Annotated in this window: 45 protein-coding genes (1 of these 45 running past the window's edge); 27 read left to right on the forward strand and 18 right to left on the reverse strand. The window is 50.4% G+C overall.

Translation table 11 applies throughout. From position 1 onward, the window contains the following. A partial coding sequence (locus tag AC1S52_RS10615) for an IS1/IS1595 family N-terminal zinc-binding domain-containing protein (RefSeq protein ID WP_482027120.1) occupies window positions 1-101 on the reverse strand: 101 nt, incomplete at its 3' end. Window positions 102-215: 114 nt separating this feature from the next. Beyond that, a complete protein-coding gene (locus AC1S52_RS10620; RefSeq protein WP_482028973.1) occupies window positions 216-683 on the reverse strand; it encodes a hypothetical protein in 468 nt (155 codons plus the stop codon). A 676-nt stretch (window positions 684-1,359) separates the two neighbouring features. Between AC1S52_RS10620 and AC1S52_RS10625 the strand changes: the two genes are divergently transcribed. The 10 genes from AC1S52_RS10625 (at window position 1,360) to AC1S52_RS10670 (ending at window position 14,374) form a co-directional block, all read left to right on the forward strand. Then, window positions 1,360-2,085, forward strand: coding sequence for a hypothetical protein (locus AC1S52_RS10625; RefSeq protein ID WP_482028974.1), 726 nt, complete (start codon window positions 1,360-1,362; stop codon window positions 2,083-2,085). A 25-nt stretch (window positions 2,086-2,110) separates the two neighbouring features. Continuing rightward, window positions 2,111-3,451, forward strand: a complete 1,341-nt coding sequence (locus AC1S52_RS10630) for a DUF1254 domain-containing protein (RefSeq protein ID WP_482028975.1) — start codon at window positions 2,111-2,113, stop codon at window positions 3,449-3,451. Window positions 3,452-3,727: 276 nt separating this feature from the next. Beyond that, complete coding sequence (locus tag AC1S52_RS10635) at window positions 3,728-4,939, forward strand: DUF1254 domain-containing protein (RefSeq protein WP_482028976.1); 1,212 nt, start codon at window positions 3,728-3,730, stop codon at window positions 4,937-4,939. Window positions 4,940-5,021: 82 nt separating this feature from the next. Next, a complete protein-coding gene (locus AC1S52_RS10640; RefSeq protein WP_482028977.1) occupies window positions 5,022-6,689 on the forward strand; it encodes a SulP family inorganic anion transporter in 1,668 nt (555 codons plus the stop codon). Between the two features lie 31 nt (window positions 6,690-6,720). Next, window positions 6,721-8,031: an efflux RND transporter periplasmic adaptor subunit gene (locus AC1S52_RS10645; RefSeq protein ID WP_482028978.1), complete on the forward strand. Its 1,311-nt coding sequence runs from the start codon at window positions 6,721-6,723 to the stop codon at window positions 8,029-8,031. Window positions 8,032-8,188: 157 nt separating this feature from the next. Continuing rightward, window positions 8,189-11,452, forward strand: a complete 3,264-nt coding sequence (locus tag AC1S52_RS10650; protein ID WP_482028979.1) for an efflux RND transporter permease subunit — start codon at window positions 8,189-8,191, stop codon at window positions 11,450-11,452. Between the two features lie 119 nt (window positions 11,453-11,571). Then, the gene (locus tag AC1S52_RS10655) at window positions 11,572-13,164 is read left to right on the forward strand and encodes a cation:proton antiporter (protein WP_482028980.1); all 1,593 of its coding nucleotides are present in this window, start codon (window positions 11,572-11,574) and stop codon (window positions 13,162-13,164) included. Window positions 13,165-13,230: 66 nt separating this feature from the next. Next, a complete protein-coding gene (locus AC1S52_RS10660) occupies window positions 13,231-13,908 on the forward strand; it encodes a potassium channel family protein (RefSeq protein WP_482028981.1) in 678 nt (225 codons plus the stop codon). Continuing rightward, window positions 13,905-14,132: a hypothetical protein gene (locus AC1S52_RS10665; protein WP_482028982.1), complete on the forward strand. Its 228-nt coding sequence runs from the start codon at window positions 13,905-13,907 to the stop codon at window positions 14,130-14,132. Before AC1S52_RS10660 ends, AC1S52_RS10665 begins: the two co-directional genes overlap by 4 nt. Next, window positions 14,129-14,374 carry a hypothetical protein gene (locus tag AC1S52_RS10670; RefSeq protein WP_482028983.1) on the forward strand — a complete coding sequence of 82 codons (246 nt, stop codon included), beginning with the start codon at window positions 14,129-14,131 and terminating at the stop codon, window positions 14,372-14,374. The genes AC1S52_RS10665 and AC1S52_RS10670 overlap by 4 nt, the downstream gene beginning before the upstream one ends. A gap of 418 nt (window positions 14,375-14,792) precedes the next feature. Here the strand turns inward: AC1S52_RS10670 and AC1S52_RS10675 are convergent, their stop codons facing one another. Together AC1S52_RS10675 and AC1S52_RS10680 are read right to left on the reverse strand one after the other, a co-directional pair. Then, entirely contained in the window at window positions 14,793-14,987 is a 195-nt protein-coding gene (locus tag AC1S52_RS10675) for a hypothetical protein (RefSeq protein WP_482028984.1), read from the reverse strand. 240 nt (window positions 14,988-15,227) lie between these two features. Beyond that, window positions 15,228-15,701: a hypothetical protein gene (locus AC1S52_RS10680; RefSeq protein WP_482028985.1), complete on the reverse strand. Its 474-nt coding sequence runs from the start codon at window positions 15,699-15,701 to the stop codon at window positions 15,228-15,230. A gap of 451 nt (window positions 15,702-16,152) precedes the next feature. On the opposite strand from AC1S52_RS10680, the gene AC1S52_RS10685 reads away from it, so the two are divergent. From AC1S52_RS10685 to AC1S52_RS10710, 6 genes are all read left to right on the forward strand, one after another. After that, window positions 16,153-19,857: a WD40 domain-containing protein gene (locus AC1S52_RS10685; RefSeq protein WP_482028986.1), complete on the forward strand. Its 3,705-nt coding sequence runs from the start codon at window positions 16,153-16,155 to the stop codon at window positions 19,855-19,857. A 212-nt stretch (window positions 19,858-20,069) separates the two neighbouring features. After that, complete coding sequence (locus tag AC1S52_RS10690; RefSeq protein ID WP_482028987.1) at window positions 20,070-21,632, forward strand: phytoene desaturase family protein; 1,563 nt, start codon at window positions 20,070-20,072, stop codon at window positions 21,630-21,632. A gap of 171 nt (window positions 21,633-21,803) precedes the next feature. Then, window positions 21,804-22,280 (forward strand): DUF29 domain-containing protein, encoded by a 477-nt coding sequence (locus tag AC1S52_RS10695; protein WP_482028988.1) that lies wholly within the window; start codon window positions 21,804-21,806, stop codon window positions 22,278-22,280. Between the two features lie 7 nt (window positions 22,281-22,287). Beyond that, entirely contained in the window at window positions 22,288-23,700 is a 1,413-nt protein-coding gene (locus tag AC1S52_RS10700) for a lysophospholipid acyltransferase family protein (protein ID WP_482028989.1), read from the forward strand. An 820-nt stretch (window positions 23,701-24,520) separates the two neighbouring features. After that, window positions 24,521-27,670, forward strand: coding sequence for a GAF domain-containing protein (locus AC1S52_RS10705; RefSeq protein ID WP_482028990.1), 3,150 nt, complete (start codon window positions 24,521-24,523; stop codon window positions 27,668-27,670). A 203-nt stretch (window positions 27,671-27,873) separates the two neighbouring features. Beyond that, window positions 27,874-30,369, forward strand: a complete 2,496-nt coding sequence (locus AC1S52_RS10710; RefSeq protein WP_482028991.1) for an ATP-dependent Clp protease ATP-binding subunit — start codon at window positions 27,874-27,876, stop codon at window positions 30,367-30,369. 319 nt (window positions 30,370-30,688) lie between these two features. On the opposite strand, the gene AC1S52_RS10715 is transcribed toward AC1S52_RS10710, so the two are convergent. Continuing rightward, window positions 30,689-30,952: a hypothetical protein gene (locus tag AC1S52_RS10715; RefSeq protein ID WP_482028993.1), complete on the reverse strand. Its 264-nt coding sequence runs from the start codon at window positions 30,950-30,952 to the stop codon at window positions 30,689-30,691. 247 nt (window positions 30,953-31,199) lie between these two features. Between AC1S52_RS10715 and AC1S52_RS10720 the strand changes: the two genes are divergently transcribed. From AC1S52_RS10720 to AC1S52_RS10735, 4 genes are all read left to right on the forward strand, one after another. Then, window positions 31,200-31,544, forward strand: a complete 345-nt coding sequence (locus tag AC1S52_RS10720; protein WP_482029072.1) for a DUF5674 family protein — start codon at window positions 31,200-31,202, stop codon at window positions 31,542-31,544. After that, on the forward strand, window positions 31,535-31,915 hold the full coding sequence (locus AC1S52_RS10725) for a hypothetical protein (protein ID WP_482028994.1): 381 nt from the start codon (window positions 31,535-31,537) through the stop codon (window positions 31,913-31,915). Before AC1S52_RS10720 ends, AC1S52_RS10725 begins: the two co-directional genes overlap by 10 nt. 2 nt (window positions 31,916-31,917) lie before the next feature. After that, a complete protein-coding gene (locus AC1S52_RS10730) occupies window positions 31,918-32,058 on the forward strand; it encodes a hypothetical protein (protein WP_482028995.1) in 141 nt (46 codons plus the stop codon). An 82-nt stretch (window positions 32,059-32,140) separates the two neighbouring features. Beyond that, window positions 32,141-33,442, forward strand: a complete 1,302-nt coding sequence (locus AC1S52_RS10735; protein WP_482028996.1) for an SNIPE associated domain-containing protein — start codon at window positions 32,141-32,143, stop codon at window positions 33,440-33,442. A 23-nt stretch (window positions 33,443-33,465) separates the two neighbouring features. Here AC1S52_RS10735 and AC1S52_RS10740 read toward each other — a convergent pair whose 3' ends face one another. From AC1S52_RS10740 to AC1S52_RS10755, 4 genes are all read right to left on the reverse strand, one after another. Then, window positions 33,466-35,403 (reverse strand): SUMF1/EgtB/PvdO family nonheme iron enzyme, encoded by a 1,938-nt coding sequence (locus tag AC1S52_RS10740; RefSeq protein ID WP_482028997.1) that lies wholly within the window; start codon window positions 35,401-35,403, stop codon window positions 33,466-33,468. Beyond that, window positions 35,404-35,757 carry a Pepco domain-containing protein gene (locus tag AC1S52_RS10745; protein ID WP_482028998.1) on the reverse strand — a complete coding sequence of 118 codons (354 nt, stop codon included), beginning with the start codon at window positions 35,755-35,757 and terminating at the stop codon, window positions 35,404-35,406. 45 nt (window positions 35,758-35,802) lie between these two features. Further along, on the reverse strand, window positions 35,803-37,044 hold the full coding sequence (locus AC1S52_RS10750; RefSeq protein WP_482028999.1) for a glycosyltransferase: 1,242 nt from the start codon (window positions 37,042-37,044) through the stop codon (window positions 35,803-35,805). Window positions 37,045-37,224: 180 nt separating this feature from the next. Beyond that, window positions 37,225-37,470 carry a hypothetical protein gene (locus AC1S52_RS10755; RefSeq protein WP_482029000.1) on the reverse strand — a complete coding sequence of 82 codons (246 nt, stop codon included), beginning with the start codon at window positions 37,468-37,470 and terminating at the stop codon, window positions 37,225-37,227. Between the two features lie 435 nt (window positions 37,471-37,905). Here AC1S52_RS10755 and shc point away from each other — a divergent pair, with 435 nt between their 5' ends. Continuing rightward, window positions 37,906-39,891 (forward strand): squalene--hopene cyclase, encoded by a 1,986-nt coding sequence (gene shc, locus AC1S52_RS10760; protein WP_482029001.1) that lies wholly within the window; start codon window positions 37,906-37,908, stop codon window positions 39,889-39,891. Between the two features lie 575 nt (window positions 39,892-40,466). After that, a complete protein-coding gene (locus tag AC1S52_RS10765) occupies window positions 40,467-41,468 on the forward strand; it encodes a hypothetical protein (protein ID WP_482029002.1) in 1,002 nt (333 codons plus the stop codon). A gap of 297 nt (window positions 41,469-41,765) precedes the next feature. Here the strand turns inward: AC1S52_RS10765 and AC1S52_RS10770 are convergent, their stop codons facing one another. Continuing rightward, window positions 41,766-41,897: a hypothetical protein gene (locus AC1S52_RS10770; protein WP_482029003.1), complete on the reverse strand. Its 132-nt coding sequence runs from the start codon at window positions 41,895-41,897 to the stop codon at window positions 41,766-41,768. Between the two features lie 91 nt (window positions 41,898-41,988). Here AC1S52_RS10770 and psbQ point away from each other — a divergent pair, with 91 nt between their 5' ends. Both psbQ and AC1S52_RS10780 read left to right on the forward strand, forming a co-directional pair. After that, window positions 41,989-42,444, forward strand: a complete 456-nt coding sequence (psbQ, locus tag AC1S52_RS10775) for a photosystem II protein PsbQ (RefSeq protein ID WP_482029004.1) — start codon at window positions 41,989-41,991, stop codon at window positions 42,442-42,444. Between the two features lie 108 nt (window positions 42,445-42,552). After that, window positions 42,553-43,662 (forward strand): NAD(P)/FAD-dependent oxidoreductase, encoded by a 1,110-nt coding sequence (locus tag AC1S52_RS10780; RefSeq protein ID WP_482029005.1) that lies wholly within the window; start codon window positions 42,553-42,555, stop codon window positions 43,660-43,662. A 36-nt stretch (window positions 43,663-43,698) separates the two neighbouring features. Here the strand turns inward: AC1S52_RS10780 and pbpC are convergent, their stop codons facing one another. Next, window positions 43,699-46,140: a penicillin-binding protein 1C gene (pbpC, locus tag AC1S52_RS10785; protein ID WP_482029006.1), complete on the reverse strand. Its 2,442-nt coding sequence runs from the start codon at window positions 46,138-46,140 to the stop codon at window positions 43,699-43,701. Window positions 46,141-46,553: 413 nt separating this feature from the next. On the opposite strand from pbpC, the gene AC1S52_RS10790 reads away from it, so the two are divergent. Next, window positions 46,554-47,114, forward strand: a complete 561-nt coding sequence (locus AC1S52_RS10790; RefSeq protein WP_482029007.1) for a pilus assembly FimT family protein — start codon at window positions 46,554-46,556, stop codon at window positions 47,112-47,114. Here the strand turns inward: AC1S52_RS10790 and glgB are convergent. Together glgB and AC1S52_RS10800 are read right to left on the reverse strand one after the other, a co-directional pair. Beyond that, on the reverse strand, window positions 47,108-49,411 hold the full coding sequence (glgB, locus tag AC1S52_RS10795; protein WP_482029008.1) for a 1,4-alpha-glucan branching enzyme: 2,304 nt from the start codon (window positions 49,409-49,411) through the stop codon (window positions 47,108-47,110). The two genes, AC1S52_RS10790 and glgB, sit on opposite strands and share 7 nt — an antisense overlap. A 281-nt stretch (window positions 49,412-49,692) precedes the next feature. Further along, the gene (locus tag AC1S52_RS10800; protein WP_482029073.1) at window positions 49,693-50,004 is read right to left on the reverse strand and encodes a 30S ribosomal protein PSRP-3; all 312 of its coding nucleotides are present in this window, start codon (window positions 50,002-50,004) and stop codon (window positions 49,693-49,695) included. 128 nt (window positions 50,005-50,132) lie between these two features. On the opposite strand from AC1S52_RS10800, the gene AC1S52_RS10805 reads away from it, so the two are divergent. Beyond that, window positions 50,133-50,987 (forward strand): TIGR01548 family HAD-type hydrolase, encoded by an 855-nt coding sequence (locus AC1S52_RS10805; protein ID WP_482029009.1) that lies wholly within the window; start codon window positions 50,133-50,135, stop codon window positions 50,985-50,987. A gap of 157 nt (window positions 50,988-51,144) precedes the next feature. Here AC1S52_RS10805 and AC1S52_RS10810 read toward each other — a convergent pair whose 3' ends face one another. From AC1S52_RS10810 to ruvB, 3 genes are all read right to left on the reverse strand, one after another. After that, on the reverse strand, window positions 51,145-51,918 hold the full coding sequence (locus tag AC1S52_RS10810; RefSeq protein WP_482029010.1) for a methyltransferase domain-containing protein: 774 nt from the start codon (window positions 51,916-51,918) through the stop codon (window positions 51,145-51,147). Window positions 51,919-52,040: 122 nt separating this feature from the next. Next, window positions 52,041-52,949 carry a tetratricopeptide repeat protein gene (locus AC1S52_RS10815; RefSeq protein ID WP_482029011.1) on the reverse strand — a complete coding sequence of 303 codons (909 nt, stop codon included), beginning with the start codon at window positions 52,947-52,949 and terminating at the stop codon, window positions 52,041-52,043. Window positions 52,950-53,188: 239 nt separating this feature from the next. After that, entirely contained in the window at window positions 53,189-54,349 is a 1,161-nt protein-coding gene (ruvB, locus tag AC1S52_RS10820) for a Holliday junction branch migration DNA helicase RuvB (protein WP_482029012.1), read from the reverse strand. 100 nt (window positions 54,350-54,449) lie between these two features. On the opposite strand from ruvB, the gene AC1S52_RS10825 reads away from it, so the two are divergent. Beyond that, complete coding sequence (locus AC1S52_RS10825) at window positions 54,450-55,019, forward strand: hypothetical protein (protein WP_482029013.1); 570 nt, start codon at window positions 54,450-54,452, stop codon at window positions 55,017-55,019. A gap of 213 nt (window positions 55,020-55,232) precedes the next feature. On the opposite strand, the gene AC1S52_RS10830 is transcribed toward AC1S52_RS10825, so the two are convergent. Together AC1S52_RS10830 and AC1S52_RS10835 are read right to left on the reverse strand one after the other, a co-directional pair. Next, window positions 55,233-56,291 (reverse strand): threo-3-hydroxy-L-aspartate ammonia-lyase, encoded by a 1,059-nt coding sequence (locus tag AC1S52_RS10830; protein ID WP_482029014.1) that lies wholly within the window; start codon window positions 56,289-56,291, stop codon window positions 55,233-55,235. Window positions 56,292-56,386: 95 nt separating this feature from the next. Next, a protein-coding gene (locus AC1S52_RS10835; protein WP_482029015.1) for an NYN domain-containing protein crosses the window boundary here: on the reverse strand, window positions 56,387-57,671 show its 3' portion. The gene runs 74 nt beyond the window's last position; 1,285 of the gene's 1,359 nt are visible here — the last part of the coding sequence; its start codon lies beyond the right edge, outside the window; the stop codon is at window positions 56,387-56,389.

Here is a 57,671-nt window from a genome sequence, read left to right on the forward strand (position 1 = left end):
TCGATAAATTGCCGCCGACAGGTTTTGCAGAGGTAATTTTGTTTACCTCTTTGCTTGCCGTTCTTACTGATGTCAGTTGAGCCACATTCGGGACATTGCATCGGTTTCACCCTGATTTCATATTCCCATTATGCAACGCCCAGATTGGTTTGCTAAACTCGCCCGTACAGTTTGCCGAATCAGGTAGGCTTTTCAGGATCGGGCAAAATGGACTGCTAGCCAATCTTCGGATGGGAGGCAATCGATCGCTGCTCGAGCGCCGGGTTGGGAAACATGGAGCGCTGCTCAATCCAGTAGCCGATCGTCCAGACGGAAACGATGGTATCCACAATGATGACCGGAAAAAAGCCGTGAGTGTTTTCATTGGCAAACCCGCGGGATCCCACATAGAGCAGAACCATCAAGAATTTTTCCGCAAATGAGTAAAACACGACCGGGTGTCGCCAGGATGGCTTGAACGCAGCAACGACCATCACCACGCCCATAAAGCCAACCATGACACCCCAATGTTGGTAGATGAGATAGTGTCCTTGATCGAAATAGTTCACCGCGAAGTTCTCGCTGTAAGGGAGTCTCAATATGTGCACGATCGCCCACTCAGGCGCGATCGCGAAGATAAAGACACTAGCCGTTGCCAATCCCATGACGAAAAGCATCTTGGATAGGTGGCGGGTAAAAAACATATTGAATCATCTCCCGTTTACTTTTGTTATGGCTTTCATCGCGGAGGATCAGGGTAAAGTGGCGAGTCCAGCAATCCTAATTGATTTGCAAAACAGACTGGCGAGGCTATCATTCGTCATTTGTGATGGGTACCCCTAACGGTTATACCTCAATGACCAATGACCAATGACCAAGACCAATGACCAATAACAAACCAACTTTCACAACTAATTTGGGACTGCGATAGAACTGCCCTTTGAGAGTGTCAGGTTGTAATGACTGGAACTATCATCCGGGTAGCTTTGATGGGCGTCTATTCAAAAATTGCTTTTTTAGTACCTGAATCAATCCCTGAGTGTTACACATTGCATAAAATCAAGATTGCTTTTTAGTTGAGTCCTACTGAGCAAAAGACTATCCTGTGAAGTAAAGCTCTGTATCGTTTGCAAAAGGCTTCATATCGATTTCCTATTTTGTTTCCCTAATATAAGGAAGCAGATCACAGGGGCAAAAAATCTGACACCTTGTGGTAGGTCGTTTTATGGGAATAGCGTTCAAAAACCCTTAATTCAGTCAAGCATCAGCCGTTGCCGAAGGTTGAACCCAGATCAAGAGACTTTTTTCTCAGATGTTTCTTCGTAAGCTTTCTGGTTATTTTCCAGTCAATTTTTTGATCGTAAATTTTCTGACTATCCAATGCCACATCCCCCAAAATTTCTACTGTCGATCCTGACAGGTATCGTTCTGGTCCCTGCACTCCTGGCTGAAAAAGTTTCTGCTAAAGCGATTCCTTCAGCCTCACCTCAGACGAATTCAATCATTCCAATGGGGCAGATGCCACGATCGCCCCACTTGTTGTTAGCCCAGCAAAATAATTTCACCACTTTTTTTGAAGAGGGGCGGTTGCCATATGAGAATCGACTGCGGCGGCAACCACCCGACCCAACCTTACCCGTTGCGCAGGACTCTCAGTTCTGGCAACCCATTTTTTTCCGCTCAGGTGGGTTTTCGTTCTGGATGCCACCTGGAACGTTGAGTGAAGAAATGGTCGTGTTGCCCACACAGGCTGGTGACGTGAGCTTCCGGACGCTAACCGCCAACTCTGACAACGGCCGGTATGTAGTGGGCTATGCGGCTCAACTTACCCAGGAACAACTCAAGAACCCAGAGACGTTGTTGAATGCAATTACAAATAAAGTCATCGGAGCACAAAAATTTACACTCGTTCGCAATCAATCCATTACCCAGGGAGGTGTCCAGGGGCGAGAACTGCTTTACCAGAGTGATACAGAGGTCATTGCTTTTCGAGCCTTTCTGAACCGCAATCAGGTTCACGTCATTGGAGCTAGATCACCCAAAAGTGAAGGAATTCCATCTCGGAAAACGACTATCTTCCTAAGTTCTTTTGAGTTTTTAAGTTAGTACCCGTTTCAAGGAGGCTGGACTGATGCCACTATCAACCAGTATTACTGCCGAAGCAGCCCGCAGTACTTCCCGTGAAGCCTATACCTACGGGTTTCCCCTCGTCGAAAGCTACAAAACTCTGTATAAACAGGCGATCAACACCAGCAACCCAGATTTCAAAGCGCCCATTAATCAGATTGGTCGTGCCACACATGTCGCCACCCCGGATGACACGCAGTTTGTCACTCCCAACACCGACACGCCCTATTCCTATCTCTGGGCAGATCTGCGGACTGAGCCGATCGTCGTTACCATGCCTGCGATTGAGCCAAACCGTTACTACACCGGGCAGTTGATTGATCTGTATACCCATAACGCTGCCTATCTCGGTACTCGCGTTTTCGGCAACGATGGGGGAAACTTCCTGATCGTGGGCTCCGGTTGGGAAGGTGAGCCACCGGAGCATATCCGGGCGGTGATTCGGTGCGAGACTGAATTGCTTTACGTCCTTTTCCGCATCCAGCTCTTTAATCCATCCGATCTAGAGAAGGTGCAGACGATTCAGGCTGGGATTCAGGTGCAACCTCTGTCGCAGTTTGTGGGCAAACCCGCCCCTCCAGCGGCACCCGCGATCGCCTGGCTCCCACTAGTGGAGGGCATGACGGAGACCCCCCTGCTATTCAGCTATCTCAGCTTTCTGCTGCAATTTGCCCCCACTCACCCGTCCGAGACTCAACTGATGGCTCGATTTGCCCAGTTAGGCATTGGTGCAGGCGAACTCTTTGACATCGCAACCTTTCCCCCGGAGATCCAGCAGGCGATCGCCGCCGGTATCGCTGACTTCTGGCAGCAAGACTTCGCAGATATCATGCAGCGTGTCAACGCGGGAGAGTTGACCAGTGGCGATGTGTTTGGCACCCGCGAGTTTCTTCAGAACAACTACCTGTATCGCTTCCTGGCTGCAAAATTGGGGATTTATGGCAATTCCGGTGAAGAAGCCATCTATCCGCCCTACTTTGTCGATGCCGATGGCAACAAACTCGATGCGTCACAACACCGTTACACCCTGCGCTTTGAGAAAAATCAACTGCCACCTGCCGATGCATTCTGGTCTATCACCCCGTATGACGGTCAGACCCAGCTACTCGTCCGAAATTCACTCCAACGGTATGTGCTGAATTCCACTGTGCTGGAGACATTCAAGTTTGGTGAGGATGGCTCTCTCACCCTCTATTTCCAGAAGGATTCACCAGGAGGCGATCTGGAATCCAATTGGCTACCTGTTCCGGACGGACCATTCTACCTGATGATGCGGATTTACTTGCCCAAACCCGAAGTCCTCAACGGCACCTGGAAGCAACCCCCGTTACAGCGGATTCAATAAAGGTCGGGGATTTCAGTCTGGAATTTCATGACAGTGCAGACGCTTTGATTCTTTGAGAAGAACCCCATGCAGGACGATACAACTCAAGCACAAACGCTACCAATGACTGGTACTATCAACTCCCGCATCGGATCGTTGGACTTCGAGGGGGGATATCCAAGGTCGGAGAGCCTCGTCAACCTCTATGACGAACTCGACTTCCAGCGGGCGGTGCAGACCTATCTCTGGGCCATTCCCCTGGTCAGCTTCGCGGCTTGGCAGGAGGCCCATGAGACCGTGTTTGGTCAGGCGGATGGCGACCTAGTTCTGACCACTAGCTTCCGCGATAAACTCGGACTTCTGACTGCCAATGCCACAACGCCCTACGTCGTCGGTTTTCTGAACCTGCAACGGACGGGGCCCTTAGTGATCGATTATCCAAAAGGGCAGACCGCAGGCGGCATTCTGGATTTCTGGCAGCGTCCAATTACGGATATGGGGCTGACGGGTCCCGATCAGGGCGCAGGCGGCAAGTACCTCGTGATTGCTCCCGGACAGGAGGTTCCCCAGGATGCCGAGGGCTATCGGGTGGTGCAGGCCCCCACCAACAATCTCTTCCATGCCTTCCGGGTGCTGTCCACCGACCCACAGGAAGCCCAGGCGCTAACCGCCAGTTATCAGGCGTACTCCTATGCGCAACGGGATAATCCTCGCACAACGCGGATTATCCCGGCGGCAGGCAAACCCTGGAGTGGATGGCCCGCTAGCACCATGGACTACTGGCGACTGCTGGCTAAGATGCTGAACGAAGAGCCAGTGCATGAGCGCGATCGCATGATGGTGGCAATGCTCAAACCACTGGGCATTGAAAAGGGCAGTCCGTTCCAGCCCGATGCCCGTCAGCAGAAGATTTTGGAACAGGCGGCGATCGTGGCAGAAGCGATGGCTCGGTGCCTCAGCTATGCCAAGCGTCAACCGGAAGCGCACATCTGGCCCGGAACACAATGGAAGAACGCGGTGCTACTGGAAGCCAATCAGGAAACGGAAAACCATACTGCTCTGGATGAACGCACAGCCTGGTTCTACGAAGCCGTGACCCTGAGCGCCGGAATGACAACCAAAACCCCCGGCATGGGTCAACAGTACATCGGTATCCAGAAAGACAAGGAAGGAGATTGGCTCCAAGGCGGCAACACTTACAGTCTGCGCGTTCCGCCCAATGTGCCCGTCAAACAATTCTGGTCGATCACGCTTTACGACACCGAAACCCGTTGCTTCATCGATACCCCGCACAATATTGCCGGGGTGGATTCGCGCGGGAATTTAATCCAGAATGCCGATGGTTCCGTAGATCTCTATTTTGGTTCCACCGCTCCACCTGGCAAGGAAACAAACTGGGCACCCACGGTATCGGGGCGGGGCTGGTTTGCCTACTTCCGGTTTTATGCGCCGACCGAACCCTACTTCGATCGCACCTGGGCGCTTCCGGATATCGAAAAAGCGGCCTAATCAATCACGTCATCTCGGTGATGTTTAGTGTACCGTTCTGTTGAAGAAAATTATCTAGCGAACTGGCGTAACCGGGACTCCTATGGCAAGTTCAATCTTCAAACAATTGCAAGCGTCCCCCAATTGGAAGGCAGACGGAAGTGCCGCACTGACCAATACGCTGACGCTGATCCCCGATGCCCTGGCGAATGCCCTGCTGATGGGAGTTAACCCGGTCTATGGGCTACATGCCTTGATGGTGGGGACTCCCCTGGGTGCCCTGTTGAGCGGGTCTGAGTTCATGACCATTAACGCCACTGGGGCGATCGCGGTGGTCACGGCGGGTGTGCTGGCAGAGTTTAGCCCGGAGCAGCAAATTCCGGCCCTGTTGATGCTAACGATGCTGGTGGGGCTGTTTCAGGTCTTGTTGGGGCTGTTTCGTGTGGATGGTTTTCTCCGCTTCGTCTCCAACGCCGTCCTGACTGGGTTTATGAATGGGATTGCCGTTGCCATCGTTCTCGGACAACTGGGGACATTGACCGGATACAACAGCGACGCTGGCAATCGCCTGACTCAGACCCTCGATCTGCTGCTGCACCTGAATCAAGTCAATCTGGTAACAACTGCAATTGGGTTGGGCGCGATCGCCCTGATCCTGGGTTTGAACCGCACTCCTCTGAGGCAATTTAACCTGGTCCTGGCACTGCTCATGATCACGGCATTGACCTCCGTGTGGCAGCCCGCCTCCGTCCAACTGGTGCAGGACATCGCCCCCGTCCCCCGTTCTCTCCCAGTACCGGCTCTTCCCGACTTTTCTCTGCTTCCCCAGGTGCTGCCTGGATCAATCTCGGTCGTGCTGATTGGTTTAATTCAGGGGGCTGGGGTCGGTAAAACCATTCCCAACGCGAATGGACGGTACGGCAAAGCCTGGCAGGATTTTCTGGCTCAGGGGGTGTGCAACCTTGGGTCTGGCTTTTTCCGGGGTATTCCACTGGGAGGAAGTGTGTCTGGCACCGCCATTAACATCAGTGCCGGAGCCGTATCGCGCTGGGCGATTGTGCTGGTGGGACCCATGGTGATCCTGGCGGTGCTGGTATTTGGTGGTCTTGTCGAACAGTTTCCGCTGCCTGCGATCGCGGCTTTACTGGTGGTTGCAGGTTACCAGGCGTTCAAAGTTGAGAAATGGAAGGATGTGTGGTTTACCGGTTGGGTACCTCGGCTGGTGATGCTGGCAACCTTCATGGCTACACTGCTGCTGCCCATTCAAAATGCCGTCCTGCTGGGGGTTATCCTGTCGATCCTGCTGCATATCTACCAATCTTCCCTGGATGTACAGGTGAAGCAGATCCTACCAACGATTACCGGACAATCATTCCAGGAACATCCCGCACCGGCTCATCTACCCTCCAAAGCTATTACCATTTTGCACATCTACGGCAGCGTCTTCTACGCCAGTGCAGACATTTTGCAAGCAGCCCTGCCCTCCCCCTACACGGCTGATCAATCGGTCGTTATTCTAGGCTTGCGGGGACGTAACGAATTAGGCAGCACCTTTATCAAACTGCTGGAAGGTTATGCCAAAGAACTCTGTACTCGCAACAGTAAATTAATGTTGGCAGGGGTTGCCCCCAGTGTCATCAAACAACTCACCAAAACCCACATTACTGATATGATTCCTCTCACAGATATTTTTCCTGCCACACCGATCCTGGGAGAATCCGTTCAACGCGCACGAGTCGCTGCGGAAGAATGGCTTTTGACCCTTTCATAAACTCCCCACTATCGCTTTCTACACTAATCTCATGCAGTATATTCACCCAACCTGGTTTAGAATTCAACGATCCCCGCTCTGGTCTGCTAAACCGCTTATTCTTTTAGGTTTGGGACTGTTGGGACTGCCACTCGTTGCTTGTCAGCAGCAAGGCACCCAAGGTAATGCCCCAGCCGCAGTGCCCGTGAAATTGCAGGTCTTACAAACGAGTCCGATGGCAGATAGTTCCGAGTTTGTGGGGCGCTTGGAATCGCCTGAACGGGTAGACCTACGACCAGAAACTCAGGGACGAATTGCCGAAGTGTTGGTTCAAGCCGGCGATCGCGTCACTCAGGGAACCACCATTCTCACCATCCAACCGGCCCAAACGGTGCCCCAGTTAGAAGGTGCCCAGGCATCGGTGGGCATGGCTCAGGCAAACCGGAATGCCATGGTGCAACAACGGCGTGTGTCCGAAAAAAATCTAGAAGTAGCCCGCAGTGAACTCTCCAGCGCCCAGGCTAGCCGGAAGTTATCCAAGACCAATTTCGATCGCGCCACGTTCTTGCTGAGTCAAGGCGCGATCGGGCAATTTGACTACGATCGCGCCCGCACCGACTTAGAAATTTCGAGCAATCGGGTCCAGGTAGCGCAGGAAAAAGTTGGTCAGGCTGAGGTTGCCATTAGTCATGCCCACGCTGTTGTCGCTCAGGCAGATGCGGGAGTGCGGCAGTCCCAATCTCAGGTGGCAGCCGCCGCCGTGAATGTCGGGTTTAAGCAAGTTGCCGCGCCGATCTCAGGGGCGATCGGAGAAATTTTTGTGAAGCCGGGGGATCTTGTTTCCAGTGCTCAAACCATTACCAACATTGTGCAAAACAATGCATTGGATTTGCGGATGTCTGTTCCTTCCAATCGTCTGAATCAATTGCGAAAAGGGTTAACGGTTGAGTTAATTGATCCGAATACTCGCAAACGCATTAGCACTGGAAAAGTGGATTTCATTTCGCCATCGATAGACTCATCGGCTCAATCGGTGTTGGTCAAAGCTCGCTTCCCAAACAGCAACGACAAGTTACGCAATGGGCAATTTGTCGAAGCTCGTATCATCTGGGATCGCGGCACTGGGCTTTTAATTCCCACCAATGCCGTGTTGCAAGTGAGTGGTAAGAGCTTTGCCTATGTGGCAGAATCAGATACCTCGAATGGGCAAACGCAGAAAGTTGCCAGAATGCGTCCTGTCACGCTAGGTGATATCCAACAACAAAGCTATCAGGTATTGAATGGCTTAAAACCGGGAGAAAACCTAATCGTATCGGGGATCTTACGGCTACGTGATGGTGTCCCCGTTCAACCGGAATCCTAGTTGCCGCAGAGCATTTGGGCAAAATCGATTGATTGAAATCAAAAATTCTGCTCAAATGCTTCACCTTCTTCCCTGACAGCCCTTTGCGGCTCGACTGCTCGCTCACTGGGTCACGCCGAAGTCATCGCCGAACGTCCCTCTGCCTTCTCCGAACTCAATGATCTTCTCCATCGCCACCCTCTTTATTAAACGTCCGGTGCTGACCACCGTTTGCACTCTGATTATTTTGTTGCTCGGTGCTGTCTGTATTCCCCTTCTGCCAATTAACTACCTACCTGATATTGCCCCCATTCAAATTCGCGTCTCGGCTCGATATAGCGGGGCGGATGTGAATACGGTGGAAGATACGGTCACGAGTGTGCTGGAACAGCAAATTAACGGAGTGGAGGGCATGGAATACATGACTTCCAATACATTTGCAGGGAATAGCCAAATCTCGGTATTCTTCGGCTCCAATACGGACAAGAACACTAATCAGGTGAACGTTCAGAATCGGGTGGCACAGGCGAATGCTCAACTTCCGACACCTGTACAACAGCAAGGGGTCACAACCAATGCTGCCTCCAATAGTATTTTGTTGATCTACGGGGTGTATAGCGAAAACGATGAATACGACGACATTTTCATCAGTAACTACGTCGATCAAAACATTGTCGATCGCTTGCGACGGGTGCCCGGTGTTGGAGATGTGACCGCATTTGGGGATAAACCGAATGCGATGCGGCTCTGGTTAGACCCCAATGCCCTGGCCAGTCGAAATCTGACCATGCTGGATGTGATCAATGCGCTGCGATCGCAAAACGTCGTAGTTGGGGCAGGCGGGATCGGACAGCAACCCACGCCAGAGGGACGGGAGCAAAATTATGAATTGCCGATTCGGGTGGAAGGGCGATTTCGGGATGAACGAGAATTCAGCAATCTGGTGATTCAGCGTAACCAGGAAGGGGGACTGATTCGCCTGCGGGATGTGGGGCGGGCAGAACTGGGGGCAGAACGCTATGTCAGTAATGCCAGAGTCAACGGCAAGGTAGGAGTTGGCATTGCGATTTACCAGGCACCGGACAGTAATGCGCTGGATATTGCCGATCTAATCGCATCTGAAATGAAGGATGTGGAAGCCAACTTTCCACCCGGACTGAAGGCAGAACCAGTGTTTGACACCACTGAATTTGTGGAAGTGTCGATTCGGGAGGTCGTGATCACCTTACTTCAGGCGTTTTTGCTGGTGGTGCTGGTGATCTTCATCTTCCTGCAAGACTGGCGTACAACGGTGATTCCGTTGATTGCGATTCCGGTGGCATTAATTGGGGCAATGGCGTTTGCGTTCCTATTTGGCTTCTCGATTAATAACCTGACGCTGTTTGGTTTGATTCTGGCAACCGGGTTAGTGGTCGATGATGCGATCGTGATTGTGGAGTCTTGTACGGAAAAGATTCAAAAGCAGGGAATGACTGCAAAACAAGCGGCTATTGCCTCAATGGAGGAGTTGAGTGGGGCTACGATCGCGACTTCTTTGGTGCTCATGGCAGTCTTCATCCCGGTCGCATTTTTCCCCGGTTCCACCGGCAAACTGTATCAGCAATTCGCTTTGATTATTGCCTTCGCGATCGCTGTCTCCACCTTTAACGCTCTCAGCTTTAGCCCCAGTATGGCAGCAATTCTCCTGGGTCCGGCGCAACCTACCAGCGGGCCATTGGGCTGGTTCTTCGACAAGTTCAATCAGGGGTTTGCCTGGGTCAGCGATCGCTTTGTGCGATTGGTGCAGTTCTTCATCAAAATTCGCTACATCATTTTGGGATTGTTTGTGGCTGGATTAGTGACAACGGTGTATATGTTTACCGCTGTGCCCACGGCATTCGTGCCGAATGAAGACCAGGGTGCGTTTGTGGGCATTGTGCAGGCACCGGATGGTGTATCGCTCAGTTATACCGATCGGGTTCTGGCACAGGCAGAACAACGGATGCAAGCCATTCCTGAAATTGAATCAACCTTCACCGTGAGTGGGGCTGGCTTCAATGGCAACGGACCCAATTTGGGTTTGTTCTTTGCCCGCCTCAAACCCTGGGATCAACGGACAACTCCTGAAGCATCGGTTGAAGGTGTCTTACGACGGTTAAATCGGAGCTTTCAGTCGATTACGGATGCAGTCGTGATGGCACTCAACCCGTCTCCCATTCCTGGCTTCAGTGCCACGGGTGGAGTGGAGATGGTGCTGCAAGACCGCACCGGGGGACAACTTTCGATTGATGACTTTGCGGCCAATGCGCGTCAGATGATTGCTCAAGCTAATGAGAATCCTGCCACAGCGGGAACCGTGTCCACCACCTTTACCACCGGAACGCCCCAATTGCGTCTTGCCCTCGATCGCAGCAAGATCGAATCTCTTAACATCGACTTTCAGCAGGCATTGCAAACCGTTGGTGCCACTCTGGGTTCCCAATTTGTCAACGATTTCACCCTGGGCAATCGGAACTATCGGGTGTTTGTCCAGGCAGATGCTCAGTTCCGCAACTCTCCGGAAGATCTGACCAGTTTGAATGTCCGTGCCCGCGATGGTACTTTAGTTCCCTTATCCCAAATTGCTACTATTAGCCGCATGACCGGGCCGCAGGTGATTGGACGCTACAACGGTTATCGTTCGATCAATGTCCAGGCGAACGAAGCACCCGGATATAGCAGTGGACAGGCAATCCAGTCCTTAGAAACCGCCTACGAGCAAACCGCCCTACCCGGTGTGGGGCGCAACTGGATCGGCATTGCCCGCGAACAGTTGTCTGCGGGGAACCTGGGAGCGCTGATCTTCCTGTTCGGTATCATCATGGTGTTTCTCACCCTCTCTGCCCAATACGAGAGCTACGTTGACCCGATTATTATTTTGCTGACGGTACCACTGGCGTTACTGGGTGCCTTAGGAGCGATCGCGCTGCGCGGTCTGAACAACGATGTCTATGTCAACGTTGCCCTGGTGATGCTGATCGGACTGGCCAGCAAAAACGCCATTCTGATTGTGGAATTTGCGAACCAAGCCCGGTCAGACGGCTTAAAACTCACCGAAGCCGCGCTGAAAGCCTCCAAAGAACGCTTTCGTCCGATCATGATGACCGCCGCCTCTTCTCTCGTCGGCTTTTTCCCACTGGTGATCGCAAGTGGAGCCGGAGCCGCCGCCCGCTGGTCGTTGGGTACCGCTCTATTTGGGGGGCTTCTGGTTGCAACGATCCTCAGTTTGCTGGTCGTCCCCGTTCTCTACATCCTGATCAAAGGCTTGGCAGAAAGCTTATTACAACGAGGTTCCGATTCCGAACCACCCCAATCTGGATCCTCATCCGGATCCTCGTCCGCCACTGCGATCGCAGCAGAAGAAGCTGCCCTCACTAGCCGCAGCACCTTCTCAGTTGACACTGATTTGCCAGGGAGTGAGTAACTGTCATTAGTCATTGGTCATTGGTCACTAGGTATTACAAAGGACAAAGGACAAATGACGACTGACCAATGACGAATCCCTATTACCCAACCCCCAATCCCTAACCCCCATCCCCCATCATGCTCCTACTGACCCTCGCTGAAACCACTGCGATCGAAGAAAGCCTACAGCAATTCCTGCTGATTATTTCCGCGGCTCTGATGGTCGCGACCCTCTCGCAGCTTGTGCCCTGGTTGCGGCAAGTGCCTTACACCCTGATGCTGGTGATTACGGGGATGGGGCTGGCTTTGTTGGATATTCACTTTTTCACGCCTTCACCTGCACTGATTCTGTGGATCTTCTTGCCGCCCCTGCTGTTTGAAGCGTCCTGGAACCTCAACTGGAAGGATTTGAAACGGGATTTAGTGCCGATCTTCATCTACGTCACGATCGGTGTCGCCATCACGATTCTGGGAATTGCCCTACCGCTCAACCAGTGGAGTGGGATCACCCTACCCGTTGCCCTGCTGATTGGAGCCTGTTTGGCCGCAACGGATCCCGTTTCCGTGAGTGCATTGCTCAAAGAACTGGGTGCGCCCCCTCGACTCAAGGCATTGGTGGAAGGGGAAAGTATGTTCAACGATGGCACCGCCGTGGTTGCCTTCGGGTTGATGCTGGGCATCGCGCAAGGAACGAAAATCTTTGATGCCCAACAACTCCTCGTCAATTTCATCACGGTGGTTGGAGTTGGATTACTGGTCGGTTTGATTCTCGGCTTTAGCATCTCTTACCTGACTCAGCGGTTCGATCTACCCCTGGTCGAACAATCCTTAACGCTGGTCACCGCCTATTCTGCCTATCTGATCGCCGAAAAGTTAGGTGGTTCTGGCGTGATTGCAACGGTGGCGACGGGATTGATTCTGGGCAACTTCGGTTCTCGGATTGGCATGAGTCCACGAACTCGCGTTGCCGTGAGTGAGTTTTGGGAATTTGTTGCTTTCTTTGCCAATTCCATTCTGTTTTTACTCATTGGTGCTCAATTTCGCATTACCACTGATGTTGCCGATTTGCTCGTGGTTTGTATTGCCTTTACGGCAGTTTTGTTTACACGGATGATTGTGGTGTTCGGTTTAACCTGGGTCAATAATCGGTTGGTGCAATCAGATATTGATCTCAGAACTCAAACCATGCTCTGGTGGAGTGGACTGCGAGGTGGAGTCGCACTAGCGTTGGCATTGAGTGTGCCGGAGGATTTGCCGGAAAGACGGGCTGTTCTGGTAGCCGTTTTCAGTGTGGTCTTTCTCACCACCTTGCTGCAAGGTGCAACGGCAAAACCTGTACTGGCAGCACTGAATTTAATTGAAGTGAGTCCCCTGCGCGATCGCTACCTGGAGTTAATCTCTCGGCAAGTCGCCCTGACTTGTGTGCTGGAGTATTTACAACAACCTGCATCGAAAGCTGGAGTTGAGCCAGAAACCCATCAGGCAAAAGAAGCAGAGGTGAGGCAACAATTAACTCAGCTTCAAGATGAAAGTAGCAAACTGTGTCAACAAGACCCTGACCTGCTCGAAATCGGTACTCAACAATTCCAGCGGGATTTATTTGCGATCGAAATGACCACCTATACCGAATTTGTGCGATCGGGCCGATTAAACCAGGAGCTTCCAGGCTTGCTGGATCCAATCCACCATCATGTTGCAGGTCACAAAGTGGCAGAAGCGTTGGCGGACTGACAAGCACCTTTTGTCCTTTGTCTGACCTACCCTGCAATCAATTGTGATGTCATCAAGGTCAAAGCAATGAATTCTAACAGGTTGATCAAATGGACAGAAGATAAGTACAATCGAGTGCTAATTTTGCTCTTTTTGTTGTTAGTTTCGATTGCCTTGCCTGAAAAACAAGCGATTGCTAAAGTCACAATTTTAATTCTGTTTTTAGTCGCAATGTTATTGATCATCCGGCAAATTAGACCCGGCAGATGGTGGCTGAAGTTCTATACCGGATTAGTTCTGATAAACTTGACCCTTTTGGTTTTGCAAGTTGTAGGGATGTTAAATACTTCTCGGTGGAATCATGGTCAGAGCGCCATTGAGTTTATCCTTTTTATAGTGCTGAGTTTGCCCATTTTTCTGATTCAACAAGAGATTTTTGCAACCAAACGAGTGACGGCGGATACGCTCAAAGGAGGGATTGCAATTTATGTTCTACTGGGGCTAAACTGGGCAATTTTTTACACAATTCTATACGACTTCGATCCAAGTTCATTCAATGGCATTACCCAGTCCCAGTCCCAGGCAGATTTTCTGCATTTTAGTTTTGTAACGTTAACTACGGTGGGCTATGGCGACATTCATCCATTAGTGGCATCGGCAAGAATTGCCACTGATTTAGAAGCGATCGCTGGCGTGATGTATCCAACCATTCTCATCTCTCGCGTGGTGAACTTATACAACACCAATTCCCAGGAGTTGTTATGAATCGCAAACTGCTGTTGTTTTCTGGACTGGTCACGATGGTGATCGGGGCGGGTTTGGGCCTGATTTTGGCGACGCTCCTACCCACTCCCTACCGAGGCGGAATTTATCTCGATCAGAAGCCTGGGTTTATATTGATTGGCGCAACGGGAGGATTTTTATTTGGAGTCAGTATAGAAGCACTACGAGAACTGAAAGAGCAACGCGATCGCGAAGGAGATTTATGATGGAAATTGAAAGACCGAAGAAAACACCATTAACTAAAGAAGATCTGCAACATCTGGAAAAATTAGAGGCTTTACTTGAGAAAGCGATCGCTGATGGTGTTGTTACTCGCCAGGAGCTGAATGCGATCAAGGTGCAAATTGCCGCCAATGGGAAAGTGATGATTGAAGAACTAGATCTGGTTCGTAAATTTATCCGAGAAAAAGTAGTAGATGGAGAACTTTTAATTGACTTCTTTGATTAGATACTAAGACGATGACAGCAGATTCACCTAAGGATTAACTCTAACCTGGATACACTGGCTGAAACTTCCTTTCTGAATAGAGATTGTCCACGTCATAAGTGCGGCAGTTCGTCCTACTGGGGAGGGAATCTTAAGACAGAAGCACGTTTGATTCTTTTGAAAGTGCCCGATAAAGCCTGGTCAAACGAGTAAGTAGGGGGACTAATTAAATATAAGACCTGTGTAGGTTGGGTTGAGGCACGAAACCCAACACCCGCATGGGTTAACGCTATCGCTAACCCATCCTACATTTGATTCCACCTGCCTACTTAAGTAGGGAGACTAATTAAATATTAAGATCTGTGTGGCGAATATTGCGGGGAAGTTGCGGCAACTGCATTGAGTGAAAACCTTGGTTGACCGGGAACCCCTGTAATAATTAATCGCAAGTAGATTCAGGGTGATGGTTGTAGATATCAGGGGTATAGTCTTTGAATTCCAGACCTGTTTGCGCCGCCAACCGTTCAGCAAACGCCCGTGCAGTTTGGTAAGACTTGTGGGTACAGATCAGGCGGGTATTTTCGCGCAGTGCCATACCCTGCCGGAGTTCGATCGCCGTCGGGGTTCTATACACGTTAAAAAACTCCACTGAAGTGTCTGACAATGGCACCCTCTGGTTGCTCCCTGATGTCAATGACTGCGATCGCGTAACTTCCAACATATTGTTTACGAAAAGGGTGGGTAGTCCCCACCCTGATGGATTTGTTGTCTGATGGAAACCCTGATTTCATCGCTGCGTTGTCGCAGTTCTTAGTGACCTTCCTGCACTCTGAACTCTATGTCCTAAACGGCTTTCTGGCAGGATGCCTGCGATTTAGTATCGGCGGCATCGTTCCGTTGCTTCCCGCTGACCCATAGCCTGGACTTGCACAACTGGCTGATTGTGTTCATTGCCGTTGAAGAAACCCGCTTCTTGCAGATACCTACCCCTGATGGAGGCAGGAATTTGAAAGCGGTAACTGCCCCGACTGGTTTGCCTAGAAGATTGAAGTTCTGTATACATGACGCGGTTTAAGCATCGCTGGAATCGGTAGTCACCTTGCCCTCCGATGGGACCGGGATTGGGAGGATTCACGACCGGAGAGGCTGGACAGCCAAAAGGAGTACAGGGACCTGCGCCAGGATTGGGACAACCAAAGGGATTGCACGAACTCGCTCCTGGTTGGGAACAGCCGAAAGCATTACAGGTTTGGGCAAGGGAGGCAGATTGGTAAGAAAAATAGGTCATTCCCAGTCCTAAAGCGCCTAGAATTAGAAACTTTGCTGTTTTCTGAGCAGTGGTTTTCATGGGTTCCTCCGGTAATGTGGGTTAAATGATTGCCAGAGTGGATTTGCAGCCAGGTTAAAAGTCTTGCAAGACTGTTTGCACCCTATTGCGATCGCGCCTAAACTTCAGTACAGCGTTTCAAACGCCGTTGGTAGTTCGCCCTGGTGAAATCCGCTTCGCACCCACCTTAACTACGGTGTATTCGATTTGACGGTCGGAGAAGGTCCGAATAAGGTCGGAACAATGTGTAAATCTACGTAGGTCGGCTTCTCAGTCACCTTAACTTTCAGGTGTCCAATTTGACAGTCGGAAAAGGTCGGAATAAAGTCAGATCTAGATCAGTGGCACGGAAGCATCTACCCCCTGGGCGTAGGAGTTGATAGCAGGGGGTAGGAGCCATTAATTGGTAAAGCCACCTTTAGCGATAAAGATGAAGGCAAAGTCAGTGCATTCACTGGATGGAGTTTGAAGCATGACGGTTGAAGAGGCGATCGCAGTCGTTGAAATGGTTCTGGAACAGGGGCGACTGAACAAGGTCCAAGAAATTGTGTTGCGGCAGTCCTGGGAAGGGCAGTCCTATATGGAAATTGCCCGCAGTGCAGGCTACGACGCTGGCTATCTCAAAGATGTGGGTTCTGAACTGTGGCAAAAACTGTCCCACGCCTTTGGGGTCAAAGTCACCAAACATAACTTTCAAGGAGTTCTGAAGCGCAACACCATACCGCACAATGCTTCTGCCACAACTCACACCGTTCGGCTGAGCGCTCACGGCGAAGCCCCCCACCCCATCCCCCAGATAGACTGGGGCGACGCGATCGATGTGTCCATTTTCTACGGACGCAAAGAGGAACTGGACATCCTCAAACAGTGGCTTTTACAAGACCATTGCCGTCTGGTGACCCTTTTGGGCATGGGAGGAATGGGCAAAACAGCGCTTTCGGTCAAGTTGGCAAGGAAGCTAGTGGGAAGAGAGGGAGTAGAGGAATGGAGGAGTAGGGGAGTGGAAGCTACTTCATCCCCCCCTCTCCCCCTCTCCCCCACCCCTCATCATTCCTTTGAATCCGTCATCTGGCGATCGCTACGGGATGCCCCTCCGATCCATGAACTCCTAACGACGCTGATTAAATTTCTATCGGGTCAGCAAGAAAGTCCCTTGCCTGAAAGCGTGGGAGGCAAGCTCTCCCGGCTGCTGGAATTGTTGCGCCAGTCTCGCTGTTTGGTCATTCTTGATAATTTCGATGCGGTGCTGGAGGCAGGACAGCGAACGGGGGTATATCGCGAGGGGTATCGCGACTATGGTGAACTGTTGCGTCGGGTGGGTGAAATTGCCCACCAGAGCTGTTTTGTCCTCACCAGTCGGGAAAAGCCGCAGGAAATTGCGGCGTTAGAAGGGGAAAAGCTGCCGATTCGCACCCTATCCATGACGGGTTTGGATACGATCGCCGGACAGAACTTGCTCAGTGCAAAAGGACTAACAGGTTCCCTGGAAGCAACCACCCAATTGATTGAACATTACCGGGGCAACCCCCTGGCGCTAAAAATTGCTGCCACTTCAATTCAAGACCTGTTTGCCGGCGACATTTGCCAATTTTTAGACCAGGGGACCGTTGCCTTTAACGGAATTGGCAACCTGTTACGGCAGCAATGCGATCGCCTGTCTCCCCTGGAAAAACACATCATGTACTGGCTGGCGATCGAGCGCGAAGCGGTTTCAACCACCGGGCTACAGTCCAACCTGGTGCCAGAGATTTCCAGAGCCAGGTTAATGGAAGCGCTGGAATCCCTTTGCTGGCGGGGGCTGATGGAAAGCAACGCGATCGGGTTTACCCAACAACCCGTGATTATGGAATACACCACCGACTGCTTGATTGAGCAAATTACGCAAGAGATTGTGACCGAAGCCCCCAGTCTTTTTCTCAGTCACGCCCTGATCAAAGCGCAGGCAAAGGACTACATCCGCGAAAGCCAGATCCGGGTCATTCTCCAACCGATTCTGACTCGCTTACTGACTGAACTCGGATCACCCAAACAGGCTGAACATAAACTAACCCGGCTCCTCAATCAACTGCGAGAAACGCAATTAAAGGTACCTGGCTATGGAGCAGGCAATCTGCTCAACCTGTTTTGTCAGCTTGAAACCGACCTGTCGGAGTACGACTTTTCCCATTTACCGATCTACCAGGCGTATTTGCAGGATGCCAGCTTAAATCAGGTCAATTTTACCCAGACACAATTTGCCAACTGTGCCTTTGCGGCGACCTTTGGCGGGATTACCTGTGTTGCCTTTAGCCCGGATGGGCAGCAATTGGCAACCAGCGATACCAATGGCGAAATCCAAATTTGGAACGCCACTAGAGGAGAGCAGCTTTTTGCTTGCAAGGGACACAACAGTTGGGTATGGAGCGTTGTCTTTAGCCCAGATCACACCCTGCTAGCCAGTTGTGGGCAAGATCATACCGTGCGGCTGTGGAATACTCAAACCGGGCAATGCCTCAAAATCCTGGAGGGACATACTAGCATCGTCACCAGTGTGGCGTTCAGTCCGGATGCGGGAGTGCTGGCAAGCGCTAGTGAAGACCAGACAATTCGGCTGTGGAATTTAGATACGGGAGCGTGCTGGAAAATTTTAACTGGACACCAAGCCTGTGTTTGGAGCGTTGTGTTTCACCCCTCGGAACGGATTCTCATCAGCGGTGGAGAAGATGGCGCAATTCGGTTCTGGAACCTGGATACCGGCGACTGTTCCACTACGCTGAAAGAACATCAGCAATGGATCAAAACCGTTGCCATCAGCGTGGATGGACGAACTCTGGCAAGTGGTAGTTTTGACCAGACCCTTAAACTCTGGGACTGGCAAACCGCCACCTGTCTCAGAACATTGCGAGGGCATGGAGCACCCATCACATCGATCAGTTTTAGTCCCGATGGCAAGAGCCTTGCCAGCAGCAGCTATGACCAGTCGATTAAACTGTGGCAAGTTTCTACGGGCACCTGTGTCAAAACCTTGCAGAAACATACCAATCGCATCTGGTCGGTCACTTTTGACTCGACTGGCACCCGCTTAGCCAGTGGCGGCGATGACAATACTGCCCGGATCTGGGAAGTCAGTACTGGGTTGGGCACCAAAACCTTGCAAGGACACAGCAATTCGATTTATGCGATCGCCTGGAGTCCTGATCAACATCTACTTGCCAGTGGACATGAGGATCAGACCATTAAGCTCTGGGATCTGGACCTGAAAGCTGAAAAACCGGCTTCAAACCAGATGCCCCACCTGCCTGTACCCAAGCTGCCTTTTCGGGTATTGCGGGGACATACTAACCGGGTCTTGAGTGTTGCCTTTAGCCGAGAGGGCACCTGGCTTGCCAGTGCCAGTTTGGATCGCACCATCAAACTCTGGAACCCCCATACGGGTCACTGCCTCACCACCCTGGAAGGGCATACCAGTTGGGTCTGGGCGGTGGCATTCAGTCCCGATGGCACCCAGCTTGCCAGTGCCAGCTATGACCACACGATAAAACTGTGGGATGTGCCGTCTGGAAAGTGCTTGCAAACGCTAGAGGGGCATACCAGTTCGGTGCTGGCGATCGCCTTCAGCCCGGAGGGCAACCAACTCCTCAGCGGCGGCTATGAACAAACGATCAAACGGTGGAACGTTGCCACAGGTCAGTGCTTACAAACCTTACAAGGACATACAAACCGAGTCTGGACTGTGGCATTCAGTCCGGATGGGCAACAATTTGCCACCGGGGGTGATGACCAGGCGATTCAGGTATGGGAAACTGCAACCGGCAAGGCTCTTCAGGTACTCAAAGGACACACCAGTCAGATTCTATCGGTGCAATTTAGCACCGACGCTACCCTGCTAATCAGCAGCAGTGCCGACGGCACCATTCGGCTCTGGGAGCTTGCCACAGGCACCTGCCTGAAAACCTTAGCAGGGCATCACAGTTGGGTCTGGTCAACCCTGCTAGACCTGAACACCGCCACCCTCCTCAGCAGCAGTCAGGATGAAACCATCCGCTGTTGGAATATCCACACCAGCGAGTGCTGGCAGACCCTGCGCGCTCCCCGTCCCTACGAAGGAATGAACATTACGGGTGCATCGGGTTTAACAGAGGCACAACAGGCAACCTTGCTGGCATTAGGGGCGGTTCAGCACGGTGTTACTCAATAGCAGGATGAATTAGACGGACTTTCAATTCATCCAATCCTAAATTCATCCCTCGAAGCAGCCCTGTCGATGAGTTGCGTTTTATGTTGTAACCCAATCTCCTTCTGGTAGAGGCAATAGGATCGAGGTGTAGTAAATCTCCTGGTTAGCGACCACAGGAGTGGGTTAATCAATTTTGGTCTTGCATTTTGGCGATCGCTCAAAAGGAGACTTAAATGGAAAATTTTGATTACGTCATTTTAGGGGCCGGTTTGGGTGGACTTTCTGCCGCCGCCTGCCTGACCCGTCAAGGACAGCGGGTGGTTGTCCTGGAGCAACACTACCTGCCGGGTGGATGCTGCCACACCTTTGACTTTGGAGATTACCGTTTCTGTGCAGATGTGCATTACATCTCGCAATGCGGTTCTGGTCAAACCATCCGTCAGTTTCTCAACTACATTGACCAAGAGGTGCCATTCAATTCCCTCGATCCAGACTGTATCGATCGCGTGATTACCCCGGAAGCTGATTTCCGCATTCCCCTCGGTTGGGAAACCTTCCGCCAGCGATTGCTGACTACCTTTCCAGAGGAAGCCGCTCCCATTAACCGCTACTGCGACGAAATTAAACAATTGCATCAGGAAATGCACAGCCTGGTCCAGGATATTCACTGGTATGACCAGAAATGGGCTGACTGGCTGAAATTGCCGCAGTACTGGAACCTCTTCCTCAAACGCAATTGGACCCTCCAGGATTTGTATGACGAGGTGGGGTTATCGCCCAAGTTGCAAGCGATTCTGGCAGGGCAGAGTGGTGATTATGCGTTGCCACCGCAGGAAATTGCCCTGATGACCCACACCTCACTGGTTTGGGACTATTCCGAGGGCGCTTACTATCCCACCCACCACTTTAAGCACCTGGTCGATACGATTGTGGAGACGATCACAGCCGGGGGAGGGGTGATTCACTATTCAACCCCGGTAGACCACATAGAAGTGCAAGATCATACGGTGCAGTTTATCACCGCTGGCGGAACGTCCTATACGGCGACCAAAGCTTACATTAGCGATCTCGATCCAAAACTGACTGTGCAATTGATGCACCATCCAGAGGCATTGAGTGGACGAGAACGCGATCGCCTGACGGGTTATGAATACTCTGCCAGTGCGTTTAACATCTACCTGGGGCTGGATCAGCGCTTTCAGCCAGAGCGCTACGGCATCGGCAATTGGAACATCTGGTACTACCCAACCGGCAACCTGAACCAGGAGTATCAACAGCAGCTAGAAGGGAACCTGGATCGCCCCTGGATCTTCCTGTCGTGCCCAACGATGAAAAGTCAGGCAGCGGGGATGGCTCCGGCGGGTCACCATGTGTTGGAAATTGCAACGGTCTGTCCCTATGAACCGTTTAAATATCTGCACGAAACCGATCCGAAGGCTTACAAAGCCAGAAAACGGGAGGTTTATCAGGCAGTCATGGCAAGTGTGCGGGATTTGATTCCCGATGTGGATGCCTATGCCCGCATGAAGATCTATGGCACACCCACCACCAGCGAGTTCTTCCTGGGGCAACCGCAGGGCAATATCTACGGTGCCAAGCTGATTCCCCGGCAGGTGGGGCTAAACCGCCTCGGCTACCGCACCGAGCTACCCAACCTGTTCTTGGTGGGAGCCAGTGCCGGGTATCCCAGTGTACCGGGCGTGATTGGCAATGGCATGGATGTGGTTGAAATGCTTACCAATCAGTCCGTCTGGCGGCAAGCCAGGGAGCCTGAATTGGCAGGGGTCTCGGTTTAGTCCTGGGTAAGTACTGATAGCGCGATGGGCAACTTGGTAGTTACGATCCCTGGTTTCTCGTTAAATTTGGTTCAACTGACTGAAATAATCTTCCTAGAAACCGGGGATCTGGGGGTTGTCGAACCACCACATTAGTAGAGTGGCGATCGCTAATCGAAAAAGGATTCAATCATGACATCTGAAGTCAACGTAAAACTAGCATCGTTATACGACACCGACTATCAACTCTGGCTAGAGCAAACAGTGGCGCAATTGCGAACCCATGATTTTAATGGTCTTGACTTAGAAAACTTAATTGAAGAGATTGAAAGTTTGGGTAAAAGCGACAGACGGGCTATTTCTAGTTATCTGATGCGACTCTGTGAACACTTCCTCAAAATCAAGTATTGGGAATCTGAACGAGAAACGTGTTTTAGGGGCTGGAAAGTAGAAATTCGGAATTTTCGGTTGCAAATTCAAGCCATCCTGGATGATAGTCCTAGCCTCAAAAGTTATCTCAAGGAAAACTTCCTGGCAGAGTATCAAAACGGCAGAAAGCTATTTTTAGATAGCAGCGAATTAGCGGAAACTCTGATTCCCGAAGAACCACAGTTTACCCTGGAGCAAGCCCTGGACGAAGACTGGCTACCCTGGCAACCTGAATTATGATGGGGGCATGACCCGTTTGCAACCCCGGTTAGAGTTTATTCCCCAGGCACTCAACCTGTTTGTCCTGTGGCTAACCCAAAGATTAATTCCAATTCTGCTCAGGCTGCGGTTGCGATCGTGGCTTCCTTCCGGCATTTCCCAGATTCAAGTCAACAATGTTGAGGTTCTGGTCAACCTTTATCAGCAATTTCAGGCGGGCAAGATTCGCTGTCTGCTGGCGTTTCGGCACCCGGAGGTAGACGACCCTCTGTGTATGTTTTATGTCCTGTCCCGGATTGTGCCACGGGCAGCGCGGCAGCAGGGAGTACCGCTGAAGTTTCCAGTTCACAGTCACTTTGTCTATGACCGGGGGATGCCCCTGTGGGCAGGAAATCTGCTGGGATGGTTCTTCTCGCGTCTGGGGGGAATTCCGATTCACCGCGGCAAGCGTCCAGATCGGGCGGGTTTACGGGCAGCCAGGGATCTGTTCGCTAATGGCAAATTGCCGATCGCGATCGCCCCGGAAGGCGCAACCAACGGGCACAGTGAATTAGTCAGTCCCCTGGAACCGGGGGTAGCTCAGTTGGGTTTCTGGTGTCTGGAGGATCTGGCAAAAGCGAACCGGGAAGAGACGGTATGGATCGTCCCGGTTGGCATCCGATACCACTATCCCCACCCTCCCTGGCAAAAACTGGACAATCTGCTGTGCCAGCTAGAGCAGGACAGCGGCTTAACTGCCCAACCTGTGCCTCCAGATGTGGATCAGACCACTGCTTTTTATAAACGCCTGTTCCAGCTTGGTGAACATTTGCTGTCTGAGCTGGAAAACTTTTACCGCCAGTTCTATCACCAGGACTTGCCGCCCCTAGAGCCAGGTGAATATGAAGATGGGAATGCCCTGCTATCCGCTCGCCTGCAACGCCTACTGAATGTGGCACTGCAAGTTGCCGAAACCTACTTTGCGATCGCCCCCCAGGGCAATTTGAGTGAACGTTGCCGTCGCCTAGAAGAAGCCGGCTGGCGTTGCATTTATCGGGAAGATGTGATTTCCCAATCTGAACTGGAATCGCTCTCACCCTTTGCTAGAGGCTTAGGCGATTGGGTTGCCGAAGAAGCCAGTATCCGAATGCGCCACATGCGTCTGGTAGAAAGCTTTGTCGCGGTCACCGGCACCTACATTAAGGAAAAGCCTTCCATCGAGCGATTTGCCGAAACCACCCTATTAATGTTTGACCTGATTGCCAGAGTGAAAGGGCAGAAACTGCCCCGTCGCCCCCGCTTGGGCTGGCGACACGCCACCATCACCGTGGGCAATCCCCTTTCTGTCAGCGATCGCTGGCAAACCTATCAGAGCAGTCGTGCCGCCGCCCGAAAAGCCGTTACCGAACTGACTCAGGATTTGCAAACGGTTTTGGAGGGGATGATTGGACGTGAGGGGTGAGGGATCTTGCGGCTGCCAGATACTCTGCCGCCTCTAAATAAGATTCCTGATTGGGATGTTAAGTTACTGACTTAAAGTTTGATCTGGACTGGCAATTTATTGGTACCAATGTAACGATTTAACCCAGTAGCGATCGCGTTTTCGGCAAAGCTATGACGTAGAACGTGCCCTGTGTGTTCCCTAAAGTTGATCTATCTCTACTTCTAAGCGAGGAAATCTACGTAATTCAACCACGTCATTAAATTAACTTCACTGACTGTTGAAAAAGCGGTGATCTCAGATCTGATTGACAAGACCCCCATTCCCCCGGTTGTAACTGAGCCATTGCCCCCTTTTACCTGAACTAAACCCCGTCCAACTTGAGACCTGGAGTTTGACAGGTCAGCCCTCACCCTAAAGTCCTCTCCCCTTGGGACACGAACTTTAAAGGGTTCCTCCGGCTCCCCTCTCCCCTGGGAGCTATCCATTATCCAGATCTGGCTCAAACCGCCCTCACCCTTTATGTTCCCCTCTCCCAGGACGGGCGTTCGCAGAGCGTCTCCATAGGAGTTGGGGAAAGGGTTTGAAGCTCCCCTTCTCCTATTTTGGGAGAAGGGGCTGGGGGATGAGGGCAAGCACTGTCTAGCGTCACTTTCAGACACTTTTGCGTAATGGATAGCCCCTGAGAGAGGGGCTGGGGGTGAGGGCTTAAAACTACGGTTCTCAACATGGATTTGATTTATCAGAGCTGTCAGGGCAATTGTTATGCCAACAGTCATTTCTGACACCTACCTCTGAACTGACGATGCCACTGGTTTATTGATGCTCACTATAGAGGACGATGCTGGAATTTTTTCAACCCTTTTTCTCACCCAACCCCTACATTCCCCACGGACACTGCTACCTCTGGCAAACGCCGCTGGTTGCCCTCCATGTTGCGAGTGATGCGCTGATTGCGATCGCCTACTTTTCCATCCCAGCCATGCTGATTTACTTTGTCAGCCAGCGCAGTGACATTCCCTTCTCAAAAGTATTTATTCTGTTTGGTGCCTTCATCATTCTTTGCGGTACAGGGCACCTGTTAGATATCTGGACGCTCTGGCACCCAGACTACTGGCTGTCTGGCATCGAACGAGCGATAACCGCTCTGGTCTCCTGTTACACCGCCTTAAAACTGGTCGAGCTACTGCCACAGTTTTTAGCGTTGCAAACGCCGGAACAATTAGCCGCCATCAACCAGGAATTAGAAAAGCAGGTCTTAGAACGGCAGCGCACCGAAGAAACCCTGCAAACCATTGTTGCCGGAACGGCTTCAGTGACGGGAACCGATTTTTTTCCTGCTCTGGTTCAAAACCTGTCCACTGCCCTGGATGTTGCCTACGTTGTCGTGTTTGAAACCGTTGACGAGTCGATGCAGAAGCTGCGGAGTCTCGCCTTCTGGTGTCGAGATCATCTCGCGGCAGACCTGGAACACGAGTTGGTAAATACTCCCTGCCATCTGGTGGTGGGCACTAAGCAGCTTTGCTCCTATTCAGAGGGGGTGCAGCAAGAGTTTGCCGATGCCCCTCTGCTCAAAGTGCTGAATGCAGAGAGCTATATGGGAGTTCCTTTGCTGAGTGCCAACCAGGAGGTGATTGGGAGCCTTTGTCTGCTGGATGAAAAACCCTTGCAGACCGACGATCGCGCCAGAGCGCTGTTGAGCGTCTTTGCTGCCCGCGCGGCAACCGAACTGGAACGGAAATGGGCGGAAGACGAGAAGCACCGTGCCTATCAAGAATTGGAATCTAGGGTTGAGCAACGCACCGAAGAACTGGTAACCGCCAATGCCAACCTGGAAACCGAAATTAGAGAACGGATCGCCGCTGAAGCCGTCATTAAGCTATCGGTGGAGCGAGAGAGGGCAATTAATCGCATCATCCTGCACATGCGGCAAAGCCTGGATCTGCGAACCATTTTCCACGCTACCACCACTGAACTGAGGCAGGCAATCACCTGCGATCGCGTCCTGATCTACCGCTTCAACCCCGACTGGAGTGGAGAATTTGTCTCCGAAGCGGTGGTTCACGGCTGGACCCCCATGCTGCCTGAACGGGCGATCGATCCCACCCTGACCCGAAATGTGGTTGATCAAGCCGATTGTATTACCACCCGCCTGGATAGTTCAGACACCCTGATCCAGGACACCTACCTGAAACTCAACGAAGGGGGAATCTATCGCCAGAAAACAAGTTATTGTGTTGTGTCCGATATTTACCTGGCAGGTTTTACTCCCTGCTATATCGAGCTTTTAGAACAAATCCAGGCACGGGCTTACATCATCGCGCCGATCTTCTGTGGCAATCAACTATGGGGCTTATTGGCAGCTTACCAGAATGGTAATCCACGCCAGTGGCAGGAAGCGGAAGTGCGAATTGTAACCCAGGTGGGCAATCAGCTTGGAGTTGCCGTACAGCAGGCAGAACTTTTTGCCCGCACCCAGCACCAGGCAGAAGAACTGGGACAGGCAAAAGAAGCTGCCGACGCGGCTAACCGGGCAAAAAGCGAGTTTTTGGCAAATATGAGCCATGAACTAAGGACTCCGCTGAATGCCATCCTGGGCTTTACCCAACTGATGCAGCAAGACCAATCCCTCACCACCGACCACCAGCAATACATCGAAATTATCAACCAGAGCGGTGAACACCTGCTGGGACTGATTAACGATGTCCTGGAAATGTCCAAGATTGAAGCTGGACGCACGACCCTCCATGCCTCAGAGTTCGACCTGTACAAATTGCTCTACAGTCTGGAATCCATGCTGCAACTGAAGGTGCAGTCCAAAGGGTTACAACTCAGCTTTGAATATGGCGCAACCGTACCCCAGTTAGTCAAAACGGATGAAAGCAAACTACGCCAGGTTTTGATCAACTTGCTTGGGAATGCGATCAAGTTTACCGAAACTGGCAGCGTCGCCCTGCGCGTTAAATTACAGAAAGCTTCTATCCCCCAGACCCTACACTTTGAAGTCCAGGACACGGGACCTGGTATTGCCCCTGAGGAATTGGATGACTTGTTCAAACCTTTCCAGCAGACCCGGACGGGGCAGAACGCGAAGGAGGGAACGGGCTTAGGCTTACGCATCAGCCAGACATTTGTGCAGCTCATGGGTGGTGAAATCACGGTTCACAGTGAACTGGGCAAAGGCTGTTGTTTCGCTTTTCAAATTCCAGTGGAATTCGCTCAAATCGTTCCTATCCCAGCGCCAGCCTCGACGAATCCCGCTGTGAGTCTTGCACCGGGTCAAAGCACCTATCGCATTTTAATTGCGGAAGATAATGCAGCCAATCGACTGCTATTAAGCCAGATCTTGAGCCGTATGGGATTTGAAATTCGGGAAGCTGAAAACGGACAGGCAACGATCGCCCTATGGCAGCAGTGGCAGCCTGACCTCATCTTCATGGATATGCATATGCCTCTGATGGATGGCTATGAAGCCACCCGGTACATTCGCTCCCAGGAGGCTCTCATTCCCGATCCAGATCCCCAGGCAAACCACCCCCAGCCCATTCATCCCCAGAGCAAACCCACAAAAATTATCGCCCTCACCGCCAGCGCCTTCACCGAGCAGCGGCAAAACAGCCTGACCGCAGGCTGTGATGACTTTCTCAGCAAACCCTTTCGCCGCGCCGATCTGATTGACCTTTTAGCCCAACATTTAGGGGTGGAATACCTGGATCAAGCGCCCCAAAAAGACGCGATCGCCCCAGCCGTAACCCCAGCGCAACCACAATACGTTCTGACAGAATCTAGCTTAAAAGTGATGCCCGCTGAATGGATTGCCCAACTCCACTATGCCGCTGCTCAGGGCAATGATACCGAAAGCCTCAGACTCATTACCCAAATTCCCTCAGAACAGGCATCCCTCACGGCGGCATTATCCCGATTAATTGAAACCTACCAGTTCGATCAGTTGATGGAATTGACCCAACCCACCCACTCTCCAGAGACATGAGGCAAATTGATGGGCACAGACGGTTACTATTCGGCAGGATTACGGCTTTCCTCACTGCGAATGTTGGGTAGAGAACGATAAATTAGCAATAGTCAGTACACGAAAGTTTACATGGATTGTTTAGTAATTCATGCTCGATTTCGCGTCACTCTCTCCCAATTTGTTGTCCGTTGCTGGTAGTCAGCCTGGAAGGAGATGCTCCTATGTTTGAACTTTTCACCGAAGAAGCCATTAAGGCAGTTATGCTTGCCCAGGAAGAAGCTCGTCGCCTGGGGCATAACTTCGTGGGCACCGAGCAGATCCTGCTGGGAGTCATTCGGGAAGACACTAGCATTGCAGCCCAAGTTCTGACTGACTTGGGTGTTACCCTTGATCATGCCCGTCAAGAAGCTGAAAACATTGCCGGACGTGGTTTTGGGGTGATTCCAGCGGATATTCCCTTTACACCCAGTGTCAGGCGCATCTTTGCCGAAGCGGTTCAAGAGTCTCGCCACCTGGGACAAAACTATGTTGCTCCAGAGCATTTAATACTGGCGATCTCGGCGGGTGGTGAAGGCGTTGCCATCAAAGTCTTACAAAACCTTGGGATTGAGATCGCTGATCTAAGACAACGATTGCAGTCAGAAATGGAAACGGTCACGACTGTTCCTGTGGGAGGATGGCAAGACCAACCTGCTATTCATCGCCCTGCCTCCAAAAACGCGATGCTGGAAGAGTTTGGCACCAATCTGACCCGGTCAGCCGTTGAGGGTAAGCTTGATCCGGTTGTAGGGCGCGAAAAGGAAATTGAGCGGGTTGTTCAAATTCTGGGTCGCCGCACCAAGAACAACCCAATTCTGCTGGGGGAACCCGGTGTGGGTAAAACCGCGATCGCCGAAGGGCTTGCCCAGCGCATTGCAACCAATGATGTGCCCGATACCCTTACCGACAAACAGGTGGTTAGCCTCGACATGGGGCTGTTGGTGGCTGGCACCCGTTTCCGGGGAGACTTTGAGGAGCGCTTAACCCGCATTCTGGATGAAATGCGCTCTGCTGGAAACATTATTCTCGTGATTGATGAAGTCCATACGTTGGTCGGTGCTGGTGCCATTGAAGGCGGGATGGATGCGGCAAACCTGCTAAAGCCTGCCCTGGCAAGGGGTGAGCTTCAGTGCATTGGTGCCACCACGCTGGATGAGTATCGCCAGCACATTGAGCGAGATGGCGCCTTGGAACGTCGCTTCCAGCCTGTGATGGTCGGCGAACCCAGTGTCGAAGATACGATCGAAATCCTGTACGGCTTACGCGATCGCTATGAACAGCACCACAAAGTCCAGATGACGAATGAGGCATTAGTGGCGGCTGCCAAGCTTTCTGCTCGCTATATCAGCGATCGCTACCTGCCGGATAAGGCGATCGATCTGATTGACGAAGCCGGTTCCCGTGTGCGACTGGCAACCATGCCCCAATCTGCTACCAGGGGACTGAAACAGGAACTGCGTCAGGTGGTCAAAGCCAAAGAAGAAGCGGCTACCACCCAGGACTTTGATGCTGCCAGTCAGTGGCGCGATCGCGAACTGGAGCTAGAAGCACAAATTAAAGAAATCCAGGAACCCACTTCTAACAACCAACAACCGCCAACTAAATCCCTACCTCCCACCGTGACGGACGAGGATATCGCTCAAATTGTCGCTGCCTGGACAGGAATTCCGGTCAGCAAGTTAACAGAAACGGAGTCTGAACGGTTGCTCAATATGGAAGAGACCCTGCACCAGCGTGTTATTGGTCAGGATGAAGCAGTGAAGGCAGTTTCCCGCGCCTTGCGGCGGGCACGCATTGGGTTGAAAAATCCAAACCGCCCGATTGCCAGCTTTTTCTTCTCGGGTCCTACGGGAGTGGGTAAAACCGAACTGGCAAAAGCACTCGCGGCTTACTTTTTCGGTTCCGAAGAATCCATGATCCGACTCGATATGTCTGAGTTTATGGAAGCGCATACGGTTTCCAAGCTGATTGGTTCGCCACCGGGCTATGTCGGCTACGGAGATGGGGGACAACTGACGGAAGCAGTGCGGCGTAAGCCTTACACAGTGCTTCTGTTGGACGAGGTTGAAAAGGCACATCCCGATGTCTTCAATATGTTGTTGCAATTACTGGAGGATGGACGGCTGACTGATTCCCAGGGACGAACGGTGGATTTCCGAAATACACTGGTGATTCTGACTTCTAATGTTGGTTCAAGGGTAATTGAGAAGGGTGGTGCTGTCTTTGGGTTCGAGTTTGCCAGCCATGATAGTGAGGCACAGTACAGTCGCATTCAATCCCTTGTGAACGAAGACTTGCAACAGGTTTTCCGACCAGAGTTTCTCAACCGTTTGGATGAGATGATCGTCTTCCGGCAATTGACCCGCGATGAAGTGGGGCGGATCGCAGACCTGATGCTGCGGGATGTGGCAGATCGATTGGCAGACCAGGAAATTACGATAGAAGTGAGCGATCGCGTCAAGGAACGTCTGGTCAAGGAAGGGTACAGCCCAACCTACGGTGCCCGTTCCCTCAGACGGGTCATCACGCGCCTACTGGAAGATGCCTTGGCTGAAGCAATGCTGTCCCATTTGATTCAGCCAGGAGATACCGCAGTGGTAGATCTGGATGACCAGGACGAAGTTAGCATTCGTCCAGCCGTGCCACTCAAATATTCATGGGCAACGGTGTCAGCCTGAACCGATCGCAGGCGATCGATAGCCCTTCTTGAGGACACGATTGAGGTCGTGTTGATATGAGCAAGTTGCCTGTGATATCGGGTACAGAATGCGTTAAAGCACTTGAGCAAATAGGCTTTGTAGTGAATTGCCGGAGGCGATCGCGCGGTTCAGACCTCCGAGGTTTTCAAAAACCTCGGAGGTCTTGGGTACCAGACAAATTTATGACGAGAGGGGGCGATCGTACTGTGAAAATCGTAGGCAAAAAACTAGATTCATTCCCCCCACAGCTTGCCTAACAATGTGTGAATGTCCTTTTTGTCCCCATCCTTGCGTCCAGTCATAGTCCAAGTTGTGCTTTGGCGTTCTCCCAGGGAATCGTGTTGCCTTGCTCGGATTGAACAATGCTCTGGCGTAACCTTGTAACAAATTCGGTATCGGTGAGAATGTCGAGGGTTTTGAGCAGTTCAGTCAGGTGAGTGTAGCTGAGCGCAGCGATAACAGGAACACCGTCTTGAGTGATGAGAATGGGTTCGTCGGTTAGTTCGCTGGGAAGATTGGTGAGTTGTTGTTGCGCTTGGGCGATCGTAAGTTGCTTGGGCATGGACTGAAAAATGCGTCAGGGTAGATTCACTGTAACACCCAGTGCTAGAGAAGGAACTGGACTCCCAGTTTTACGTGATCGCGCCGTCATGTAGGGTTTCGCTTCACCCAATGCTTTACAGCATGAGCTTGACAGTGCTAAACCAGACTGAGTGAGGGACGATCGCAGGTGATAACCAAAATTAAATCGATTTTCACAAAGTAAAGGAAAATTGGGAGGAAATTAACTTTTATCGTCATTTTCTTTGATGATTCAAATTATTCGCAGCCGAGCAATACCAGAGCAAATGCGGCAAATGCTAGAGACTTTGGGGATCTACATTAAACTGGCAGTAGATATTCAACGAGGCGTTCTAGCGGGAGGAGGCGAACTGCATGCTGATTGTGAACAGATACTACTGGAGGACGGCAGTGAGCAAATCTACGTTTGGGGGGCAGATTGGTATCCTCTCAGACAGAGCATAGGCTACGAATCCTTAATTAACCTTCGCCCTAGTGTCGGCAATCGCTCAATGGAAATTCAAGATCTGACAATTCGAGAACAGATTAATCGCATTGTTCAAAATCTTTTAGGAAATGTGCAATGGCAGTAAGTTTGGATATTCTCAAAACCCAATATCTCCAACAAGACATTTCGACTCAGTTTGATAGACTGGCTGAAAACCTGACTCAAATCAAAGCGTTGGCTCAAGCAGGTACAGAAGAACAGCTTGTCCAAGACTTGATTCGAGAAAGTCAGTTTTTTGTTGAATGGGTAGTTCCGAACCTTAACCTCGATACGAATCTGAATTTAGCCACCGAATTGGTTGAATTACAACGCCAATTAAGTCGGTGGAAACTCCACTGGTCAACGCTCTGGTCAAGTCCAAGCGATCGCTTACAAATAGCTCACCACGCTCAAGAATGGAGCGATCGGGTGCTGTTGGGTTTCGCTGCGACCAATAATTTACAGGCAAGAGCTTGACAGTGTTCAACCCACTCTACGGCAAGAGGGGCGATCGCGCTGAAGCAGAGTATCAGGCGTTTCTGAAGCCTGAGGATGATCATCTGCCTGCAATGACCAGAGATTTCGCGACGAACCTGAACACGCTCATGCTGGATGAGTAAACGGTGGGATTTTCATTAGGCTACTATAGAATATTAGTTGTGTTAACGAATAAAGCTGTTATAGGGAAAAGTAGGCTGAGTTATGGATCCATTGCTCTTACTAGCCATTGTGGGTTTAACTGTGGCATATGTGCAATTGAGGCGCATGCAAAATGAGCAAGATCGACTTAATAGAGATTTACACCAATACAAAAGTTTGGCTTCTACAGGAGAGCTTGATGAACTAAGCCGGACTAAAGAGGAGCTTACTAAACAAGTTAGTAATTTGCGCCAACAGCTATTTATCCTTGAAGAAGAAGCATATATTCAGTCATTTGGATTTTATGAACCAAAGTATGACTTTATCAGCTCTGAAGATTATGCCATAAGATTAAAACAGGTAAAATCAGAACAGAAGAGAATGATAAGGGAACGTGCGGCGGTAAAGAGCCTAACTAAACTGCTTTTCGATACTAGTGAAAGAAAAGGAAAGAAATTAACTGAAAATATTCAAAAGCTTATACTAATAGCTTTCAATACTGAGATCGAAGATGTGATTCTTAAAGTTAAGCATAGTAATGTTCAATCTTCCCAAGAACGGATACTTAGAAGTTTTGAGCGATTAAATAATTTATCAGAGACAACCACTTGTAAAATCACAGAGGATTATCTCCATCTAAAGCTATCTGAGCTACATCTTCAGTATGAAATGGCTTGTAAAAAGCAGCAGGAGAAAGAACAGGAGCAAGAAAGAAAGAGAGACGAAAATGAACGTAAATTACTCGCAAAAGCCGAGGAAGAGATTAATAAGGCAGAGGAGAAAGAGGAAATCTATCGACAACAAATCGAAGAAATTCGTCAAAGTATACAACAGGTTGAGGGTGAGAGACGTAAACAATTGGAATTGGAGAACAATCGACTTCAACGTGAGTTAGAAAAAGCTCAAGCTGAGACGGAGCAAGCCACATCGCGTTATAGAGCGAGAAAAAATGGCTATATTTATGTGATCTCGAATATAGGGTCTTTGGGGCAAGGCATATTCAGGATATGTAAAAGTGTTCGAGCAGATGACTATATCAGTGAAATGAATCCTGCCCTTCCTTTCCCATTTGACGTTCACTTCAAAATTTTCTCGGAGGATGCCTCAGATACGCTCCAACGGTTGCATAGTCGGTTTCAGTTTAGAAGAGTAAATTTGATTAATGAGAGGAGAGACTTCTTTCAAGCCTCAATAGATGAAATTGCTAAAGCAATCGATGAAATCAATCAACAGACCGGGGTATTAAATATTCTCAAAACTGAGCGGGTAGCTCAGGCATATGAATATCGTAGAACAGTTGCCGAACGAAATAAAATTTTTGGTTCGAAAATAACTGATGTTGACAATCACAATGCAACAGCTTAGACTTTTCCATTCAGAATACTGAGCTAAGAGCCTTGTACAATCCGAAAACCGATATGATTGGAAGCTTGCGTTGAGCTTTTCCATAAACGATAAGAAGAGCGGCAGTTGGAAGGCTCACTAAGCCATGAGCCACCTCGAATTACACGGTTCTGATTGTTAGTGTTATCAATCCAAGCCTCTCCATTAGTTGGAGCACCCTTATAGTCTTCATGCCAGTGATCTTGGCACCATTCCCAAACATTACCGTGCATATCGAATAAGCCAAAGGCATTAGCAAATCTTAGTTCTCCAACCTGTAATGTTTTCGCTCGATTGATTCCCTTTGGTTCTAAACGATATGGATGGGTGCCATCGTAGTTTGCCAAGTCGGAAGTAATTGTTTGTCCGAAATGAAAGGGAGTTGTGGTGCCAGCTCGACAAGCATACTCCCACTCAGCCTCTGTCGGCAAACGATATATATATCCTGTTTTTTGAGATAAAAGATTGCAAAATTCTACCGCATTGTGCCAAGAAATTTCTACAACAGGTCGATTTACTCCCCAATGACGTGAAGGACGTAGCTTTAGTTTTTTGGGGGTAGTCTGTAATTGGGCAATTGCTCTCCATTGAGCAAATGTGATGGAGAATTTACTTATCAAAAATGGCTTGATAGTTACTGAATGTTGAGGGCAATCATTCTTATAACCCTTATCTTCTGATTCAAGTGTACCCATTTGAAAAGTTCCACCGGGAACAAATACCATTTCAATTGCTACTCCATTGACTTCCTCAATAAAGCACCAATTTTTCTCGGTATGTTGGGAGATGATTTTTCCATAAGAATCGATTTCTAAAATATCAAAGATAAACTCCTGAAGATCAGGAGCAATTGACTTAGAGATTTGATGGAATTGCTTGTACTCAGAATATTTTAAAGTTTGTTCTGGAACAATAGGCGTTATCAAAGGAGATCGCTCTGAAGTAGCTTGTGATTTTTGGATGGTTGTCTTAGAGGAAACCTTAGAAGATTCGGCTGCTTGGGGTTGTTCAGGTTGAGGCAGGGTAGTTCCTGTGTGACGTTGAATACTCAGCCTTTGCAAAGCTTCGATCGCCTCCATATCTGAACCTGAAGCCGCCGCTAATACGCGAATCCACAATCGCTGTGCTAAATCCCAATCTTGGTTCATCTGGGCGCGATAGGCATCATTTTTCAGCGTGGCAATATCAGTAAGGCTGGCGTGTTGGGGCATCAAGATCAGATGAGAGCGGTTCAGGGGTTCGGCAATGGTGTAGGGAATTTGCCTCGCCCTCTGCAAATGCTGACTGACCAGTTCCGGCACGCGATGCTCAAGATACTGATTCAGCCGCTCTACTGTGGCACATCGACCCCGAATCCCCAACCCTTCCAGCAGGGCATAGGTAAAGGCTCCATGCCCAATCGCTTCCAGTTCATAGGAATACTGGTCAGGACTGCACGAAAAGAGACTGATCACTCCCGTTTGGCGGACTTCTGCTTCCGTTTGTCTGCCGATGCCCTCGCCGCTTTTTTTGCCCCCACTGCGACAAGCATCCAGGATCATCACCGCATTATCGGCTCCACAACTCCGCAGATAATTGGTAATCGTGTTAGTGGAAATGCCTGTGTTTTCAATATCTTCTGGATCGCCATCCAGCGGCATCAGGTAGTCCTGCCCCTGGTGCGGAATCCCATGCCCGCTGAAAAAGAACCAGAAGTTATCGCCATCTTTCATAAACGGCGTTGCAAAAATTTGACGCAAGACCCGCAACAGATTGGCGCGAAACGGTTCAGTCGGTTTGCCGCCGATCGCAGGAGAGTCATCGGTAAACAAAAAGATGCGATCGAACCTGGCTTCCTGCATCAGAAAGTTGTGCATCGCTTCCGCATCCCGTTTGGCGTACCTCAGCGGTTGCAAAAAGCGATATTGGTTGATGCCAATAACGATCGCCCAATTGCTTGCCATCTACTTCTTTGCATCCGATCGGGTAAATTTCAGCGTAATCGCTCCTTTCCCAGCAGCTTTCCCCCCTGCCACTAATTTAACTTCTCCTTCGCCGCTGATTTCTACGGATAACTCCACTTCGTCCAGCTTCATATCAGATTCCGAACCAATCTGCTGGTCCACCTGCTTGAACAACCGTCCGACCAATTGCAAGAACTGGTTCATGTTCTGCTCTAGCTGCGAGACGGGCAACCGGACTTCTTTCAAGCTAGAGATGTGTTTATGAACTTCTTCACGCCACCCCTTTTGACCTTCAATCGGTACAGAGATGTCATCTGTTTCATCCGTCACAATCACAATGTAGTCTTCTGGCATAAGTTGTTGGGGCTGGGAGATTAACCCGATGATAGCCTTAAGTTCTTACGGGTAAACCCTTCCTTTCCAGGCTCCGCCTCGCCCTTGCCAATGACGCAGGGCAGAATCGAGCGTCATCAGCGTGTAAAGCAACGCGATCGCCGGTAGGCAAAACGCCAATACAGGTGAACATCGGTAGAACCGCACGGTTGGGAAATATGCCAGGGTCATCAACAGGTAAGTGACCAGACCCATCAGCGCGATCGCCCATTGTCCGGTCAAGGCTCCTGCCACCAGGGCGATCGGGGGAACCAGATACACCAGCGTCATCCCGATCAGTGTGCCCAACAGTAGCAGCGGATTGTAATTGAGTTGGGTATAAGCCGTCCGGGCAACCATATTCCAGATCGTTTGCAAATCTGGATAGGGACGCAAGCTTTTGGTCAGGTCACTCAAGCCCAACCAGATCCGACCAGAACAACCTCCCTCTCTAGCGGTTTCAATACTCGATACGTGATGTCCGGTACCCGGTACCTTACCCCCCACCGACTTCACCCTCTGCGCCAGCGTACAGTCATCAATTAACGCCTGTCGAATACTGTCCAGCCCGCCAATTTCCTCCAACGCCGTCCGCTTAATCAAGATGCACCCACCCGCCGCACCCGCCATTTTCCTGGTCGGATCATTCACCCAGCGAAAAGGGTAAAGCTTCATAAAGAAAAAGACGAACGCCGGTATCAGTAGCTTTTCCCAAAAACTTTCACAGCGAAGCCGCACCATGACCGACACCATATCCAGGTCTTGCTGAATTCCCCTGTCTACTAATCGGCGCAGATTGCTAGGCTCATGCTCAATATCCGCATCCGTCAACAGAATGTAGTCCGGCGACAAGATCAGAGCTTTCTGCACGCCCTGATCCATTGCCCACAGCTTACCCGACCATCCAGCCGGTAACGGTTCGGCTAAAATCACCTGAAACCGGTCAGGGTTGCCTGCTGCGTCAGCCGTTTCCCTGGCAACCTGGGCAGTGCCATCCGTACTGTGGTCATCCACCAGGATGATGTGAAAGGTGCCCGCATAATCCTGCCTGAGCAGCGATCGCAGACTGACTGGCAACACATCGGCTTCATTGCGAGCAGGAATCACAACACAAACTGAAGGATACATGGATTCCTCTTGCTCCTTTATCCCTCCGCCTTCAGCCTTTTCCTCCAGCCGCTGATCACACAACCAAAACTCTCCCCTCCCCCACAGCAGAACTAGCCAGATGCAGAGAGAGAGGAGAGTGAAACCCAACGCGATCGCCATAGCAATCCCCAGCCCTTTTTTGTGAAATCATCTCCCCAACAGGAGATCGGTCTCACTGAATTCTCTCAAATCAATGGACGATTAATTGCCAGGGCTTGAAGATAAGCGGCGGTTATGTCGGGCTTGGGGCGCAATCTGGGGCGCATCCCTGACACCTGACACCCGACACCCGCACCTAAACTAGAGAGCTTTTCTTGGAATACTGAGTTTCCACAGCCGTTCCAGAGTTTCTACCCGTCGCCAAAAAAGCCAGACTCGATATTGCTTGTAGGATAGAACCCCCACTAACACTGACATCAGTAGCCCCAGCAAAAAATACTCTACGGGCATTGGGGCATGGCGATTGACTGGCAAATTGGGCTGGGGAGATGCAGCCAACTGGGTCATCGAAACCTGGGGGGGATTGTCGGAAGCGAAGACTTTCATACCACGCCTCCACCGATTGAAGAAACCTGTCTTCTATCCCGCATACCATTGAGCAAAAACGGGAATGGCGTAGAGGCATCGCCTAAATCAATCAAGTTCATATTTTTCTTTGGGGGACAACTTTTAATAGGATGCCTCTGTTAGTCCCTTAATCGGGTTTAGAAAGGATGAATTTGACATGAAAAAGTAGTGAACTTTACAGACATAGGTTGGAGCCATCGATCTTGCTCCATGAAAAGGGTGGCGGCGGCGACTATTTACCTAATCTGCTGCTCTCGGTTGCCAATACTCTTCCCAGCAAGGCAAAATACGATATCTACGAAATGTAACGATCGCCTTCCCTTGCCTGATTGAGTTCATGCAAATGGGTGAAGTCAGCCTGGGATAAAGTATCGGTGAATAGTGGATGTGTGGTGTTGAGATCAGAACGGAAACATGCAAACCCAGGACAAGGGAGCGGCATCCAGAACGGAAGCCGCTTCAGTCGAGTTGAATACTGCCTTAGCAAAACTTGACGAGGCGATCGCGAAAAGTCAAAACCATCTTCTTTCAATCCAGTATCCCGATGGTTACTGGTGGGCAGAACTCGAATCAAACGTCACGATTACGGCAGAAGCCGTCCTCCTGCACAAAATTTGGGGAACGGATACCACTCGCCCACTCCACAAGGTTGAAAAATACCTGCGAGTGCAACAGCGAGATCACGGCGGTTGGGAGCTTTTCTATGGCGATGGCGGTGAACTGAGTACCACCGTTGAAGCTTACATGGCATTGAGGCTGCTGGGTGTGCCTGCAAGCGATCCAGCTTTACAAAAGGCACGTCAGTTCATTTTGGAACGGGGCGGCATCAGCAAGACGCGGATTTTTACCAAGATGCATCTGGCGCTGATTGGCTGCTATGACTGGTGCGGGTTACCCTCGATTCCACCCTGGATCATGCTGTTTCCAGAGAACTTTCCCTTCACGATCTATGAAATGTCCAGTTGGGCACGGGGAAGTACGGTGCCGCTGCTAATTGTGTTTGATCAGAAGCCAGTTTATAAAGTCAAGCCAGCTATCAATCTGGATGAACTGTACGCGGAGGGACGGGAAAACGTTCGGTTTGAGTTACCACGCCAGGGAGACTGGACGGATATTTTCGTGACTCTGGATGACCTGTTCAAGCTGGCAGAAAACCTGAAGCTGATGCCCTTCCGAGAAGAAGGATTGAAAGCTGCCGAAAAATGGGTGCTGGAACGGCAGGAAGACACGGGAGATTGGGGTGGGATTATTCCCGCAATGCTGAATTCCCTGCTGGCGCTGCGATCGCTCAACTACAATGTGGCTGATCCGATTGTCGAACGGGGCTTGCAAGCCGTTGATAACTTCTGTCTGGAAACCGAGGAGCAATACTGGACACAACCCTGCATTTCACCAGTCTGGGACACCGCCCTGGTGATGAGATCGCTGGTTGACTCCGGCTTGTCTCCAGAACACCCGGCACTTCAGCGAGGTGGCAACTGGCTAATCGAAAAGCAAATCCTCGACTATGGCGACTGGGCAGTGAAAAACCGCCAGGGCAAACCCGGAGCCTGGGCATTTGAATTCGATAACCGTTTCTACCCTGATGTGGATGATACCGCCGTGGTAGTAATGGCACTTGATGCCGTCAAGCTAGAGAATGAAGCATTGAAGCAACAGGCGATCGCCCGTGCCGTGGACTGGATTGCCACCATGCAATGCAACCCCGGCGGTTGGGCAGCCTTTGACCTGAACAATGACCAGGACTGGCTCAACCTCGTCCCCTACGGCGACCTGAAAGCCATGATTGACCCCAACACGGCAGACGTAACTGCGCGAGTGTTAGAAATGGCAGGGAAGTTAAAGGTAGGGAGCACAGACTCTCCTCACCCCTCACCCCTCACCCCTCACTCCCTCGATCTCGCCCTTGCCTACCTTCGTCGCGAACAGGAACCCGAAGGTTGCTGGTTTGGTCGCTGGGGAGTGAACTACATCTATGGCACCAGTGGCGTATTGTCTGCCCTTGCGTTAATGGCACCTCAATCTCACAGACAAGAAATTGAGCGTGGAGCTGCCTGGCTGGTTAGCTGTCAGAACACCGATGGTGGTTGGGGTGAAACCTGCTTCAGCTATAACGATCCCAAACTAAAGGGACAGGGGGACAGTACCGCTTCCCAGACTGCCTGGGCGTTAATTGGTTTGCTGGCAGCGGGAGAAGCCACAGGACAGTATGCGATGGGAGCGATCGAGCAAGGTGTTCAGTATTTAATTGAAACCCAAGCTGCGGATGGCACCTGGAATGAGGATTACTTCACGGGCACAGGCTTTCCCTGCCACTTTTATCTGCGTTACCACCTTTACTACCAGCACTTCCCGCTGACGGCTTTGGGGCGTTATCGGGCAATAAACCAGGCTCAGTGATCAACGGGGGCGATCGCTTTCGCCCTCAGCACTTCATCTACTATCACCTAGTCTTTTAAGAACCGGGCTAACAACGTCTCTAGCAGTTACTCTGGTAGTCATCTCTATTTGCTAAAATTACTCATTTTCCATCTCAACCTTTTGATTTTTACAGAGAAGCAAGGGCATTGTCACTACGAGGATCAGAGGCAATACCTGTCCAAAAATACTCCTTCGTTAGGATAAGAAAAGAAGGGAAACTCAACCTATGGTGGAAGGCAAAGTTTAAGAATTTGAACACCATAGAACTAAATAAATAGTTGGCAACATAGGTTTGGAATCTTTTGATAAATGTTTAATGTGTGAACATGCTCGTAGCAGCGATTGTTTACCAACTAATACCAATTCTCTTTGAAGCTGCACAGAAAAATGACTGGTTAACAAGGAGCTTAAGCCCCTCGTTAAGTGCAAACTCATATTGAACTGGTACAAGCTGACTTCACTATAATCAAGTGATCTGTTGGTAATCCAAAGCTTTAGCAAAAATAGCTCTTTAAACAGCAAGCACAGTACGGCTTAATTGTGAAATTAAACCAATGGCTGGATTTATTACTGATTCCAGCAACATGATTAAAAGGAATATAGATGGTATGAATACGGCGACTATAAATAGTGCTTCATTTTTCCAAAGTTATAACATTAGAAATGGTATTTGGTTTATAGGAATCCCATCATTTCTATTTGGGACAATTGACAGAAGTCTAGCTATATTTTCTGACGATTACATATCATTGGTCAAGTTGTTTCAATTGCTTCTGATTAACTTCTTGATGGTAAGCTGGATATGGCTTAAACCGGAAGAAGTTCAAACAGCGAATGATTTAACAGAATATAAATCCTATCAAGCAGGCACGAATACACTTTGGGATAAAACCCATCTAGATGTAGCCCATTCCCGAATGCGCGAAATGGAAAACTATCACATGATTCATCAGGAATATCTACTTCCATTTCCCTATCTATGCCAGATTTATCATTTACTCAACTTAAAGCATCTGGAATCGGTTCATCATTTCAGCCTTAGCAACTTAAAAGTACTGGGCGTTAGTAGTTTTATTCCAACTTCAATGGGTGGTCATGTAAAATTTATGACCATGCTAAAGTCCCCGTTTAGCATTTTGAAAATGTGGAGGCAGCCAGTCGTTGAAGTTGATTTAACTCTCCATACTCCCTATACAGTGGAATTAAATATTCCTATCTATGCAGGAAAGAGAATGGTTGTCATCTTTAATTCCCTACCTGTCAGCAGAAATATGCATGAATTGATCATAGATATTTACACAGACCTCGATTGGCCCAAGCCGATATTAAAAGTTATTTTGCATACGGCTTCTCTCCTAACGCTCTGCGAAGATTTACCCTATCTCAAGAAACTGTCTGGAAAAACTAGCCATTTTCTGCTGAGTCAAAAGGGCGGTTCAGGGAGCAAAACCATGTGGCTCTATCAAAGGTTTGTTGAACTCTATGCTTCAAGACTGCTCCAGGCAGGTGAGAATCTTTCAGCCGCTAATACAAAGGCACTAAGTCCTGAATACTGAAGGTTGGAGTGTTTGAATCCCTAATCAGCAGAATTCTGTAGATGCGATCGGCAACAAGGCTGAAGAAAACCTGGGGTCGAATAATTTAGAATTTGCTTAGAGATACAGTATTTGATCTTAAAGATATAAAATCCCTAATCCAGCTCAGAGGCAGTCTAACCGAATTTCTATGAAAAGTTTGGCTACCACCATGATATTGGTGCTGGCTTTTGCTGTTCCAGCATTGGCTGGTTACCACCCACCAAAATCAGGGGGGCCACGTTCCAGTCGAGGGGCGGGAACAAGAATTTTTACACCTCAACCCATTGGGGTAGACGGCTCTTCGCCCATGCCAACCATTGTGCATCGAGCAGGTTCCTGAACTTTGTGCTCTAAATCACCTGCCATCTGTTTGCAACCATTTGCTACAGCCTGCTTCAGATATGACATTCTAGGCTGATTTTGCGATACATTTTTTGTCGAACAGTAAACTGTTGGCTCTCGATAGCAGTTGATTTTTTGGGGAGTTGGTAAGCAAAATATGGTTAAGTATCGGTCTATTCTTACCGCTGTTTTGGCTGTCGTCATGGTTGTGTTGTTAAGCTTTGGCAGTGTTGCAGAAGCAAAACGAGTCACAAAACCTCAGTCCTACACCAGTGAGCAAATTGAGCAAATTCAGGATTATGCCTCTCAGTTGTCTGCTGTGCGTGACAGCTTGCCCGAACTGGCAGATTTAATCCAGAAGCAAGATTGGGTATTTGTCCGTAATTATATTCATGGTCCCCTGGGGGAACTGCGGTCTAAGATGACCTTTGCAACTCAAACGTTGTTGGCGGATGACCAAAAACAGGCGCGTGCTGCTGCAAAAGCGGTATTTGATAATCTGGTAGCGATTGACCAGGCAGCTCAGGATAAGAACTATAAGCTGGCAATCCGCAACTATGCCGAAACTTTGAGGGATTTTGATAGCTTTCTGACGCTGCTGCCGAAAGGCTAATCACTAAAAGTTGTCCTAGCGCAGTCCCAGTTGGCTTTGTGAGAAAAAATTCCCTGGAATTTTTTCTCACAAAGCCTCTCACTCTCACAACTATTTTAGGACTGGTACATGACTAGAGTTGTTGTGGTTGGGTGCGGAATCATTGGGGCTGCGATCGCCTACGAACTCAGCCATATTTCGGGCATTGACATCACGGTGCTTGACTGCCAGCCTCCCGCTCAGGCAGCAACGGGAGCAGCTCTTGGAGTGTTGATGGGTGCTATCAGCCAGAAAGCCAGGGGTAGCCGCCTGCAAATGCGCCTGAGCAGTATTGAGCGGTATAACGACTGGATTCCTCGGCTGGAAGCCACCACTGGATGCACGGTTCCGTTTAACCGACAGGGCATTTTACGGCTGTGTTTTGAAGGGGATGATCTTCATGATTGGAAGACCCTGGCAACAATTCGTCAGCAGCAGGGGTGGCAGTTAGACCTATGCGATCGCGCCTATCTGTCATCCCACTATCCCTATCTCAATCTGGAGCGGGTAATTGGTGCAGTTTATTCTTCCCAGGATCGTCAGGTTGACCCAACCGCTTTGACTCTGGCGCTGGTTACCGCCGCAACCCAGAAAGGTGTCCAGTTCAAATTTGACGAAACCGTTTTAGGGACTGATTCCTATCTTCTTGCGGACAGCAACCAGCAGTGTCAACAGGTTTTAACGGCAACTGGCTCCTACCCAACAGACTGGCTGGTCATTGCTGCGGGCTTGGGTTCCACTTCCTTAACCACTGCGATGAATTGTCCTGTTGAGATTCGCCCCGTGTTGGGGCAGGCAATTCAGGTGCAACTTCCAAACTCTTGGAACTATTCCAGCTTGCAGCCTGTGATTACCGGAGAAGATACCCATCTTGTACCACTAGGGCAGAATTCTTACTGGATTGGAGCAACCGTAGAATTTTTTAATTCCCTGTCTGAACCAGTCCCCAGTGCAGCCACGCTAGAAGCATTAAGAGAGCGGGCGATCGCCTTCTGTCCTACCCTGGCAAATGCCACCATTGTCCGAACCTGGTATGGTTTGCGTCCCCGTCCTGAAGGACGACCTGCCCCCATTGTTGAAAAGCTGCCCAGCTACCAAAATGTCCTGGTGGCAACAGGACACTACCGCAATGGGGTGTTACTGGCACCCGCAACCGCTGAAAAAATTCGGCAAATGATTGAACGGGAGGCAGGAACGTAGGGAGAGGAGAATCTGAGGGGAGGAGACTCAAAACTTTCAACTATCTCCCGCCATAAAAGAAAAGCCCCGACGAGTGGGTCTATTTTCCGTCATTTGCACCTGAAATTTGGTTTGATCCGTTTCCTGTCCGCTTCTCACCTGTAGGGTCCAATTTCCAGGTGTGGGTACCCAGAAAACAGAATGGGTAGTTTGATCAGAATGGGTATTGCTTTGTGTAGCAGAACTAATCACTTTTCCATTCAATCGCCATTCCACGGGCTGGGTTGGCAGCGTTGCCAGCCTGAACTCCAATCGTTGCCCAGAGTTTTCCGAATCAGGGTTTTGCTTTTCTAACAGAAATAAATCTCCATTACGGGGCGACAAAATTCTTAAGCCATCTCCCCTTGGAACCGCTGGTTGCATTGCCAGCCATTCGTTGTACTCCTGGGGCAGATTCAGGCGGTACTGAGGTTGCCCATTACTGTTGTTAGTGACTTGGTAGAAGGGATCGGGTTGGCGATCGTAGTCCTTCAGATCCTTCGGGAAAAAGTATTCCTGTACCACTGAAGGGCAGGCAGGTGTGGGACGGGCACCGGACAGGGCACAGATTGGACGCTGCACCATGCCAACCGGGGATGAAAAGGGTTGGGGTTCTCGTTGTTCATGTAAGTGCAGCATGATCCGATTCCATAAAGGCGCAGCCCCGGTTACGCCAGAAATTTGCTGCATCGGTGCACCATCAAAATTTCCGACCCAGGTTGCAACGGTATAGTCGGAGGTAAACCCCACAGTCCAGGTATCTCGAAAATCGGAAGAGGTGCCTGTTTTTACAGCAGTCGGAAATGGTAACGACAGCAAAGACTCGACACCAAATGCTCTAGCGCGGGCATGGGAATCGCTTAACATGTCCGTAATCAGAGAGGCAGCGGATTTTGCCGTGGATGAAGGGGATAATTTAGGTTGCCGATTTGGTGGCTGACGGTTCATTTCAATCTGGTAGTGGATATTTGTATGGATTCCCTGTCTAGCCAGGATCAGATAAGCTTTTGCCAGTTCCCACAGGCTGACTTCACCGCTGCCCAGGGCAAGACCTAAGCCGTAGTAGTCAGAGGATTGGGAGAGGTGAGTGAATCCCAGTTGATGCAGGTGCTCTAAAAAATGGTTCACCCCTACTTTTTCCAGAACACGCACTGCCGGAATATTGAGGGAATTTGCCAGAGCCAACCGGACTCGCACAGGTCCCTGAAACGTTTCGCTATAGTCCACTGGACTGTATAGTTTAGCGCCCGGAATGGCATAGCGAGTGGGCACATCTGCCAGGATGTCATTAGGACGGATGATGTGCTTTTCCAGGGCAATCTGGTAAAGAAAAGGTTTTAAGGTAGAACCGGGCTGGCGTAATGCCTGAACACCATCATTCCGTCCCATCTGAGCATCGGCAAAGTAATCAGGGGAGCCGACGTAAGCCAGTACCTCTCCTGTATGGTTGTCCAGGACGATCGCAGCCGCATGGTGAACCTGGTTAGCTGCCAGGGTGTGAACAATTTGTTTGGTCTGGGCTTCGACAAACTGTTGGAGCGGACGGTCTAAGGTAGTTTGCACCTGGGCAGGCTGATCGGCAAGTTGTTCTGCCACCCAGAACAGAAAGTGAGGAGCGGCAATGATTCCCTGCTGGCGAGACTGGAGTGAAATTGCTGCCCCAGATGCCCGGTCTGCTTCAGCAGGGGTTAAGTACTGGTCGCTGACCATCCGTTGCAGCACATATGCCTGCCGTCGCTTAAGGGCATCCCAGTGCTGGTAGGGGCTGAGCTGGTTAGGATCATTGGGCATGGCGGCTAATAGGCTTGCCTGGGAGGCATTCAGATCGCTGGCAGGAATGCCAAAATAGATGCGGGCAGCGGCTTCCACACCGTAAATGTTGCCTCCCATCGGCAGGCGGTTAATGTACGCCTGAAGAATTTCATTCTTGGACATGCCCGCCGCTAACCGCCAGGAGAGCCAGATTTCCCTGATCTTGCCCTGCAAGTTGCGGGGAGCCGGATCGAGCATCCGTGCCAGTTGCATAGTGATAGTCGAAGCGCCACTGACCACCTGACGCGCCTGAGCCGCTTCCAGCAAAGCACGGACGATCGCCCGCCCATCCAACGCCCCGTGCTGATAAAACCGCTGATCTTCCGCTGCAATAATGGCGTGAATAAAGTGGGGTGAAATTTGCTGCAACGGAACTGCAACCGTATGCTCCTGGTCACGGGTCAGTACGGTGCCTAAAGGCAATCCGTTCCGGTCCGTAAACTCAATCGCTGCCTGTGACTGCATCAGGTCTACGGCATGAATCGGAGCCAGGTAAGGGAGCGATCGCCCTATCCCCAGCAACAAAATTACAACCAGCAAGCTTTTCACCCACCAATGACTTCGATGCCAGCGCCCCTGAAGCCATTGCCCTGCTGCGGCAGTTTGCCGTCGCCAGTGAAGCTGCGATCGCCGCCCATACCCACCCATGCTCAAGTCCTTTGGTAAGCCAGTCGCGTATTGACTAGGACTACATTCCCATCAATCTTGGTTCCAACCGCAGACTGTTTGCAAATGTTATACAGCCGTTTCCCCCGGCATAAACCACCCATCCACCCATCCGATTTTAGTGGCTAGAGGGTCAAAACAGCCTATAACTAACCTCCTCTGACGCATAAACCACTCTCAACTCTCAACTCTCAATTCTCCCCCCGGTTATAAAAAACAATTCTCTGGGAATCTTAAAACAACGGCAGGAGTTTTTTATGTAGAGCGATCGCCACCTAGGACCATAAGCAAGACAAAGCCTTGTCTGGGTAGGGATCTTTGCCTTGTTATTTGTTGCCCATCGTCTATTGCCTGCTATCAAGTAATCCTCCCCCGAATCATCAGGTGTGCATTTAATGAAAATTTATATCCGAAAGATCGCTTCAACGAAGCGGTCTCAGTCGCATGGGCAGATTCAAGGATTTACGCTACTGGAAATTAGCATCATTGTTTTGGTCATTGGCATTCTGGCAGCCATTATGGCTCCTGGTTGGAATGCATTCCTGGCTAGACTGCGGCTCAACCAGGCACAGGATGTAGTTTATCAGGCAATTCGGGATGCTCAGGCAACTGCCCGACGACTTCATGTGGCTCAGCAAGCCAGCTTTCGTGCTTCCAATGGAAAAGTACAATGGGCAATTCATCGGATTAGCCTCAATGTTAGCCATGTTATCTGGAACGACCTGGATCCAAACATTGAATTGGACTCGGAAACCACCCTACAACTAGCAGAGGGAGTTCGCCGAGTCCAATTTAACGAAAATGGCAACGTCAAAGGTCAGTTGGGAAGAATCACCCTGTCCAGTAAAGCTGGAGGGAGAACCAAGCGTTGCGTCATTGTATCGACGTTAATTGGGGCAGTGCGCAAAGGAGAGGATCGCCCAAGACCCGATAGCAGTGGAAAAATCTGCTATTGATCGGTAGTCTTTTTCTCGGCTGCCGCAGTCTTCTGGCGGTCTAGCTTTAGAATCAGCGTTGCCAGCGGTGGCAAACACAAATCTATTGAGTACGGACGGTTATGGTAAGACCAATCATCCGTCCACTTGCCACCCAAATTGCCCATATTGCTGCCCCAGTACTCACGGGAATCGCTATTCAGCAGTTCGGTGTAAAAACCAGGCTCAGGCACACCCACCCGGTAATGGGCATGGGGCTGAGGCGTAAAGTTACACACTACTACAATGAATTCATCAGAATCCTTTGCCCTGCGAATGAAGGAAACCACACTGTGGCGATTATCGCTACAGTCAATCCACTCAAACCCTTCCTGCCCAAAGTCTTGAGAGTAGAGCGCCGTTTCACTGCGGTAGAGATCGTTCAGCACTGAAAGGAAGTTCTTGAGCTTCTGGTGCGGTTCATACTGAAGTAGTTGCCAATCCAGATCGCCCCAAACATTCCACTCAGTCCACTGACCAAACTCCATACTCATGAACAAGGTTTTTTTGCCGGGATGGGCGTACATATAGGCAAAAAGACAGCGGAGGTTGGCAAACTTCTGCCACTCATCTCCCGGCATTTTGCCAATCATCGGGCTTTTCCCATGAACAACTTCATCGTGGGAAAGCGCCAGCATAAAGTTTTCGCTGTGGTTATACCAGATACTAAATGTCACATTGTTCTGGTGAAACTGACGGAACCAGGGATCCATGTGGAAGTAGTCCAACATGTCATGCATCCAGCCCATGTTCCACTTCAGATTGAAGCCTAAGCCACCGACGTAGGTAGGCCAGGAGACCATCGGCCACGACGTGGATTCTTCTGCGATCGAGAGGACACCGGGGAAATAGCTGAAGATGACGTGGTTCATCTGGCGCAGAAAGTCTGCGGCTTCAATATTTTCCCGACCACCATACTGATTGACCACCCATTCCCCTTCTTTACGGCAGTAGTCAAGGTAGAGCATGGATGCAACTGCATCGACCCGAATGCCGTCAATGTGGTACTTATCAAACCAAAAAAGGGCATTGGCAACTAAGTAGTTACGGACTTCGTTTCGGGCGTAGTTAAACACCAGGGTGCCCCACTCCTTATGCTCACCCTTGCGGGGGTCAGCGTGTTCGTATAAGTGGGTTCCGTCAAAGAATGCCAATCCGTGACCATCCTTTGGGAAGTGCCCCGGTACCCAGTCCACAATCACCCCAATGCCATTTTGGTGACACTGGTCTACAAAGTACATGAAATCCTGAGGGGAACCATAACGAGAAGTACAGGCATAGTGCCCAATCACCTGATATCCCCAAGAACCATCGAAGGGATGTTCGGCGATTGGCAATAGCTCAATGTGGGTAAACCCCAGTTCTTTGACATAGGGGATTAGCTTGGCAGCTAATTCTCGGTAGGTTAAAAACCGCGCTCCAGGCTTAAGTTCTGAAACGATAACAACTGGCTCCTCTTCGCCATTGGGGAGCTTGGCTGGTTCCGCTGAGGAAGCGTGCATCCAGGATCCTAAATGGACTTCATAGACAGAAATGGGCTGGGTCAGCGGCTCGGTATGACGGCGCTTCTCTATCCAGTCTTCGTCATTCCAGGTATAGGTATCCAGATCAGTGACGATTGAAGCCGTTTTGGGACGTGCCTCTTGCTGAAAACCGTAGGGATCGGACTTTTCGTAGATATGTCCTTCGTAGTTCTTGATCTCATACTTGTAGGGATCGCCCACTCCCACCTCTGGAACAAACAAATTCCAGATTCCATTCCCAGTTCTCTGCATCTGGTGCTTGCGCCCATCCCAGTGGTTAAAATCGCCCAGCACTGAGACATTACGAGCATTGGGTGCCCAAACAGCAAAATAGACTCCTTTGACCCCATTCACCTCAGTCAAATGGGCACCCAGCTTTTCGTAAATGCGATGGTGGTTTCCTTCAGCAAACAGGTGAATGTCAAAATCGGTCAGATAGGGAGAGCGAAAGGCGTAGGGATCGTAGATGACACGTTCATGCTCACCTTCTTTAATCCGTAGCTGGTAATTTGCCAGTTCGGGAACCTCAATGGTGCATTCAAAAAAGTGGGGATGATGAACTGCCTGCATTGGATACTCAGTCCGTAGCTCTGGGCAAACAACCCAGGCTGCCTCCGCAGTTGGTTGGTAAGCTCTCACTACCCAGACTGTTTTGCCATCCTTTTCTGTCTGATGGGCACCCAGCACTTCAAACGGATCGTGGTGCTGATTCCAAACAATCCGCTCTACCTGGTCGGGGGTAATGGTCATCGTCATGAAGCTACCTACCTATAGGAACGTTTTTGAATACACGAAATGTTAAGAGTAAGCAATTCGCTGTAATAAACCGTAGCAAATCATGTCCCAAGTCTCAAATATCTTTGGGTGTACCCGTAGGGCGATGTAACCAATCTTACATAGCTGCCATTGGCGACTACGGTACAGATTTTACGGCTTTTAGAGGAAATTGAAGGGAAGGGCAACTGCACAATAGTAAACCCGCCCTAACTTTACCATTGCAAGTCAGGGCGGATAGAGACTGAATTAAATTTATGTTCCTAAGCGCTACCCGTGAAGGTTACTTCCGGGAACTTCGCCTGAGCCTCTGCCATCGGGCGACGCTTGCCTTCTTCCTGCCAATAGTTAATAACCTCAGTCGCCTTATTTAGCAACTCAACCCGATCAACTTCAGAGATCCAGTGTTTGGCTTCCATCTCATTTTTGAGCTGTTCCCAGGCATCATTGCGGGGCCAAAAAAAGTAGGACGTCAAAGGGCTGGTGCCCTTACCGACCACCTGATCCACTGCCAGGGCGACGTTCTCGTCCAACCACAAAACCTTCAAAATAAACTTGGACAACCCAACCTCCAGCGCATTCCCAGATGACTAAATCACATTTCAGCCCATTATTCTAACGTAGGGCTGCGGGAATTACCATGTATGCTGCGAAAAGGTAAGCTTTTCAGCAAAGCCATTTCATCCTGAGTAAATAGCCGATTATGGATTCAGCACCATTTCAAGCGTCGTTCCCTGCTCGTTCCTTTACCAGTATTGTGGTGTTTGACATTGATGGGGTCATACGAGATGTGGGTAACTCTTACCGGCGGGCACTGGCAGATACCGTAGAGCATTTTACTGCCGGAGCGTACCGCCCTTCCCAGGCGGCGATCGACACTTTGAAAGCAGAAGGCATGTGGAACAACGATTGGGAAGCTTCCCAGGAGTTTGTGTACCGGTACTTTGAGGGGAGGTTAGTGTTGGGTGAAACAGATGCTCCCCCAGCAAAACTATGCAGCAGAGACGCGATCGCCCTCAATTATGAAACGTTAGTTGCCTTCTTTCAATCTCGCTATCGGGGACGGGATCCGGTTGATTGGACGGGCTATATCTGTCAGGAACCTCTTTTAGTGCAGTCTACCTATCTGAATGGTTTGACCGAGGCAGGCATTCAATGGGGCTTTTTTAGTGGCGCAACCACAGGGTCCGCCCGATTTGTGCTGGAGAAACGGCTTGGCTTGCGATCGCCCATTCTAGTAGCCATGGAAGATGCCCCTGGAAAGCCCGATCCCACTGGACTGTTAAAGACCGTTGAAATGCTGAATGGTGGTGATCCGTCTATTCCAGTCATCTATGTGGGAGACACCGTGGCTGATATGTACACGGTAGACCATGCCCGTAAAATTCAACCTGATCGGAATTGGATTGGCGTGGGAGTTTTGCCCCCCCATGTTCAGGAAACAGAAGACCAGCAAACAGCCTATACCACTATTCTTCAAAAAGCTGGTGCTGTGATGGTCTTAGGCAACGTTGAGGAACTGACCCCTACCAGTATTCAAACGTTGGGAAAACGTTGAAAGTGAAAACGTTGAAAGTGAAGAAGTTGAAAGTGAAGAAGTTGAAAGTGAAAACGTTGCGAACGAAGAATTCAATATCTTCCAACTCAAAACTCTCAATTCTCAACTCTCAATTCAAAACTTTCAATTCTCAACTCAAAACTCCTATCCCTCCCCCCTACTGCTTTCTCAGAATCAAAACAATCTCACCCCCCTCGGAGGAGAAAAATTCGACTTCAAAGCTCCAATTCAGCGTTTTTTTCAATGCCACCATCAGTTCCAGCATTTCGATCGGAGTCCAAACATGGTAGTGGATGCTGTAGTCCATTTCGAGCAGGCGATTTCGTTGTTCCTCAACCCGCCCATCGCCTTGACTGTCCTCCTCGTTGGTGTAGCCGAAGTTAACGTAGACAACCCATTCTTGAAAATGTTGGGTTCTTGACCACTCTGGACCTTCCTTGTAGTCCTTGAGCAGGTGTTCAATCGGCGTAATGGGTCGATGCTGATCAAAGCAATAACGCTTATCTGGGACAGACAGATATAAGGTGCCCTTCGGTTTCAGCACCCTTAGCATGTTTTGAATCGCACTGATCGGATCCTGGCAGTGTTCTAGAAACTGGCGGGCGATCACAAAGTTCTGGGAACCATCTTTAATCTGCTCAAGCCGCTCTCCATTATCAATAATGTCAATCTCAACCAGGTTGAGGGATGCCAGTTCCGGGTACTGCTTGCGCAAGTCGGTGTTGGACATGCGATCGACATACTTAACCTGAAGGGATGGAGGAACCTGAAGCGGATTGTGAAGCGCTCCAATCTCTATCCCACTGCCCTTTAAGTATTTTTCAACGATGCTCTGGGGAGACAGCGCCAGGTCAAAGGGCGATAAAAGCTTCCTGATCGCTCGTTTCGACTTACTCTTCAAGTTTCTGTAAGTATCTGTCACACTACCCATGCAAATTCCTGGTACTCCTTACTAATCCGCCTATCCGCTTTGCCCCCTGGCAGAACAGGCGCATAAACATTCTTAAAAATACCCTATCTGGTAGGAGTTGGGTGTCACCAGATCACCGTAGTCTAAGCTGCCGATTTTGGATTGGACTGGAGCTTGAGAAAACTCTCCATTGCAGTCACCATCTGGGGGGGCCAGCGGCGCACGTTTTTGAGCCAGGACAAGTCTTTATAGCGAGAGTCCAGTCCAACGGCTGAAACCCACTGGCTTTCAGCTTCCCCTTGTTTGCCCGCAGCCCAAAGTGCCGCTGTCAGTGCTGCCCGCATGTCGGCGTATTGAGGATACTTGCGAACCAGGGAACGCATACTGCGAACCGCTTCATCGGTTTTGCCAGTCTGGTAGAGGGCGAGGGCATAATTGGCGCGAGCAGTAGCATATTCACGGGAAAGATCGATCGCCTGCTTGTAATCCACAATTGCCTCGTCCCATTTGCCTAAACCAGCTTTGGCGTTGCCCCGATTGTTAAATGCTGCTGCATCTTTGGGGGCATTTTCTAACGCCTGGTTGTAGGTTTCGATGGCTTCCTCGTATCTGCCCAGGGCTTCCAGGGCAGTGCCCCGGTTGAGGTAGGGGTCAGGCGAGTCAGGTGCCAGTTCAATTGCTTGCTCGTAATCAGCCAGGGCACTTTGAAGATGGTTCTGACTGACTTTGGCATTCCCGCGATTGCTCCAGGCGGCTGCATTTTCGGGAAACTCTTCAATAACTTGAGTCCAGTACTCTTCTGCGGTTTTAAAGTCGCCCTTGTTGGTGGCTTCAAAGGCTTTGTTGAATAAATTATCAACCCGCTTATACAGTTCCAGGACTGAAGGTTGAGGTGGAGTAGCCGCCTTTTCGACTGCCTCAGTTGCCGGAGCAGATTCTGCCGCTGGGGGAGTTGGGGCTGTGGCTTCAGCCGCAGAAGCGGGAAGGATGAATCCCACCCAACTGAGAAGAACCAGGAGTGAAGAAAAGAAGATGGTGAGGAGGTGATGCATGAGGGTGAAAGGGTAGGGGTGGCTATTAAAATTCAACAAATCCAAAATCTCAAACCTTAAAGTGCCCAGAGTGGGTTGATAAATTTCCCCTAAAGCCTAGCGCGTAACTTGCTGGTTCGAGAAAATTGTCTCTCCCCATGATGGAGTGCCCGTTTTTGCAGAGCGATTGCCCATCATCTCTTTCCTGATTGTTGAAAGAGAGGGATTTAATGCTGCGATCGCAGGATGCAAATTTAGATTCAAGATAGAAGTGTGAGTTGGCTGTCGGGCGGCTGGTAGCCCAGATGTTTCCAGGCAGAGGGAGTAGCAACTCGTCCGCGGGAAGTGCGGTTTAGATAACCGATTTGCAGCAGGTAGGGTTCATAAACTTCTTCAATCGTTTGGGCATCTTCGCCAGTGGCGGCTGCCATCGTGTCCAGCCCAACGGGACCGCCATTGAAGTGTTCAATCATAATGGTCAAAAGGCGGCGATCGGTCCAGTCCAGCCCACAGGGGTCTACGTTAAATAGTTCTAGGGCTTCAGCCGCAACGGTTTCAGAGATGGAGCCAGAAGCTTTCACTTCAACATAGTCCCGTACTCGCTTCAGCAGGCGATTGGCGATCCGGGGAGTGCCGCGCGATCTCCGTGCCACTTCAACGGCTCCCTCAGAAGTAATGGGCGTGGTGAGCAGAGATGCCGTCCGCAGCACAATTTCAGTTAATTCATCGACTTCATAGAAGCGAAGGCGCTGGATCAAGCCAAAGCGATCGCGCAGAGGAGAGGTCAAGGCACCCACTCGCGTCGTTGCCCCCACCAGGGTAAAGCGATTCAGCGGAATGGAACGGGTTCGGCTGCTTGACCCCTTACCCAGCACCACATCTATCCGAAAATCTTCCATTGCTGGGTACAGGATCTCTTCAGTCACCTTTGGCAGACGATGAATTTCATCGATAAACAGCAGGTCGCCTGGTTTTAGATTCACTAGTAGACCCACGATGTCCCGTTGACGTTCCAGTGCTGGAGCGCTGGTGATTTTGCAATCAACCCCCATCTCATCTGCCAGGATCAGCGCCATTGTGGTTTTTCCCAAACCGGGAGGACCGTAGAGCAACAGATGGTCTAGCGTCTCTTTGCGGGCTTTGGCTGCCTTAATCGCGATATCCAGTACTTCTTTCAGGTCTTTCTGCCCAATGTATTCCGCCAGCCGACGAGGACGCAGCCCCTCTTCTGGTTTGCCTCGTTCTTCGGGTTTTGCTTCCGGTTCCAAAAGGGACTCACCCGTTGCACCATTAGGGGGAGACGATGGATTCGCTTTGCCCTGGCTCGATCGCCCTTTTGAAGCTTCACTTTCCAGTGGTAAGCTACTCTGCGATTGCCCCTGTGAGTCGGGTGGCTGTTTCTTGGAGGAAATGATTGCCATACTGGAAGGGGAAGTGGGGGGGCAAGGGCGGAGGGGTCAGGTGAGAACTAAGGTACTAGGGACTGGCGATGCTATTTATCATACTCAGAGATGGTTAAAGATGGTTATTGAGTCTGGATTTAATGTGCCTGATACGGTCAGTTTTGAGGAAGCGATCGCCCTTACCCAGTCCCTTTTAGAGAGCCTGGAACAGGGACAAGTCTCAGCCTCGATTCTGAAGCAAGCTGTGAGCAATCTGGTTGCCAGTGAAAACGGAGCGCGGGGATTTTTCGTCACTTACCTGAGTGATGAGCGCTCTTTCATAGACGAGTCCATTCCTACGGTAGGGGAGGGATTGAAATCTGCGCCTCCGGTCGTGTCACCGCTGCTGGTGAAAAATCTAGCCATGTCTACGGCGATGGGAATCACCCACCGGCGGAATCAGAAGGCAGAACTGGCGGAGGGGTCAGATCGGGTGCGATCGCGCACCGCCCGCTTAATTCAAGCGCTTCCCCTACCCCAATTACAGGAACAGGCAACCCAGCTTGTAGAAAGCATTGACACTGGCAGTGGTCACTACCAGAAATTTCTGGAGCGATGGGGCTATGATGACGAACAAAAACAGTCCATCCGCTCCGCTTTGGAACAGGTTGGGCTGGTTGAGGGCAGGTTAAACAAGGCTGAAGGCTGAAGGCTAAGGGATGTGCCCCAAAATAAAGTACCCGCTAGACAAGCTGCTCCACGATGGATTCCCGCCTGCGCGGGAATGACTACGAACGAAGGTCAACCAAGCAGTCAAGGCTCCACGATGGATTCCCGCCTGCGCGGGAATGACGTTGGGACTTTATTAATTTGCGAGTCCCTAAGGGCACCTGACCCCTCACTCCTCACCCTTCCCAGAACACTAACTCAGTTCCCTTGCCCACGGCATGGGTGATTGTGACTTGGCGGGTTTGTTGACTTTAGAAAATAGCTTACCTGCCTGCTTCAGATCCACATTGCCACCGCTGATGACAACTCCAATACGGGCATCAGGAACAGAGACAACGCCTTCCAGCAAAGCAGCGGCAGCCAGTGCCCCCGTCGGTTCTACCACAATCTTCAAGCGTTCCCAGAGAAACAACATGGTGCGCAAAATGGCAGTTTCAGACACCGTGACCATATCGTTGACATATTCCAGCACCAGGGGAAAGGTGTACTGACCTAAACAGGGGGTACGGGCACCATCCGCGATTGTATTTGGATTGTGAACGGTTTGCAGGGTGCGGCTGTGAAACGATCGCGTTGCATCATCCGCTCGTTTCGGTTCCACCCCAATCACCTGACAGGCAGGAGAAAGTGCCCTGGCTGAAATCGCACACCCAGACAGTAAGCCCCCACCGCCACAACAGACCAGCAGCACATCCAGTCCTCCCACTTCTTGAATCAACTCCCTGGCAACCGTTCCCTGTCCGGCAATAACCTGGGGATGGTCGTAGGGGGGAATCAGGGTCAGTCCTCGTTCCTCTGCCAGGGTTTGCCCCAACGTTTCTCTGTCCTGGAGTTGGCGATTGTAAACAATGACTTCTGCCCCATAGCCACGGGTTGCTGCCAGTTTGACGGCTGGAGCATCCTCTGGCATGACGATCGCGGTAGGAATGTGAAGTAACTGACCGGCAAGGGCGATCGCCTGGGCATGGTTCCCTGAGGAATAGGTCAGTACCCCTTGTTGCCGCTGTTCTGGAGACAGTTGTGATAACGCATTGAATGCCCCCCGAAATTTGAAGGATCCCGTGCGCTGAAAGTTTTCACACTTGAAAAATACCTGGCTCCGAGTGAGATGGTTCACGGTTGTAGAGGTGATCACTGGGGTGGGGTGCGCCTGCCCTTGCAACCGTTGTGCCGCAGCTTCTACAGCCTGGTAGGTGACCCAGGAACCTGCCTCATTCGCCCCCTCTGAAGTAGATTTAGACCCTTCTACCATGAGCTATGCAAATCCCCAGGAACGACCTTACAGCGATTTTCCATTACCCATCACCACAACCATGATTTCACCTCTTTGAAATGGCTGCAATTCGCTTAAGACTGGCTCAGCCTGTCCAAAAAATCTTCCTTGCGGAAATCCAAATTTTCAATTAATCGGAAGCTTCCATCTGCCTGCTCTACCAAGACACCTACTTCCACCAATTGGTTCAAGGCAGTCTGTAAAGACTGATTGCTCAATGGCAGGATCCCGCTCTTCTTTGCCTCCCGGACATACTTAAACAAAATAGAAAACCGCCCATACAAATAGTGATTGGGGTCGCCTTCCTGAAATGCCCTTTCAACCTGTTGAACTAAAATTTGCCAGTGGTCTCGCTCCATCTGACGAATCAACCGGGGGCTAAAGTCTGACTCTGCCAGGGGGTCTTCTTCAATCAGAAACACTTCCTTAAACCCTTCTACTGTCTGTATCTGGACCTTCCCGTCTTTCTCAACAGCGGCAATGAACTTGCTAAAACTGGCAAAGGCTGAGCCATCTGGTTTACGGATAGAAGCCACCCCCTGATAGCGGTATCGCAAACTGGCACGCATGAGCCGGTCAAGAATGGGAAAGCGGGTGCTTTTGCCTTGATCGCGAGCTTCGCCGATCGCCTCCATCAAACAGTCGATCGCATCCTGATAGCTGAGGGTGGATAGGGAACTGCCCTCAATTTTCGCTCCGATACGGGTACCAGCATCCTTCGATAACTGCTCCAGGGAGACAAAATCATCCGCACTCAGCATCAACTGTTCACTGACCACATCGGTTCGACCAATGATGATCACCTGTTTTTCCATTGCCTTGAGCGCGTGCACCAGAGGAATGAAATCCTTATCTGCTGTGACGACAATGAATTTTTGAATGTATGGGTGGCGATAAGCCGTATTCAAACAGTCAACCGTCAGCTTAATATCGACACTATTGGGCTTACCCATTGAGACATGAATTGGCTCAAACCCAAGGCTATACAGCGCTTTTACCACTACGTCACTTTCCCGTCGCCAGTTGGCATAAACCGTTTTGCGACAGGGATGTCCCAGGGATCGGGCATAGTCCATCAACGTTTCTGCCAGCGGGGCATTTAATCCCTGGGCAGAAATCTTGACGTTTTCATAGTCCCAAAAAATAGCAATCGGGTGATTTGGATTCTCTTCCGACGGTGCAAATGAACGGGGATATATACTGAGTGGACTCAGGCTGGAAATCTCCCGGTGGGCATGGCGCGATCGCACCCTACTGCCGGTTTTCCTGAAGCGGTTTGCATCAAGGCTAGTGGCTGCAACCCCACAGCCCAATGCCGTAAGCGAAATCAGGCTACTGGTCAGGCTCCGGTTCCAGTCA

The sequence above is a fragment of the Kovacikia sp. CALU 1929 genome (assembly GCF_056784235.1).

What these genes read in the sequence shown, in the direction of transcription:
- AC1S52_RS10620 (WP_482028973.1), bottom strand. Translation starts at nt 683, where the DNA reads ATGTTTTTTACCCGCCACCTATCCAAGATGCTTTTCGTCATGGGATTG.
- AC1S52_RS10625 (WP_482028974.1), top strand. Translation starts at nt 1,360, where the DNA reads ATGCCACATCCCCCAAAATTTCTACTGTCGATCCTGACAGGTATCGTT.
- AC1S52_RS10630 (WP_482028975.1), top strand. Translation starts at nt 2,111, where the DNA reads ATGCCACTATCAACCAGTATTACTGCCGAAGCAGCCCGCAGTACTTCC.
- AC1S52_RS10640 (WP_482028977.1), top strand. Translation starts at nt 5,022, where the DNA reads ATGGCAAGTTCAATCTTCAAACAATTGCAAGCGTCCCCCAATTGGAAG.
- AC1S52_RS10645 (WP_482028978.1), top strand. Translation starts at nt 6,721, where the DNA reads ATGCAGTATATTCACCCAACCTGGTTTAGAATTCAACGATCCCCGCTC.
- AC1S52_RS10650 (WP_482028979.1), top strand. Translation starts at nt 8,189, where the DNA reads ATGATCTTCTCCATCGCCACCCTCTTTATTAAACGTCCGGTGCTGACC.
- AC1S52_RS10655 (WP_482028980.1), top strand. Translation starts at nt 11,572, where the DNA reads ATGCTCCTACTGACCCTCGCTGAAACCACTGCGATCGAAGAAAGCCTA.
- AC1S52_RS10660 (WP_482028981.1), top strand. Translation starts at nt 13,231, where the DNA reads ATGAATTCTAACAGGTTGATCAAATGGACAGAAGATAAGTACAATCGA.
- AC1S52_RS10665 (WP_482028982.1), top strand. Translation starts at nt 13,905, where the DNA reads ATGAATCGCAAACTGCTGTTGTTTTCTGGACTGGTCACGATGGTGATC.
- AC1S52_RS10670 (WP_482028983.1), top strand. Translation starts at nt 14,129, where the DNA reads ATGATGGAAATTGAAAGACCGAAGAAAACACCATTAACTAAAGAAGAT.
- AC1S52_RS10680 (WP_482028985.1), bottom strand. Translation starts at nt 15,701, where the DNA reads ATGAAAACCACTGCTCAGAAAACAGCAAAGTTTCTAATTCTAGGCGCT.
- AC1S52_RS10685 (WP_482028986.1), top strand. Translation starts at nt 16,153, where the DNA reads ATGACGGTTGAAGAGGCGATCGCAGTCGTTGAAATGGTTCTGGAACAG.
- AC1S52_RS10690 (WP_482028987.1), top strand. Translation starts at nt 20,070, where the DNA reads ATGGAAAATTTTGATTACGTCATTTTAGGGGCCGGTTTGGGTGGACTT.
- AC1S52_RS10695 (WP_482028988.1), top strand. Translation starts at nt 21,804, where the DNA reads ATGACATCTGAAGTCAACGTAAAACTAGCATCGTTATACGACACCGAC.
- AC1S52_RS10700 (WP_482028989.1), top strand. Translation starts at nt 22,288, where the DNA reads ATGACCCGTTTGCAACCCCGGTTAGAGTTTATTCCCCAGGCACTCAAC.
- AC1S52_RS10705 (WP_482028990.1), top strand. Translation starts at nt 24,521, where the DNA reads ATGCTGGAATTTTTTCAACCCTTTTTCTCACCCAACCCCTACATTCCC.
- AC1S52_RS10710 (WP_482028991.1), top strand. Translation starts at nt 27,874, where the DNA reads ATGTTTGAACTTTTCACCGAAGAAGCCATTAAGGCAGTTATGCTTGCC.
- AC1S52_RS10715 (WP_482028993.1), bottom strand. Translation starts at nt 30,952, where the DNA reads ATGCCCAAGCAACTTACGATCGCCCAAGCGCAACAACAACTCACCAAT.
- AC1S52_RS10720 (WP_482029072.1), top strand. Translation starts at nt 31,200, where the DNA reads ATGATTCAAATTATTCGCAGCCGAGCAATACCAGAGCAAATGCGGCAA.
- AC1S52_RS10725 (WP_482028994.1), top strand. Translation starts at nt 31,535, where the DNA reads ATGGCAGTAAGTTTGGATATTCTCAAAACCCAATATCTCCAACAAGAC.
- AC1S52_RS10735 (WP_482028996.1), top strand. Translation starts at nt 32,141, where the DNA reads ATGGATCCATTGCTCTTACTAGCCATTGTGGGTTTAACTGTGGCATAT.
- AC1S52_RS10740 (WP_482028997.1), bottom strand. Translation starts at nt 35,403, where the DNA reads ATGGCAAGCAATTGGGCGATCGTTATTGGCATCAACCAATATCGCTTT.
- AC1S52_RS10745 (WP_482028998.1), bottom strand. Translation starts at nt 35,757, where the DNA reads ATGCCAGAAGACTACATTGTGATTGTGACGGATGAAACAGATGACATC.
- AC1S52_RS10750 (WP_482028999.1), bottom strand. Translation starts at nt 37,044, where the DNA reads ATGGCGATCGCGTTGGGTTTCACTCTCCTCTCTCTCTGCATCTGGCTA.
- AC1S52_RS10755 (WP_482029000.1), bottom strand. Translation starts at nt 37,470, where the DNA reads ATGAAAGTCTTCGCTTCCGACAATCCCCCCCAGGTTTCGATGACCCAG.
- shc (WP_482029001.1), top strand. Translation starts at nt 37,906, where the DNA reads ATGCAAACCCAGGACAAGGGAGCGGCATCCAGAACGGAAGCCGCTTCA.
- AC1S52_RS10765 (WP_482029002.1), top strand. Translation starts at nt 40,467, where the DNA reads ATGGCTGGATTTATTACTGATTCCAGCAACATGATTAAAAGGAATATA.
- AC1S52_RS10770 (WP_482029003.1), bottom strand. Translation starts at nt 41,897, where the DNA reads ATGTCATATCTGAAGCAGGCTGTAGCAAATGGTTGCAAACAGATGGCA.
- psbQ (WP_482029004.1), top strand. Translation starts at nt 41,989, where the DNA reads ATGGTTAAGTATCGGTCTATTCTTACCGCTGTTTTGGCTGTCGTCATG.
- AC1S52_RS10780 (WP_482029005.1), top strand. Translation starts at nt 42,553, where the DNA reads ATGACTAGAGTTGTTGTGGTTGGGTGCGGAATCATTGGGGCTGCGATC.
- pbpC (WP_482029006.1), bottom strand. Translation starts at nt 46,140, where the DNA reads ATGGGTGGGTATGGGCGGCGATCGCAGCTTCACTGGCGACGGCAAACT.
- AC1S52_RS10790 (WP_482029007.1), top strand. Translation starts at nt 46,554, where the DNA reads ATGAAAATTTATATCCGAAAGATCGCTTCAACGAAGCGGTCTCAGTCG.
- glgB (WP_482029008.1), bottom strand. Translation starts at nt 49,411, where the DNA reads ATGACGATGACCATTACCCCCGACCAGGTAGAGCGGATTGTTTGGAAT.
- AC1S52_RS10805 (WP_482029009.1), top strand. Translation starts at nt 50,133, where the DNA reads ATGGATTCAGCACCATTTCAAGCGTCGTTCCCTGCTCGTTCCTTTACC.
- AC1S52_RS10810 (WP_482029010.1), bottom strand. Translation starts at nt 51,918, where the DNA reads ATGGGTAGTGTGACAGATACTTACAGAAACTTGAAGAGTAAGTCGAAA.
- AC1S52_RS10815 (WP_482029011.1), bottom strand. Translation starts at nt 52,949, where the DNA reads ATGCATCACCTCCTCACCATCTTCTTTTCTTCACTCCTGGTTCTTCTC.
- ruvB (WP_482029012.1), bottom strand. Translation starts at nt 54,349, where the DNA reads ATGGCAATCATTTCCTCCAAGAAACAGCCACCCGACTCACAGGGGCAA.
- AC1S52_RS10825 (WP_482029013.1), top strand. Translation starts at nt 54,450, where the DNA reads ATGGTTATTGAGTCTGGATTTAATGTGCCTGATACGGTCAGTTTTGAG.
- AC1S52_RS10830 (WP_482029014.1), bottom strand. Translation starts at nt 56,291, where the DNA reads ATGGTAGAAGGGTCTAAATCTACTTCAGAGGGGGCGAATGAGGCAGGT.